At 72.8% G+C, this 57,671-nt stretch carries 38 protein-coding genes and 1 pseudogene (2 of these 39 only partly in view); 27 read left to right on the top strand and 12 right to left on the bottom strand.

From position 1 onward, the window contains the following. Nucleotides 1-2,111 carry the 5' portion of an AAA family ATPase gene (locus ACGFIQ_RS26840; RefSeq protein WP_393248140.1) on the bottom strand. 727 nt of this gene lie to the left of the window's left edge, so the window shows 2,111 of its 2,838 coding nt (coding positions 1-2,111); the start codon lies at nt 2,109-2,111; the stop codon falls past the left edge of the window. Nucleotides 2,112-2,189: 78 nt separating this feature from the next. Then, on the bottom strand, nt 2,190-4,832 hold the full coding sequence (locus ACGFIQ_RS26835; RefSeq protein ID WP_393248138.1) for a LuxR C-terminal-related transcriptional regulator: 2,643 nt from the start codon (nt 4,830-4,832) through the stop codon (nt 2,190-2,192). 743 nt (nt 4,833-5,575) lie between these two features. Between ACGFIQ_RS26835 and ACGFIQ_RS26830 the strand changes: the two genes are divergently transcribed. From ACGFIQ_RS26830 to mce, 5 genes and pseudogenes are all read left to right on the top strand, one after another. Next, nucleotides 5,576-5,800 carry a DUF5988 family protein gene (locus ACGFIQ_RS26830; protein ID WP_393248136.1) on the top strand — a complete coding sequence of 75 codons (225 nt, stop codon included), beginning with the start codon at nt 5,576-5,578 and terminating at the stop codon, nt 5,798-5,800. Nucleotides 5,801-5,941: 141 nt separating this feature from the next. Then, the gene (locus ACGFIQ_RS26825) at nt 5,942-7,708 is read left to right on the top strand and encodes a methylmalonyl-CoA mutase subunit beta (protein ID WP_393248134.1); all 1,767 of its coding nucleotides are present in this window, start codon (nt 5,942-5,944) and stop codon (nt 7,706-7,708) included. Further along, nucleotides 7,705-9,879 (top strand): methylmalonyl-CoA mutase, encoded by a 2,175-nt coding sequence (gene scpA / locus ACGFIQ_RS26820; protein WP_393248132.1) that lies wholly within the window; start codon nt 7,705-7,707, stop codon nt 9,877-9,879. The genes ACGFIQ_RS26825 and scpA overlap by 4 nt, the downstream gene beginning before the upstream one ends. 11 nt (nt 9,880-9,890) lie before the next feature. Then, nucleotides 9,891-10,844 (top strand): annotated as a pseudogene (meaB, locus tag ACGFIQ_RS26815) (methylmalonyl Co-A mutase-associated GTPase MeaB); the annotation flags it as partial. A gap of 30 nt (nt 10,845-10,874) precedes the next feature. After that, nucleotides 10,875-11,318, top strand: a complete 444-nt coding sequence (mce, locus tag ACGFIQ_RS26810; protein WP_393248163.1) for a methylmalonyl-CoA epimerase — start codon at nt 10,875-10,877, stop codon at nt 11,316-11,318. Nucleotides 11,319-11,323: 5 nt separating this feature from the next. On the opposite strand, the gene ACGFIQ_RS26805 is transcribed toward mce, so the two are convergent. After that, nucleotides 11,324-12,163 (bottom strand): metallophosphoesterase family protein, encoded by an 840-nt coding sequence (locus ACGFIQ_RS26805; protein WP_393248130.1) that lies wholly within the window; start codon nt 12,161-12,163, stop codon nt 11,324-11,326. Nucleotides 12,164-12,229: 66 nt separating this feature from the next. Between ACGFIQ_RS26805 and ACGFIQ_RS26800 the strand changes: the two genes are divergently transcribed. From ACGFIQ_RS26800 to ACGFIQ_RS26770, 7 genes are all read left to right on the top strand, one after another. Beyond that, complete coding sequence (locus tag ACGFIQ_RS26800) at nt 12,230-12,877, top strand: 4'-phosphopantetheinyl transferase (protein WP_393248161.1); 648 nt, start codon at nt 12,230-12,232, stop codon at nt 12,875-12,877. A 33-nt stretch (nt 12,878-12,910) separates the two neighbouring features. Then, nucleotides 12,911-14,008, top strand: a complete 1,098-nt coding sequence (locus ACGFIQ_RS26795; RefSeq protein ID WP_393248128.1) for an MBL fold metallo-hydrolase — start codon at nt 12,911-12,913, stop codon at nt 14,006-14,008. 72 nt (nt 14,009-14,080) lie between these two features. Beyond that, the gene (locus ACGFIQ_RS26790; protein ID WP_393248126.1) at nt 14,081-14,887 is read left to right on the top strand and encodes an alpha/beta fold hydrolase; all 807 of its coding nucleotides are present in this window, start codon (nt 14,081-14,083) and stop codon (nt 14,885-14,887) included. Nucleotides 14,888-14,901: 14 nt separating this feature from the next. Beyond that, a complete protein-coding gene (locus tag ACGFIQ_RS26785; RefSeq protein WP_393248124.1) occupies nt 14,902-15,717 on the top strand; it encodes an alpha/beta fold hydrolase in 816 nt (271 codons plus the stop codon). Then, the gene (locus ACGFIQ_RS26780; RefSeq protein WP_357570518.1) at nt 15,714-16,508 is read left to right on the top strand and encodes an alpha/beta hydrolase; all 795 of its coding nucleotides are present in this window, start codon (nt 15,714-15,716) and stop codon (nt 16,506-16,508) included. The genes ACGFIQ_RS26785 and ACGFIQ_RS26780 overlap by 4 nt, the downstream gene beginning before the upstream one ends. Before the next feature lie 117 nt (nt 16,509-16,625). After that, a complete protein-coding gene (locus ACGFIQ_RS26775; RefSeq protein ID WP_393248122.1) occupies nt 16,626-19,043 on the top strand; it encodes a LuxR C-terminal-related transcriptional regulator in 2,418 nt (805 codons plus the stop codon). After that, the gene (locus ACGFIQ_RS26770) at nt 19,040-21,745 is read left to right on the top strand and encodes an AAA family ATPase (protein WP_393248120.1); all 2,706 of its coding nucleotides are present in this window, start codon (nt 19,040-19,042) and stop codon (nt 21,743-21,745) included. Before ACGFIQ_RS26775 ends, ACGFIQ_RS26770 begins: the two co-directional genes overlap by 4 nt. A 297-nt stretch (nt 21,746-22,042) precedes the next feature. Here ACGFIQ_RS26770 and ACGFIQ_RS26765 read toward each other — a convergent pair whose 3' ends face one another. Next, nucleotides 22,043-22,267 (bottom strand): hypothetical protein, encoded by a 225-nt coding sequence (locus ACGFIQ_RS26765; RefSeq protein ID WP_393248118.1) that lies wholly within the window; start codon nt 22,265-22,267, stop codon nt 22,043-22,045. A gap of 336 nt (nt 22,268-22,603) precedes the next feature. Here ACGFIQ_RS26765 and ACGFIQ_RS26760 point away from each other — a divergent pair, with 336 nt between their 5' ends. From ACGFIQ_RS26760 to ACGFIQ_RS26750, 3 genes are all read left to right on the top strand, one after another. Then, a complete protein-coding gene (locus ACGFIQ_RS26760) occupies nt 22,604-22,846 on the top strand; it encodes a hypothetical protein (protein ID WP_393248116.1) in 243 nt (80 codons plus the stop codon). A 166-nt stretch (nt 22,847-23,012) separates the two neighbouring features. After that, complete coding sequence (locus ACGFIQ_RS26755) at nt 23,013-23,330, top strand: hypothetical protein (RefSeq protein ID WP_393248114.1); 318 nt, start codon at nt 23,013-23,015, stop codon at nt 23,328-23,330. Nucleotides 23,331-23,949: 619 nt separating this feature from the next. Continuing rightward, complete coding sequence (locus ACGFIQ_RS26750) at nt 23,950-24,462, top strand: hypothetical protein (protein WP_393248112.1); 513 nt, start codon at nt 23,950-23,952, stop codon at nt 24,460-24,462. A gap of 390 nt (nt 24,463-24,852) precedes the next feature. Here the strand turns inward: ACGFIQ_RS26750 and ACGFIQ_RS26745 are convergent, their stop codons facing one another. Further along, entirely contained in the window at nt 24,853-25,278 is a 426-nt protein-coding gene (locus tag ACGFIQ_RS26745) for a DUF6924 domain-containing protein (protein ID WP_393248110.1), read from the bottom strand. A 696-nt stretch (nt 25,279-25,974) separates the two neighbouring features. Here ACGFIQ_RS26745 and ACGFIQ_RS26740 point away from each other — a divergent pair. Further along, the gene (locus ACGFIQ_RS26740; RefSeq protein WP_393248159.1) at nt 25,975-26,352 is read left to right on the top strand and encodes a GNAT family N-acetyltransferase; all 378 of its coding nucleotides are present in this window, start codon (nt 25,975-25,977) and stop codon (nt 26,350-26,352) included. A 155-nt stretch (nt 26,353-26,507) separates the two neighbouring features. On the opposite strand, the gene ACGFIQ_RS26735 is transcribed toward ACGFIQ_RS26740, so the two are convergent. After that, a complete protein-coding gene (locus ACGFIQ_RS26735) occupies nt 26,508-27,110 on the bottom strand; it encodes an SMI1/KNR4 family protein (protein WP_393248108.1) in 603 nt (200 codons plus the stop codon). A gap of 15 nt (nt 27,111-27,125) precedes the next feature. Next, nucleotides 27,126-27,254, bottom strand: a complete 129-nt coding sequence (locus ACGFIQ_RS26730) for a hypothetical protein (protein WP_393248106.1) — start codon at nt 27,252-27,254, stop codon at nt 27,126-27,128. A gap of 468 nt (nt 27,255-27,722) precedes the next feature. Between ACGFIQ_RS26730 and fxsA the strand changes: the two genes are divergently transcribed. From fxsA to ACGFIQ_RS26715, 3 genes are read left to right on the top strand one after another with little or no spacing between them, the layout of a single operon-like run. Next, the gene (gene fxsA / locus ACGFIQ_RS26725; protein WP_231639982.1) at nt 27,723-27,851 is read left to right on the top strand and encodes an FxSxx-COOH cyclophane-containing RiPP peptide; all 129 of its coding nucleotides are present in this window, start codon (nt 27,723-27,725) and stop codon (nt 27,849-27,851) included. Between the two features lie 8 nt (nt 27,852-27,859). Next, on the top strand, nt 27,860-29,086 hold the full coding sequence (locus ACGFIQ_RS26720) for an FxsB family cyclophane-forming radical SAM/SPASM peptide maturase (protein WP_393248103.1): 1,227 nt from the start codon (nt 27,860-27,862) through the stop codon (nt 29,084-29,086). Further along, a complete protein-coding gene (locus tag ACGFIQ_RS26715) occupies nt 29,083-30,942 on the top strand; it encodes an HEXXH motif domain-containing protein (RefSeq protein WP_393248101.1) in 1,860 nt (619 codons plus the stop codon). Before ACGFIQ_RS26720 ends, ACGFIQ_RS26715 begins: the two co-directional genes overlap by 4 nt. Before the next feature lie 193 nt (nt 30,943-31,135). On the opposite strand, the gene fxsT is transcribed toward ACGFIQ_RS26715, so the two are convergent. The 5 genes from fxsT to ACGFIQ_RS26690 all read right to left on the bottom strand — a co-directional run bounded on the left by fxsT (nt 31,136) and on the right by ACGFIQ_RS26690 (nt 40,252). Beyond that, nucleotides 31,136-35,389, bottom strand: a complete 4,254-nt coding sequence (gene fxsT / locus ACGFIQ_RS26710; RefSeq protein WP_393248099.1) for an FxSxx-COOH system tetratricopeptide repeat protein — start codon at nt 35,387-35,389, stop codon at nt 31,136-31,138. Continuing rightward, complete coding sequence (locus ACGFIQ_RS26705; RefSeq protein ID WP_393248097.1) at nt 35,386-36,426, bottom strand: AAA family ATPase; 1,041 nt, start codon at nt 36,424-36,426, stop codon at nt 35,386-35,388. Before ACGFIQ_RS26705 ends, fxsT begins: the two co-directional genes overlap by 4 nt. Before the next feature lie 14 nt (nt 36,427-36,440). Next, nucleotides 36,441-37,922, bottom strand: coding sequence for a hypothetical protein (locus tag ACGFIQ_RS26700; RefSeq protein ID WP_393248095.1), 1,482 nt, complete (start codon nt 37,920-37,922; stop codon nt 36,441-36,443). A 162-nt stretch (nt 37,923-38,084) separates the two neighbouring features. Continuing rightward, nucleotides 38,085-39,869: a caspase domain-containing protein gene (locus ACGFIQ_RS26695; RefSeq protein WP_393248093.1), complete on the bottom strand. Its 1,785-nt coding sequence runs from the start codon at nt 39,867-39,869 to the stop codon at nt 38,085-38,087. Further along, nucleotides 39,866-40,252, bottom strand: coding sequence for a hypothetical protein (locus ACGFIQ_RS26690; protein ID WP_393248091.1), 387 nt, complete (start codon nt 40,250-40,252; stop codon nt 39,866-39,868). Before ACGFIQ_RS26690 ends, ACGFIQ_RS26695 begins: the two co-directional genes overlap by 4 nt. Nucleotides 40,253-40,340: 88 nt before the next feature. Here ACGFIQ_RS26690 and ACGFIQ_RS26685 point away from each other — a divergent pair, with 88 nt between their 5' ends. From ACGFIQ_RS26685 to ACGFIQ_RS26650, 8 genes are all read left to right on the top strand, one after another. Continuing rightward, nucleotides 40,341-40,568, top strand: coding sequence for a hypothetical protein (locus ACGFIQ_RS26685; RefSeq protein ID WP_393248089.1), 228 nt, complete (start codon nt 40,341-40,343; stop codon nt 40,566-40,568). Nucleotides 40,569-40,715: 147 nt separating this feature from the next. After that, complete coding sequence (locus ACGFIQ_RS26680; RefSeq protein WP_393248087.1) at nt 40,716-44,228, top strand: AMP-binding protein; 3,513 nt, start codon at nt 40,716-40,718, stop codon at nt 44,226-44,228. Beyond that, a complete protein-coding gene (locus ACGFIQ_RS26675) occupies nt 44,225-47,308 on the top strand; it encodes a thioesterase domain-containing protein (RefSeq protein WP_393248086.1) in 3,084 nt (1,027 codons plus the stop codon). Before ACGFIQ_RS26680 ends, ACGFIQ_RS26675 begins: the two co-directional genes overlap by 4 nt. Nucleotides 47,309-47,385: 77 nt before the next feature. After that, complete coding sequence (locus ACGFIQ_RS26670; protein ID WP_393248085.1) at nt 47,386-50,907, top strand: amino acid adenylation domain-containing protein; 3,522 nt, start codon at nt 47,386-47,388, stop codon at nt 50,905-50,907. A 14-nt stretch (nt 50,908-50,921) separates the two neighbouring features. Next, complete coding sequence (locus ACGFIQ_RS26665; protein ID WP_393248083.1) at nt 50,922-56,393, top strand: SDR family NAD(P)-dependent oxidoreductase; 5,472 nt, start codon at nt 50,922-50,924, stop codon at nt 56,391-56,393. A gap of 22 nt (nt 56,394-56,415) precedes the next feature. After that, on the top strand, nt 56,416-57,369 hold the full coding sequence (locus ACGFIQ_RS26660) for a TauD/TfdA family dioxygenase (protein WP_393248081.1): 954 nt from the start codon (nt 56,416-56,418) through the stop codon (nt 57,367-57,369). Beyond that, a complete protein-coding gene (locus ACGFIQ_RS26655) occupies nt 57,369-57,557 on the top strand; it encodes an MbtH family protein (protein WP_393248079.1) in 189 nt (62 codons plus the stop codon). The genes ACGFIQ_RS26660 and ACGFIQ_RS26655 overlap by 1 nt, the downstream gene beginning before the upstream one ends. A 55-nt stretch (nt 57,558-57,612) precedes the next feature. Further along, on the top strand, nt 57,613-57,671 hold the 5' end (the start) of the coding sequence (locus ACGFIQ_RS26650; RefSeq protein ID WP_393248077.1) for an amino acid adenylation domain-containing protein. Its footprint extends 3,058 nt past the window's final position; the window shows 59 of its 3,117 coding nt (coding positions 1-59); its start codon is at nt 57,613-57,615; its stop codon lies off the right edge, out of view.

The raw sequence follows: 57,671 nt of genomic DNA, 5'->3' as shown, positions 1-57,671 counted from the left end.
TACAGGTCGTTCTGCGCCGCCTGGGGCCGGCCGGACTGCAGCAGGAAGCGGGCCCGGGCAGCGAGAAACATCGGGCCGAACGGCGTACGCATCAGGCCCGCCGGCGTGGCGTGGGCGACCCAGCGGTTGGCCTCGTGCAGCCGGCCGGCCTCGGTCGCGCACCGGATCAGCGTGGCGAGCGGCCCACCCAGGGCGATGCCCCACGCGAGCGGCGAGACCTCCAGCGCGGCCCGGGCATGATGCTCGGCGCCCCGCAGATCGCCCAGCCGCAGCGCGGCCTCCGCGCGGATCGCCTGCAGGATCGCCAGCCAGCTCGGCGCCCGACTGGCCGCGGGGTCGTCCAGCATCAGGTCGATCCACGAGGCGGTGCGGTCGGCCCGGCCGCTCACCAGCAGTGCCACCAGCGGCGCGCTGAGGGTCGCCGGGCCGTCGTCGCCGATGTGCCGGCGCTGGAACAGCTCCTCGGCGAGTGGCCCGGCGTCGCCGGCATTCTGGTGCAGGGCCTGCGCCAGCACCGCGACCGCCTCCATCACCGTTCCGGGGGTGCCCACCAGCGGCTTGTCCGGTTCCGGGGACACCCGGTCCGGCACGCCGGGATCGGTCAAATCGAGCAGCATCCGCAGCAGCCGCGGGTCCATGCCGGCCCCGTCCGGGCCCACCGCGTCCGGTCCGGCCCGGTCCGGGCCGGCGTCGGCCTGCTCGGCCTCGCGCAGCAGCGCCGCCGCCTCGTCCAACCGGCCCTGCCAGATGAGGTACGGGACCGCGACGGCGCGCTGCCCCACGGGTTCGGACGGCCCCGCGTTGAGCAACCCGTGCAGATGCGGTCCGGCGGCGAGCGGGTTCGCCTGCCAGCGCGCTCGCACCAGGAGCGCGCACACGGCGGCCGGCTGCTGCCCGGACCGGACCTCCTGCTTCGCGAGTCGCAGGCAGGCCGAGGCGACGTCGGGCCGCCCGGAGGACAGGTGGATCGCCGCCGCCTCCCGCAACACCGGAACCGTCCAGTCGCCCTCCACGCGGTCGGCGGACAGCAGGTGCTGGGCGATCACCTCCGGGTTCGCCGCATAGTCGTGCAGCGCCTCCGCGGCCCGCCGGTGCAGGCAGGCGAGCTCGTCGGCGGGCAGGTGGGCGAGCACGGCCCGCTGGATCCGGCGGTGCCGGAGCCGGTCGCGATCACCGAGCCCGGCCGTGTGCAGCAGCATCAGCGAGCGCCGGGCGAGGTCGGGAACGACCCCGAGCATCCGGCCCAGGATCTCGGGGGTGGCCGGCCGGTCGAGCACGGCCAGCGCGTACGCGACCTGCCGGACGCTCTCCTCGTGCCGGTAGAGGCAGGCGAGCACCGCCTGGTCGAACGCGTCCTGCCGGTGCTCCGGCTGGTCGTCGTCGATCAGCGCCCGGGCCAGCAGCGGGCTGCCGCCGGTCAGGCTCAGTGCCTCCTCGGCCAGGTCGTCGCCGGCGGTCCCGAGGCGGTCCCCGGCCAGCCGGACGAGCTCGTCGCCGGACAGCGGCGGCAGCGAGACCCGGGAGAACGACGGCTGGCTCAGCAGTTCCGCGCGGAACGACGGCAGGGCCGGCCGCAGCATGGCCGCCTCGGTCAGGACGACCATGACCGGTGCGTAGCGGACCCGCCGGACGATGTAGAGCAGGCAGTGCAGCGAGGCCCGGTCGGCGTGGTGCACGTCGTCCACGGCCAGCACCACCGGCCCGGACTCGGTCAGCTCCAGCAACGCGGTGAGGATGCTGTGCAGCACCGGTGCCCACTCCGGGTCGGCGGTTCCGGTCGGATCGGTGTCCCGGGGCTCGGGCATCGGCCGCTCCCGCATGCGGGGCACCAGCAGCTCGCCGACCCGCCGGACGCTGTCATCGGTCGGGCGGGAGTCGTGGAAGAGTTGGCCCACCACCCCGAAGGGCAGATCGGACTCGGTGGCCGACGCGACCGCCCGCAGCACCCGGCCCCGCCGCTGGTGGACATGGTCGGCGAAGGTCTCCAGCAGTGCGGTCTTACCGCTGCCGACCGCCCCGGTGATCAGCGCGACATGACCTTGTGCGTTGTCGCGCGACGCCGTGAACGCATCGATGAGGCGAACGAGCTGTCTCTCGCGTTGTACCAGCATGCATCAGTCCCCCTGTGCTGCGCCGCTGTGCGAAGGCGGCTGCGACTGTTCGTGTTGTGCCCGGGCGCCCCAAGGTGTTCAGGCGCGCAGCGCCGCCACGTACACGGAGTCGTTGTCCGCCGGCGCCGTGGTGGCCTGGCGCGAGCGGATCCGGGCCGTGAGATCGGCCCGGTCGCTGGCGCCGAGCTTGCGGTACACCCGGGTCAGGTGCTGTTCCACCGTGCTCACCGTGATGAACAGGCGGCCCCCGATATCCCGGTTGGAGTGGCCCAGCGCGGCCAGGGCGGCAACCCGGCTCTCGGCCAGGGTGAGGCCGGGCACCATGGCGACGGCCGGGTCGGTGGGTTTGGTCGCGGAGGGCGCGGTCGCCGTCCGGCCGGGATCGGCCAGGCCGATCTGCCGGGCGATGGTGGCGGCCGCCTCGTACGCCTGCCGCGCCAGCCCGGCCTCGTGCCGGCTGCCGTAGGCGTCGGCCAGCTCGAAGGAGCTCTGCGCGACCCCGACCGCGTCGCCGCACTGCCGGGCCAGGCACAGCGCCTCGCGCAGGGCCGGCACCCGCTCGTCCGGCCGCATCGTCGCGGCCAGGGCCCGCAGCGCGGAGGACCGGGCCCGCCGCTGCCCGCCCGGCAGGAGCTGCAACTCCTGCCGGGCCAGCCGGGCCGCGACCCGGGGGCGGTCCAGTTCCAGGCAGGCGCGGGCGGCGTCGGCGCGCCAACGGACCCCGCCCGGGCGAGCCGGCCACCGCCGGGCCAGCTCGCCGCAGCGCTCCAGCGCCCACAGCGCCTCCGCCGGCCGGTCGAGGGCGAGCAGGCAACGGCCCTGTGCGGCCAGGTGGGCCAGCCCGATCGGGGTTTCCGCCATGGCGGCGGGGACCGGCGTGCGCAGGATCGCGCGCACCTCGCTGGTGCGGCCGAGCAGCGTGAGCGCCTGCGCCCGCACGGCCAGCGGCAGCCCGACGACGATGCCCCATCCGGGGACGGGCAGCGTGCTGAGCGCGTGCTCGGTGAGCTGGTCGGCGCCCCGCAGGTCGCCGCGGGACAGGGCGATGATCGCCCGCATCGCCGAGACGAGGGCGGCGACAGTGGTGTTCTGCCGCCGTTCGGCCAGCTCGGCGAGCCGGGCACACGACTGCTCGGTCTCCTCCAGCCGCTCGTCCTGCAACAGCCCGGTCAGGGCCCAGAAGGCCGCCCAGAGATCCGCCTCCTCCGTGCCGAGCGAGTGCAGAGCACCCGCCAGCCCGCCGGCGGGACTCTCGCCCGGGCCGGGGCGCACCGACCGCCGGTGCGGTCGCGTGCCCCGCAGCACCTTGCGCATGCGCCGCAGGACCGGTGCGGGCAGGGCCGCCCGGCCGGTGCCCGGGTACAGATAGGACAGCCAGCGCAGCGTCACCATCAGTTCCTCGGTGGTGCACTGCTCGGCGTCGAGCCGGCGCACGGCGTGCCCGGCCAGCTCGACGGCCTCCTCGGGCCGGCCGTGCCACATCAGGTGGCGCAGAGTGCTCGCCGTCGCGACGGGGGAGGCGTGCCCGTCGCGGACGGCCTGGGTCAGCACCGGCAGGTGGCGGACGACGGCCCGGGCGTCCTGCCGCCACTCGGCGCGGGCGAGGGTGGACACCACCTTCGCCCGCATCCGTCCGGGCAGGCAGTGCTGTGCGGCCTGTCGCAGACAGGACAGCGCCTCGTCCGTGCGACCCTCGTCCAGGTGCCGTTCGCCGGCGGCATGCAGGACCTGGACCGACCACGGCACGTCGAGCCGGCCGCCGCCGAGCAGGTGCCTGGCCTGGTCCTCGGGGCGGGCGCCGGCCTCGTGCAGGGCCACGGCCAGCCGGCGGTGCAGCGCGGCCCGTCGTTCGACGGCGAGACCGTCGAGCACCGCGCGCGCGAGCAGCGGATGCCGGATCCGGTCGCCCCGCAGCAGGCCGGCCGACACGGCGGCGCCGCGCTCCCGGACCGCGGCGAGGACACCGGGATCAGAGAGCCGGTCCAGCACCGCGCTGTCCGGCGCCGTGCCGGCGACCGCCAGGATCTCCACCAGCTCGGCCACGGCCGGATCGCAGCGGTGCAACCCGGCCTGCACCGCGTCGCGCAGACTGTCGCCCGGCGCGCCGGCCTCCCCGGCCGTCGTCGCCGGGCCGGCCGCTATGTCCTCCACCAGCGCGGCGACCAGCGCCTGGTTGCCGCCGGTGACCCGGACCACCAGGGGCAGAGCGGCGCGGGCGAGCCGCGGTGGGCAGCGGTCGGCGAGCAGGCCGGCGACGGCGGTCGTGGTGGCGGGCAGCAGCCGCCGGGCGTGCACCTCGGCCACGGCCAGCAGACGCCGCTCCTCGACCGGGCGCGGGGTCACGCCGGGGGAGTCGGCCAGGACGACCAGCGGCTGCCGGCCCGCCTCGGTGATCAGCCGGCGCAGCACCCGCACCGAGGCCCGGTCGGTGAGCTGCGCATCGTCCACAATGAACACGGCCGGCCGGTCGGCGCAGTCGTCGCTCAGCCGGTGCAGGGCGGTTTCCTCGTCGCTGATCGGCACCGGCGTGGGCACCAGCTGACGGACCACCCCCAGATCCAGCAGCTGCTCCGACCGGGCGGCCGAGGCGACGCGGACCGCGGCGCCGGCCGCGCGGGCGTGGATGGCGAGCGCCTGCACGGCCGCCGTGTGCCCGGCGCCCACCGCGCCGGAGAGCAGCAGGACGGTGGGCCGGGGGCTGGCCAGGTATCTCTCGAGCACGTCGCGGCCGCGGTGGTCCGCCTGCGCATCCGGGTGACCGCCCGGCTCGTGGCCCGGCCACCGGTCCTGCGCACCTGGTTGCGACTCAAACAATTGGCTGCCCCGCTCACGTCCATGACGAAAGGTTGTGCCAACCGAAAGTCGACTCATGGAGACCTGCGGTGGCATGGTGAAGTCAGGTTCCGGCCGCGCGTACCGCGGTGCTGATCCGGCCTTTGCCCCTCCTCGGGGCAAGGTGGTTCAACATCCGTTGCATTCCGAGTATGCCGGACGGCGCGTCGGTGCGGCAAGGCATTGATGGTTCCTGACGGAAGGCGGAACGCCGGTGCTCGGGTATGCCGGGCCCGGATGGTGAATTTAGGGTCAAAGCGGATGAGTGCGCGCGCCGAAATCAAAAATCTAATTCCCCGCATCCGGACGTTACTGGCAGATACCTTCAAACGGCCGAAGCCCGGCGCCGGTCCGCCGCCCACGCGGCGGGCCGGCCCGCTGGATCAAGATCGTCTCCGCTGGCCGGCCGAACTTGCGAAAGGCGTCAGTAATTGCGGTTTTGGCCGGCGTGCCGGCGTAGGGGGAGGGCAATGAGGGGTGTCGGCGGCAATCGTGCTGCCGTTATCGTCGGCCTGCCACCCTGGCCACGGGCGAACGTTGAATTCGTCATGGACGGCGGTTGGAACGCCCCTTAACGGGAGGCGGACGGCCGATTCGACTCGTCCGGAAATGTGTCCTCTGGAGGTCAAGCCATGGACGGTCCACCCATTCCTGCTCTCGCCGAACATCCCGAGGTTCTGCTGCGCGGCGGTCCCGACACGCTCCCCGACGAATTGCGGCGGATGCGCGTGCCGGACACCGAGGAGAAGGTGAAGTTGATGCACTACGGGGGCCATGAGCACTTCGAACGGGAGGCGCACACCGGCGACGGTCCGGTGGTCTTCCGCTGGACCGGCCGCACCCGTATCGCCGAATGAGTTCGACGCCGGTGGCCGGGCACGCCGAAGGCCGCGCGTAAGAGGTTCACGCAGACCCTTGTTCCCGGCACTGGTCGTTGTTGTCCTGTGTGGACCACGACGCGAACCCTGGGGCCGGTGCCCTGACCCGGAAGGTGCGCCGTGGTTTCCGAAATCGACAGGTGGCGGCAGGCGGCGCTGGCGGTGCTGCGCAAGAGCGGCCGGGCCGGCCCCGGGCACACCGGCGGCGACGTCGATGAACTGTTGTCGCACACCACCGACGACGGCATCACGGTCCGGCCGCTCTACGCCGGAGCCGCCGACGTGCGGCCCACCGGGGTCCGCGCCGGGCCATGGGAGGTGCGGCAGTGGCACGCCGATCCCGATCCGGCGGCGATCGGCGCCGACGTGGCGAACGGCGTGACCGGCCTGTGGCTGAGCCTGGGCGAGGACGTGATCGACCTCGACCGGCTCGACGAGGCTCTCACCGGCGTGCCGCTCGACCGGGTCGCGGTCGTCCTGGACGCGCCCACCCGGCCGGCGGACGCGGCGGCCACCTGGCTGGCCCTCGCCGGCCGGCGGGCCGTGCCGCCCGGCCGGCTGCGGGGCACGCTCGGTGTCGATCCGCTGGCGGTCCGGGCCCGTACGGGACAGCCCGCCGACCCCGGCACGCTGGCGGATCTGGCCCGCCGGTGCGCCGCGGAGCTGCCCGGGCTGCGCGCGGTGGTGGTGGACGCGACGGTCCACCACGACGCCGGCGCGTCCGGCGCGGACGAACTCGCGGCCGCGCTGGCCACCGGCGTGGCGTACCTGCGGGTGCTGACGACGGCCGGCCTGGGTGTCACGGCCGCGCTGGCCCAGCTGGAGTTCCGCTATGCGGCGACCACCGATCAGTTCGCCACCATCACCAAGCTGCGCGCGGCCCGCCGGCTCTGGGCCCGGGTGGCCGACGCCTGCGGCGCGCGCGGGCACGGCGTCCAGCGGCAGCACGCGGTCACCTCGGCGGTGATGATGACGGCCCGCGACCCGTGGACCAACATCCTGCGCACCACGATCGCCGGATTCGCCGCGGCCGTCGCCGGCGCCGACGCGATCACGGTACGCCCGTTCGACACGTGCCTCGGCCCACCCGGCGACACCGCACGCCGCCTGGCCCGCAACACCCACGCGGTGCTCCGGGAAGAAGCACACCTCGCCCGGGTCGCCGACCCGGCCGCCGGTTCCTGGTACGTGGAGTCGCGCACCGAGGCGCTGGCCCTGCGGGCCTGGGACAGGTTCACCGAGATCGAGCGGGCCGGCGGTATGGCGTCCGCGCTGGACTCGGGCCTGCTCGCCGACCGGTACGCCGAGACCTGGCACGCCCGGTCCGACCGGATCGCCCGGCGCTCCGCACCGATCACCGGCGTCAGCGAGTTCCCCGACCTCGACGAGCCCCGGCCGGCCCGGCGAACCGTGCCCCCGGCCCCGCCCCCGGACGGGGGACTGCCGGTCCGGCGGCACGCCGCGGTCTTCGAGGACCTGCGGGACCGTGCGGACGCGTACGCGGAACGGACCGGCGCCCGCCCGGTCGTCCTGCTCGTGCCGGTCGGAGCCCCTGCGGCGCGGAGGGCCCGGCAGGCGTTCGTGGTGAATCTGTTCGCGGCGGCCGGGATCACCGTCGCCGCGGCGGGCGACGACGCCGACCCCGAGACGGTGGCCAAGGCGTTGCTGGACAGCGGCTCCCGGGTCGCCTGCCTGTGCGGGCCCGACACCGGGTACGCCGCGGTGGCCGGCCCGATCGCGGCCGCCCTGAGATCGGCCGGGGCCGTCCGGCTGTGGTGTGCGGGCAGCCCCGGCGACCATCCCGGCATCGACGGATACCTGCACACCGGCTGCGACGTCGTGGCGGCGCTCGCGGTGACGCTGACCGACCTGGGGGTGACGCGGTGATTCCGGACTTCACCGGGCTGGCGCTCGGCCACCCGCCGGCGCCGGCCGACGAGCCGGCGGACGGGGACACCTGGCTCACCCCCGAAGGGATCGCGGTGCGCGGGTCGTACACCGCGGCCGACCTGCCGGGCATCGACCTGGGCACGATGCCGGGCCTGCCGCCCTACCTGCGCGGTCCGTACCCGACGATGTACACCACCCAGCCGTGGACGATCCGCCAGTACGCCGGCTTCTCCACCGCGGAGGAGTCGAACGCCTTCTACCGCCGCAACCTGGCGGCCGGGCAGAAGGGCCTCTCGGTCGCCTTCGACCTGGCGACCCACCGCGGTTACGACTCCGATCACCCCCGGGTCGCCGGCGACGTGGGAATGGCCGGCGTGGCCATCGACTCCATCATGGACATGCGGCTGCTGTTCGACGGCATCCCGCTGGACCGCACCAGCGTGTCGATGACGATGAACGGGGCGGTGCTGCCGGTCCTGGCCCTCTACGTCGTCGCCGGTGAGGAGCAGGCCGTGCCGCCGGAGCGGCTGGCCGGGACCATCCAGAACGACATCCTCAAGGAGTTCATGGTCCGGAACACCTACATCCATCCGCCCGGGCCGTCGTTGCAGATCATCTCGGACGTGTTCGCCTACACCGCGGCCCGGATGCCGAAGTTCAACTCGATCTCCATCTCCGGGTACCACATGCAGGAGGCGGGGGCCACGGCCGACCTGGAGCTGGCGTACACGCTGGCCGACGGCGTCGAGTACCTGCGCGCGGGCCGCCGCGCCGGGCTCGAGGTGGACGCCTTCGCGCCGCGGCTGTCGTTCTTCTGGGGCGTCGGCATGTCCTTCTTCACCGAGGTCGCGAAGCTGCGGGCGGCCCGGTTGCTCTGGGCGCAACTGGTCGAGGGGTTCGGGGCCACCGATCCGCGGTCGCTGAGCCTGCGCGCCCACTGCCAGACGTCCGGCTGGTCGCTCACCGCCCGCGACGTCCTCAACAACGTCGTCCGCACCTGCGTGGAGGCGATGGCCGCGACCCAGGGCCACACCCAGTCCCTGCATACCAACGCCCTGGACGAGGCGCTCGCCCTGCCCAGCGAGTTCTCCGCCCGCGTCGCCCGGAACACGCAGCTGCTGCTCCAGCAGGAGTCCGGCACCACCCGGGTGATCGACCCGTGGGGCGGGAGCGCCTACCTCGAGCGGCTCACCCACGAGCTGGCCGCCCGGGCCAAGGCCCACATCGACGAGGTGGAGGCGGCCGGCGGCATGGCCGCGGCCATCGAGGAGGGCCTGCCCAAGCTGCGGATCGAGGAGGCCGCCGCCCGGACCCAGGCGCGCATCGACTCCGGCCGGCAGCCGATCATCGGCGTGAACCGCTACCCGGCGGAGACCGAGGAGCCGATCGAGGTCCGCAAGGTCGACAACACCGCGGTCCGGCGCCGCCAGATCGACCGCCTGGAGCTGCTGCGCGCGACGCGGGACGCGGCGGCCTGCGCCGCTGCCCTCTCGGCGCTCACCGGCGCCGCCGGCCGGGCCGCGGCCGGCGCGCGGGGTTCGGACCTGGCGGACAACCTGCTGTCCCGGGCGGTGGACGCGGCCCGGGCCGGCGCGACGGTGGGGGAGATGTCGGACGCGCTGGAGCGGGTGTACGGCCGGCACGTCGCGCAGATCCGTACCGTCTCCGGGGTGTACCGGTCGGAGTCCGGCGACGACGGCGCGCCGGCGGCCGCACGCGCCGCGACGGACGCCTTCGCCGCCGAGGAGGGCCGCCGCCCCCGCATCCTCGTCGCGAAGGTCGGCCAGGACGGCCACGACCGGGGGCAGAAGGTCGTCGCGACCGCGTTCGCCGACCTCGGCTTCGACGTCGACATCGGGGCGTTGTTCCAGACCCCGGCCGAGGTGGCCCGCCAGGCCGTCGACGCCGACGTGCACATCGTCGGGGTCAGCTCACTGGCCGCCGGCCACCTCACCCTGGTCCCCGAGCTGCGGCGGGAACTCGTCGCGCTGGGCGGCTCGGAGATCATGATCGTGGTCGGCGGCGTGATCCCCGAGGACGACCATGACGCGTTGCGCGCCGCCGGCGCGGCGGCGATCTTCGTGACCGGCACGGTGATCGCCGAGGCCGCCGTGCGGCTGGTGCACGACCTGCGGGACCGGCTCGGCCACGGCGGGGACCCGCGGTGATCCGGCGGACGATGGACACCGACGGGTACGCCGCGAGGGTGCGCGCCGGCGATCGGGCCGCGCTGGCCCGGGCCATCACGCTCGTCGAGTCGTCCCACCCGCGGGACCGGAGCGCGGCGCGCCGGCTGCTCGCCGAGCTCGCGCCGTACACCGGCGGTGCCCACCGGATCGGCGTGACCGGCGTGCCGGGGGCCGGGAAGTCCACCTTCATCGACGCCCTGGGCAGCCACCTGACCACCGCCGGGCACCGGGTGTCGGTGCTCGCGGTCGACCCCTCCTCGGAGCGGACCGGCGGGAGCATCCTCGGCGACCGGACGCGGATGACGCGCCTGGCGGCGGACCCCGCGGCGTACGTGCGTCCCACCCCGAACGCCGGGGCGCTGGGCGGGGTGGCCGCCACCACCCAGCACGCGATCGCCGTGGTCGAGGCGGCCGGGTACGACATCGTGATCGTCGAGACGGTCGGGGTCGGTCAGGCCGAGACGCTCGTCGCCGACCTGGTCGACACGTTCCTCGTGCTGGCCGTGGCCGGCGGCGGCGACGACATCCAGGGCCTCAAGATGGGCGTGCTGGAGCGGGCGGACGTCATCGCGGTGAACAAGGCCGACGGGGCGGGTGCGGCCGCGGCCCGTCGCGCGGCGCGGGACATCATCGGGGTGCGCCGGCTGCTGGCCGCGGCCGGCCGGCCGGCGCCGCCGGTGCTGACGTGCAGTGCCCGCGAGGCGACCGGGGTGGCCGAGGTGTGGGACCGGCTGCGCGGCCACTACGCCGGCCTGGTGGCGTCGGGCGAGCTGGCCGTCCAGCGCCGGGAGCGGGCGGTGGCCCAGCTGCACACGGTGCTGCGCGCCGCCGTCCAGGACCTGCTCGGGACCGACCCGTTGCTGTGCGCCGCGACCACGAACCTGGAGCGGGCGGTCCGGGACGGCGAGGTCGGCCCGGCCGAGGCGGCGGACCAGATCACCGCGCTGCTCACCCATCCGAACCAGGAGAGACGTATCCCGACCGGCGACGATCACCTGGGCCTGCGCGGCATCGACCACGTGGGCATCGCGGTGCCGGACCTGGACGAGGCGATCGCCCTCTACACCGGGGTGTTCGGCCTGCGGTGCGTGCATCGGGAGCAGAACGACGAGCAGGGCGTCCGCGAGGCGATGCTGGAGGCGGGCGACCAGGGCGGAACCCGGATCCAGCTGTTGGCGCCGCTGTCCGCGCAGTCGCCGATCGCCACATTCCTCGACCGCCGCGGCCCGGGCGTGCAGCAGGTGGCCTACCGGGTGGCCGACATCGACGCGGCCGGCGCGGCGCTTCGCGAGCGGGGCGCGCGGCTGCTCTACGAGACCCCGCGGCGGGGCACCGAGGGGTCGCTGGTCAACTTCGTGCACCCGCGTTCGGCGGGCGGCGTGCTGGTGGAGCTGGTGCAACCAGCCGCACCGGACTAGTCCGGTCAGCTCACCGGCAGGATCTGCCGAGGCCCGGGCGGACGGTCGCCGCGCCGCCGCCACTCGCGGGGGTAGCCCACCGACACCTCGTGGTGCGGGACGCCGTCGTGCCAGGTGACGCGCGGGATGTGCAGATGGCCGTAGACGACGGCGGCCGCCCGGTGCCGCACGTGCCAGTCGGCGGTGCGGTCCGTGCCGCACCACAGCGCGAACTCCGGGTGGTGCAGGACCCGCGTCGGCTGCCGGACCAGCGGGAAGTGATTGACCAGGACGGTCGGCAGCGCCGGGTCGCACGCGTCGAGCAGCGCCTCGGTGCGGGTCACCCGCGCGCGACACCAGGCGTCCCGGCTCGGGTACGGGTCGGGGTGCAGCATGAACTCGTCGCTGCAGACCACGCCCGCGTCGTACGCGATCTTGAGGCCCTCCTCCTTGGTGCGCGCGGTGGACGGCAGGAAACTGTAGTCGTACAGCAGGAACAGCGGCGCCACGGTGACCGGGCCGCCCGCACCCCGCCAGACCGGATAGGGGTCCTCCGGGGTGTGCACGCCGAGCTGCCGGCACACCTGCACCAGGCGCTGATAGCGCTCCTCGCCGCGGGCCTGCACCGCGTCGTCCTTCGTGGTCCACAGCTCGTGGTTGCCGGGCGCCCACACCACTGTCGCGAACCGCTCCCGCAGCTCGCCGAGCACCCACCGGACATCGGCGACCGTCTCGGCCACGTCACCGGCCACGATCAGCCAATCCTCATCGGACCCGGGCCGCAGCTCGTCCGCCACGAAACGGCGGTTCTCCTCGTATGCGACATGCAGGTCGCTGATCGCCAGCAGTCGTCCGGGCGTCCCCATCCGGCCACGGTAGACGACGAAAGCAGGGGTGGTCGCGGACCGGGGGTGACCGGGATGATTATCACCATGGTCGAGGATCTGTTGCCACCGACGGTGGCGGTGACCGCCACGCGCACCGACCCACCCGAGGCTGAGCTGTTCGCCGAGGAGCAGGCCGAGGTGGCCCGCGCCGTGGCGAAACGCCGGGCCGAGTTCACCACGGTGCGCCACTGCGCCCGTGCGGCGCTGGCGACCCTCGGCCTGCCGCCGGCGCCGATCCTGCGCGGCGAGCGCGGCGCCCCGATCTGGCCGGCCGGCATCGTCGGCAGCATGACGCACTGCGCCGGCTACCGCGCCGCGGCGGTCGCGCGCGCCACCGATCTGCGGTCCATCGGCATCGACGCGGAGCCGAACGAGGAAATGCCCGAGGGCGTCCTGGACGCGGTGTCACTACCCGCGGAGCGGGACTGGATCGCCGCCCACCTGGCCGAGCGCCCCACCGTCCGGTGGGACCGCCTGCTGTTCAGCGCGAAGGAGTCGGTCTACAAGGCCTGGTATCCGCTGACCGGCCGCTGGCTGGACTTCGCCGAGGCGGAGATCACCCCGGCCGGCGAGGGCCGGTTCGTCGCCCGCCTGCTGGTGCCCGGCCCGGTCGTCGACGGCTCGCCGCTGTCGTCCTTCACCGGTCGCTGGTCGGCGCGGGCCGGCCTGGTCGCCACCGCCGTGACCGTGTGACAGCGGCCGCGGACAGGTCTTTCAGCTGGGGAGATGAAGGTTCTCTCCAGCCAGTCGGCGGTCGCCCATGCCACCCACGGATCGCGTCCGGACGGACCAGCAGCCGAAGCCGCCGCCGTACCACTCTGCGCGGAACCGGCGCCAGCAGCGATGCCGGTCGCCCGGGCTCGTACGGCCACATCGTCATGTCGGCCGCCCCGGCGGCGGCGCCTCGCCGACGTCCTGCGAGGGGAACGGCTGAACCTACGACGCAGTCGTTCAACGGAAGCGAGCGATTGCGTGAGCGTGCACCGTCGGTGGGATCGCCCCGCGGACCGCGGGCCTGACGTACACGAGGACAACACCGATGCACGACGTGCGAGTGACACACATCGGGGGACCGGCGGCCCTCATCGAGGTGGCCGGCTGGCGGATCCTCACGGATCCGACGTTCGACCCGCCGGGTCGCCGGCACGCGTTCGGCTGGGGACCAGCTCGCGGAAGGTCACCGGGCCCGCGCTGCGACCCGAGCAGGTCGGGCCCATCGACGCGGTACTGCTCAGCCACGCGCATCACGCGGACAACCTCGACGAGAGCGGTCGGGAGCTGCTCGCCGACGTACCCGTCATCGTCACCACCCGCGCCGGTGCGCGTCGCCTCGGCGGCCGGGCGCGTGGCCTGCGACCGTGGGACGAGACCGTCCTCGATGCTTCCGGGCGGCCGCCGATCACGGTAACCGCGACGCCGTGCAGGCACGGGCCGCCGCTCAGCCTCCCCATCGCGGGGCCGGTCATCGGGTTCGCGTTGCGGTGGGACGGCCAGGAGCACGGCGTGCTGTGGGTCACCGGTGACACCGTCATGTTCCGCGGCCTGCGGGAGGTGCCACGGCGGCTGACCGTCGGCACCGTCCTGCTGCACCTGGGCGCCGTCAGGTTCCCGATGACCGGCCGCCTGCACTACAGCCTCACCGGACGCGAGGCCGTCGAACTCTGCCGGCTCGTCCGGCCACACACCATCATCCCGGTGCACTACGAGGGCTGGTCCCATTTCAGCCAGGGCAGAGCGGCGGTCGAGCGGGCGTTCGCGGCCGCACCGGACGGACTCGGCGACCGATTGCGGTGGCTGCCGCGGCAACCACAGTCAACTCACTGAAGCACCGCCGGGACGGCATCCCGCAGCGTAGTGGCGCAGCACATGCAGCCATCGCTGAAAGGGTTTCATGACATGCCGACCACTCGACGTACCCTGATCGCCGGCTCCGCCGCGGTCGCCACCGGAGCCCTCATCGGGGCGCCGGCGGCGACCGCACACTCCAGGCCAGCCACGCCGAAGCCGACAGTCGTGCTGGTGCACGGCGCGTTCGCCGACGCGTCCGGCTGGACCGACACCGCCCGGATCCTGCAGCGCGACGGCTACCCGGTCCTCGCGCCGGCGAACCCGCTGCGCAGCGTCTCCGCCGACGCCGCCTACCTGGCCAGCATCCTGGCCAGCGTGCCCGGACCGCTGGTCCTGGTCGCGCACTCGTACGGCGGCATGGTCATCACCAACGCGGCCGTCGGCAATCCGAACGTCAAAGCCCTCGTCTACGTCGCCGCGTTCGCCCCCGAACAGGGCGAGACGCTGCAGGGACTGCAGCTCAAGTTCCCGGGCAGCAAGCTCGGCGAGGCGGCGCTGGACTTCCGCCCGTACCCGACCGCCGACGGCGCCGGCAGCGTCGACGGCTACGTCAAGACCAGCGTCTTCCGCGACGTGTTCGCCGCCGACCTGCCCCGCGCCACGACCGACCTGATGGCCGCCACACAGCGGCCTGGCGACGTGCACACCCTCGGGGAGCCGTCCGGTGCTCCGGCCTGGAAGCACATTCCCACCTGGTACCTCGTGGCCCGCCACGACAACCTCATCCCGGCCGCCGCGCAACGGTTCATGGCGCAGCGGGCCGGTGCCCGGATCACCGAGGTCAACGCCTCGCACGTGGCGATGATCTCGCAACCGCGGGTCACCGCCGATGTCATCAAGCACGCAGCCCGTTGAGAGGACCCACCATCATGTACGTCACCACCGCTGACGGCGCGTCGATCTTCTACAAGGACTGGGGTGCCGGCCGCGCGGTCGTGCTGTCGCACGGCTGGCCGCTCAACTCCGACAGCTGGGAGGCGCAGGCGCTCTTCCTCGCCGAGCACGGGTTCCGGGTCATCGCCCACGACCGACGCGGACACGGCCGGTCGACCCAGACGTGGCACGGCAACGAGATGGACACGTACGCCGACGACCTCGCCACGCTCCTGGACACCCTGGACGTGCGGGAGGCGACCCTGGTCGGGTTCTCCACCGGCGGCGGCGAGGTGGCCCGGTACATCGGGCGGCATGGCACCGGTCGGCTCGTGCAGGCCGCGCTGATCTCGGCGGTGCCGCCGTTCATGCTGCAGACACCGGACAACCCCGGCGGGGTCCCGGTTCAGGTGTTCGACGCGATCCGGGCCGGATCCCTCGCAGACCGTTCGCAGACGTACAAGGATCTCGCGGCCGGGCCGTTCTTCGGCGGGACCGCGTCGCAGGGCGTGCGGGACGCGTTCTGGCTGCAGTCGATGGCCGCCGGCCACCGCAACGCCTTCGAGTGCATCGCCGCGTTCTCCGCCACCGACTTCCGACCCGACCTCGCCGCGATCGACGTGCCGACCCTGGTCATCCACGGCGACGCCGACCAGGTCGTGCCGTTCGAGGTCGGCGGCATGGCCTCATCGGCGCTGATCAAGGACGCCCGGCTCGTCGTCTACGCCGGCGCACCACACGGCATCACCGACACCCACAAGCAGCAGCTCGGCATCGACCTGCTCGCGTTCCTGAGGGAGTACGACGCATGAGCACGATCGTCCTCATCCACGGCCTGTGGGTCACCCCGCGCAGCTGGGAACACTGGATCCCGTACTACGAGGCGCAGGGCCACACCGTCGTCGCACCCGCCTACCCCGGCTTCGAGGTGGAGGTCGAGGCGTTGCGCGCCGATCCGACCCCGATCGCCACGGTCACCGTGCCGGAGACCCTCACGCGCCTGGAGAAGGTCATCACGGCGCTGCCCGAGCCGCCGATCCTCATCGGTCACTCGTTCGGCGGCACGCTGACGCAGCTGCTGATGGACCGGGGGTACGGCGCCGCGGGTGTGGTCATCGACTCCGCCCCGCCGGAGGGCATCCGGGTCACCCCGCCGTCGCAGATCCGTTCCCTGTTCCCGATCCTGAACAACCCCGCGAAGCGGCACCAGGCGGCCGGGTTCACCCCGGCGCAGTTCCACTACGCGTTCACCAACACGCTGCCCGAGGACGAGGCGCTCGCCGCCTACGAGCGGTACGCGATCCCCGCTCCGGGCAGTTGGGTGTGGACCTACGGGCTCACCGCCAACTTCACGCCTGGGCATCAGGAGACCTGGGTCGACTTCCGAAACGAGCGGCGGGCCCCGCTGCTGTTCATCGCCGGCGGCGCCGACCACATCATGCCGCCGTCGGTGAACAGGTCCAACGCCCACCACTACCAGGCGGCCGGCACCGTCACCGACTACCACGAGTTCCCGGGCCGCTCGCACTGGACGTGCGCCGAACCCGGCTGGGAGCAGGTCGCCGACTACGCCCTGACCTGGGCGTCACAGCACCTCCGGTAGGTGCGTGGCGGCGGTCGGGTGAGCCGGTGCCCGACCGCCGCCGACGACTGGTGCGTAAGACGATCTTGGACGATACTGGCGTCCCGGGTATGAGCGAGCACGACGAGAACGGAACCGATGGCAGCGGCACGGCAGGCGGACCCCGATTCGCGCGGTGCCGGGCGATTCACGGCGCTGCGAGAGGTTCTCGCCTACCTGCGTGACGCTTCGTCCGTCGTTTCCGGTATGTACCTGCAGGGAAGCGCCGGCGTCGGCATGTCGACGGTGCTGTCCAGCGTCGCGGCCCGGGCGCGGCGTCGCGGTCACCGTCTCATCGTGGTCAGCGGGTCTCATGCGGAGCGTGACGTTGCGTTCGCGGGACTGCACCAGATGCTGCACGCGTGCCGGCGCCTGCCCGCCGCCCGTCCGGCGATCGACCTGCTGACGACAGCCGTCGGCGGCGGCACTGCCGGCCCCGATCCTTCTGCCGGCGTCGACTCGGCTGTGGTGAGGGCTGTCGGGTCGCTGCTCGCGGCGATCACCGTGGACGGGCCCGCGCTGGTCGTCGTCGACAACGCCCACCGCCTCGACGCGCAGACGTCCGCGACCATGGCACGCGCACTCGCCCGTGCACCCGTTCCCGGCCTGGCCGTCATCCTGGGCGGGCACCCGGCGGGCGCGCGGGCGTGGCCGTCGCTGCGAACCCGGACGCTGCCCGGTCTACCGGAGGCCGCGGCGCGGCGGCTGCTGCTCGCACGGGCGCCGGGACTGGACCGGTGGCTCGCCGACCGGATCGTGGACGAGGCCGCAGGCCGGCCGCTCGCGCTGGTCGAGCTGCCGATCGCCTGGCGCGACGGGTACACCCCGGGCGCCGACCTCCTGAGGCAGCATTCGCCGCTGACGACACGGCTCGCGCAGTCGCTGCTGGAGGAGGTCACCGCGCTGCCCCTGGAGGGCGCTTTCGGCTTGCCGGACGTCCTGGAGACCGGGGACAGCAGACGCACCGATCCGCTGCTCGCCGCCGCGCTGGCGCAGACGGCGGACCCCGCCGACCCGCCCGCGACGCACGCGGAGACCGGCGGGCCCATCCAACGCGCCGTGGCCGTGATGGGATCCGGACAGCGGGACGAGCAGGCCGGCAGGGCGCTCATCGAGGGCGCGAGCGTCGCTGCGGACCTCGGTCGGTTCGAGGTGGTCGCGGCGCTGCTCGACGACCTGCCGGAGCAGATCAACCCGATCGACGCCGTCCGCCGCGACCTGCTACTGCGCCGCGTCGGCGACGGGTCATGGCCACGGCTGCCGTCGGCGGAGATACTGTGCACCGTCGCCGACACCTGCCGCGGCGCCGGCAACCCCGACCTGGCCCTCGACCTCCTCGCCGGGTTCGCCGAAACCGTCACCTGGACCGACGTCGACGAACCGACCCGCCAGCGGCTCCTCGTCTCGCTCGGCGACCTCGACCCGCACCGCGACGACCCGCGGGGGCTGCTGGTCGCCGCGACCCTCGCCGGCCACTCAGCCGGCGTCGGCGTCGGCGTCGGTGCCGGCCGGCAAGCGGGGCTGGCGCTGCGGCGGCTGGGCCACCTCGAACCCGCCACCGTGCACCTGGAACCCGTCGTCGCGACGCTGACCCGGCAGCGCCACTTCGGGTTGCTGGTGCCGGCCGCGGCAGCCCTCGCCGACGCGCAGCTGTTCCTCGGCCGGTGGGACGACGCCGACCGGCACCTGCGGGCCGCGACCGACGCGGCGGAACGCACCGGCCAGGTGGTGTGGCTGGCGTACCTGCGGGCGACGGCGGCGCTGCTGCACGCGTGGCGCGGCGAGGTCGACAGCGCCCGCGGCGCCGCCGACACGGCCGAGCTGACGCTGGGAGACCGGCCGGTGGGGCCGGTGCGGCTGCGGGTCGCCGCCGCCCGTGGGACCGCGCTCATGACCGAGGACCGCTTCGCCGAGGCATGCGTGGCAATGGAACCGGTGACGGTCGGTCCGGGCGTTCACGCGTACACGATCGACCTCGCCGTCGTCGCGACCCTGCACGCGGAGGCCGCCAGCCGCGGCCGACCACGACCCGAGCACCAGCTGCCGGACAAGCTGTCACCCGACGGCGAGACGCACCACATGTACGCGCGGGCGCTGCTGCAACCACACGAGGCGGCGTTCACCGACCTGCTCCAGCGGACCGGGCGGCTGCCGTGGCTACGGGCACGGGTCCAGCTGACCTACGGGTCGTGGCTGCGCCGGGACCGGCGCATCGGCGAGGCACGCGAGCAACTGCACGCCGCCCGTGCCGCGTTCGCCGCCCTGTCCGCCCGACACTGGTCCGACCGTACCGAGCAGGAGCTGCGCGCGGCCGGCACCGACCAGCGCGGCGGGCTGCTCACACCGCAGGAGCTCGCGGTCGTCAAGCTCGCCGCGACCGGCCTGTCCAACCGGGAGATCGGCGCGCGGCTGGACCTGTCGGCGCGCACCGTCGAATCGCACCTCGCCCGGGCCTTCCCGAAACTGTCGATCAGCTCCCGCCATCAACTGCCCGCCCGCCTGTACGAGCTGACATGACCGACCTCTTCGGCAGGGCTCACGAGGTTGGTGTGCTCGACGCCCTGATCGCCGGCGCACGCCAGGGCGGCGGGTCGTTGCTGCTGCGCGGTGACGCCGGCGTCGGCAAGTCGGCGCTGCTGCACGCGGCCACCGCGATCGCCGACCGCCACGGACACCTGGTGCTGACCGCTGGCGGCGCCGACGGTGACGCCACCCCCTACGTCAGCTTCCGTCGGATGCTGCCACCCCAGATGATCGACGCGGCGGACCTGCCGCCCGCCCAGCGCGCCGCGCTGCTCGCGGCGACCCGCACGGACGACCCCGCCGCCGTGCCCGAGCCGTTCCTGGTCGGCATGGCCGCCCTGACCGTCCTCACCGACGCCCCCGAGGACCGGCCGATCACGCTCATCGTCGACGACGCACACTGGCTGGACGCGCAGTCCCGCGCCGTGATCGCGTTCCTCGGCCGCCGGCTCGCCGCCGACCCGGTGCTGCTGATCGTGGCGACCAGACCCGTCGACGACCCCGCCACCGCCCTCGACGCGACCACGACCCTCACCGTGCCGCCGTTGCCCGCCGACGCCGCGACCGCACTGCTCGACTCGGTCGCCGCCGGCCTGGACCCGTTCGTCCGCGGCCAGATCCTGCACGCCGCCCGCGGCAACCCGTTGGCACTGACCGAACTACCCCGCACCTGGGTTAGCACGGCACCCGCCGCCCCGGCCATCCCCGTCGGCGACCACATCCGGTCCAGCTTCGCCGGCAGCTACCGCCGCCTGCCACCGATCAGCCGCGACGTCCTGCTGATCGCGGCCCTCGACGAACACTCAGCCACCACGGAGATCCTCCACGCGGCCGAGCTCTTCGCCGGCCGACCGATCCCGCACGGCGCACTGAGTCCCTCGGCGTCGGCAGCCCTGATCACGGTCTCGCGCACCGACGTCGTCTTCCGTCATCCGTTGGTACGGGCAGCCGTCATCGAATCCGAGGACGCCGAACGCGTACGGGCCGGACACCACGCCCTTGCCGTTGCCCTGGAACGTTCGGATCACCGCCGCGCGCTGACCCATCGGGCACAGGCAACACACGGCACCGACGACATCCTCGCCGCTGACCTCGCCGACGCCGCTGAGCAAGGCCGCCACCGTGCCGAGACGACCACCGCTATCTGGCTCATGGAACGCGCCGCCGGCGTCACCACCGACCCGGGTCTGCGCGGCCACCGGCAACTGATCGCCGCCACCTGGGCGTACGAGCTCGGCGACCGCCGGACCGTCGACCGGCTGGTCACCCACGCCCGCGCCGAGCCCCTGACCCCGCTCGACCAGATCCGCGCCTCGTGGCTCGCCGAGATCTTCACCGGCCACGGCACCGACATCCTTGCCCTGCACCGCGACGTGCAGCTCGCCCGGGACTCCGGCGACCTCGAACTCGCCTGGAACGTCCTCATGTCCATCGCCTCCCGCTGCTACTGGACACCACCGGACGAGCCGACCCGGCAACTGCTCGCCGCCACCGCGCAGGCGCTGCCCGTCGCCGGGTCCGAGTACCGCCTGGTCTTCGCCCTGTCCGGCATCGACCAGGTCAGCCACACCGCCCGCATCCTCGCCGAATGCCGGCGCGCCCTGACCCGGGACGTCCCGGACGCCAACGCCCTACGCATGTACGCGATGGGCGCCGTCGTCGTCGGCGACGCGCTCGTCGCCCGGACGTTCGGCGACGAGGCAGAACGCCTGCTGCGCGCCCAGGGCCGCCTCGGGCTCCTGCCGCACGTCCTGCTCACCCGCATCCAGGCCGACTGGTCCATCGGCCACTGGGACCGCGCCCGGACCGCCCTCGACGAGGGTCGCCGCCTCGCCGCCGAGACCAACCAACCGACCTGGCGTAACTCGGCCCGACTGAACGAGGCCCGCATGGCCGCCCTGACCGGCTCGTTCGAACACCTCTCACAGACCTTGGCCGAGATCGACGCCGAGGCGCTCCGCCAGGGCACCACCAGTTTCCTGCCCCGTGTGCAGGTCGTGCGCGGCACGGCGCTGGTGGCCCGCGGCAGGTACGAGGACGGGTTCGACGTGCTCCGGCGCGTCTTCGATCCGCAGGACCCGTTGTACGACCCGCGCAGCACCTTCCCGGCAGTCATGTTCCTGGCCGACGCCGCGGTGCACACCGGTCGCGGTCTGCTTGCGCTGCAGCTCATCGACGGCGTTCGCCGGCTGCTCGGCCCGACCCCACCGGTCGACTTCCGGGTCGTGAACGCCTACGCCGGCGCGGTCCTCGCCGACAGCGAAGCGTCCTTTCTGAGCGCATTGGAGGGCGAAGCAGTCCACTGGCCCTGGGTGCTGGCGCGGCTCAGGCTGGCGTACGGCACGTTGCTCCGCCGACGTCGTAGGGACGCCGATGCGGTGCCGCACCTGCAGTTGGCCCTCGCCGGGCTGTCTCGGATGGGTGCGCTGCCCTGGGTCGAACAGGCCCAGCAGCAGCTGCGCGCCGCGGGCGCCCAGACCTCCCAACCGGGTGTGGTGCCGCAGCAGGTGCTGAACGCGCAGGAGCTTCAAATCGCCACACTGGCCGCCACCGGCCTCACCAACCGCGAGATCGGCACGCAACTGTTCCTGTCCCCACGAACGGTCGGCTCCCACCTGTACCGCATCTTCCCGAAACTCGGCATCACCTCCAGGGGGCAGCTGACCGCCCTGCTGAACACGACGCCAAACAACTGACGCTCACGGCCGGTGAGACCTCCCGGATTGGGCCGGGCCGGCGTAGCGCTGCTTGACCGGTGGTCAAGTTTCAGGTGCCTACCTGGGTCATTTGCCGAATTGCTCGTTCTCTGGATCAAGGCGGCCCGCAAGCGGGCCGCAGGCCGGCCGCGCTCGGCCTGCTGGCGGCGCAAGCACCGGCATCGGCCGGCGCGCCGGCCGATTGCAGACTGCGCCAAGGTCTGGAACCGATGCCTCCGGCGGGGATCTTCGACAGAGATGGGCTTCACGCAGGGGCAGCGACGCCGAGGCCATCGCTCAGTCGAGCAGTCCCGGAACCCGCTCCCGAAGCATGGCCATCACCCGCGACAGCCCAGCGTCCAGGTCGTCGCCGTCCCATTCCACGAGTTCCCCGCCCAGCGGCTCGCCCCACACCCGCACCGTCCAGCGCCCCCGTTCGCGTTCGCCGTCCATCCTGACGATGGCGACCAGGCCGTGATCCCCGGACTGGACATGCAACTCCGGCTCCCGCCACCGGTGCACCGAAATGACACATCCGGTTCGACTATCCACAACGGCCACCACGCGCACATCCGCGGTTGCCCCTGGCGAGGCACCTCCGACCGGTGCGGTGGCCGGACCCACCTCACCCGCAATGGATTCCTGCCATGACTCGCACCGCACCTCAGGGGCAAGCTGCGGCGGGTTCACCGGCTCCCCTGGGCAGGTGCGGGCCATCCACGGGCCAGTAACCGTAGGGCGCAGCGGTCATGAGTGGGCACGAGCGGCATGGGCTCTGCCGCCGCCGGCAGCCGTTTCGGACATCACGGCCCGTTGAGCGCGCTCTTACAAACTGAAGGTGTCCGTAGGCTGCTTGACGTGGCAGAGGACGAGGTGGTCTTGCGGCTCAACCGCGACGAAGCGCTGGTTCTGTTCGAGTGGCTGTATCGCACCGACGAGACCACCAACGACTTCGCTGACCTGGTCGAGGATCAGGCGGAGCAACGGGCGCTGTGGAATCTCACCTGCCTACTGGAACAAGAGCTGGTCGAGCCGTTCTCGCCGCAGTACGCCGAGCTGGTCGAGCAGGCACGAGCCCGGTTGCGGGATGAGGGTTCATGACCGTGCCGTGTGCCCGTTGCATGCCCGTCGGGACAGGAGCCGAGGGTCGACGGCGGTCACCGCCTGGACGTCGCCCCGGCATGGCGGTGCAGGTCAAACCAGGTCCTGGCGATGAGACTTCCCGCCGTGTCCACACTTCCTAAACCGTGCGCTGCGGCCCCCACCCGTGTCAGCGTCCCAGGAGTTGGCCGCCCGCAACCAGCCCGGCGGTTACTGGGTGGCAGCGGCCGACCCGTTCGCCGCTCGACACGCGATCACCGGAGAAGTGCCACTCGACAGCGTCCGGCGAGTCGCTGTGCTGACCGACGGAGCAGCCCGCCTGGTCGCCCTTTGCGGTCTACTCGACTGGCCCGACGTGCTCGACGTCCTAGCCCAGGGCGGACCGACCGAGCTGATCAGCCGAGTCCGCGCCATCGAGGCCGCCGACCCGTCCTGCATGAATTGGGCGCGCAACAATCGCAGCGACGACGCCACCGCCGTTTAGGCAGCCTGAGGAGCGATTCCGCAAGCAGGGCCGGCTGCCGGCGTGTGATCCGTCAGCTGATGTGCGACGGCTGCCGGCGAAGCGGTGAGAACTTTCTGTACGTCTTCAAGGCGGCCCGAGACGGGCCGCAAGCGCCGCCGATTAGGCGTCATGACCGCCCGGCCGGGAGATGGCCGGGCGGTCATGCCCATTGCCCATCGGCTGGCGCGGAAAGCGGTAAGCCCGGAGCCGCCGCAGACTGTGATGCCAGGGGTGGTTGAAGATTGAGGGCCGGCAGCCGGCCGGACCGCCCGATCGGCGCGGCGCAGCGTGGGGAGGGTGCACCGGGTCCGCGCGGCAGGTCGCGGCCGTCGCGGTCGGCGTTGGCGGCACGAGTGTCCCGGGCCGCCCCTCCAAGCTCAAGGGCGCTACGCGTCGCAAGCGACGGCCCTGCGGGCCGCCCTTGACCTTGGAGCCTCTGCGGCCCTCGGGCAGGAGTCGTGGGCAGGCCGATGGCCTGCCCATACATGATGCGCGCCGCCAACGCCGCCCCCAACTCGTCGCGGCCCGGTCAGAGACGTCAAGGTCCGCTTGACGCGGCGGAGACCGGCCCAGCCCCACTCCCCGTGAGGGTGGATCGATGGCAGACGAGGATGGCAGGCTGATTCCTCAGTACCCTCCCATTGTGGAGCGTGCGACGATCGCGAAGAGAGCGGAAAAGCTGCTAAGCGGGCCTAATGTGGATAGGGAGGACATTCGGTTCTTCCTGGCCCAGTTGCTGCAACAACATCAAAGTCAGGTGCGCGAAGTTACTAAGGCCATAAGCCGCTCGTTTATCTTAGCTTTTGTTTTCGTTGTACTTTCAAACTCGACAATTGCTGAGGCAGAACTAATGGGCGTGAAGGTGCAAGACTTCTCCTTCTTTCGCCTCGCAATTCCTGTTGTGATGACCGTTATGGTTCTGCGGGCCATTGTCGCGCTGCGTGCGAGCAGCGTGAACTATCAGGTCTTTTATCATGTCGTGAAGCGGCATCTGCCGAATTGGCATGACTCAGGGTTGGTGGACCTGCTAGTCAGCTTCGAGGGTCACTATCGGCCGGGGTCGGTTATACGCATATCGACGGAACGGAACATCCAGCAGTCCATCGCATGAATCAAGCCGTGAGGTCTGCAGAAATGGTAGGAGGCCTTGTCCTGCCAGTTCTGTTTCAGATCTACGCTTATTTTGAGCTATTCAATGACGTGCGAATTTCCGGTGGTTTGATTATCGCCTCCTTGGTCGTGTCGACAGCCTTTGTTGTTTTCTCTTGCGCTTATGTTTGGAATATGGGGTTGGCCGAGGTGAAGAGCAGGGAGTGAAGCCGTGCCCGATGCAGCGGTCGACACGGGTCGGCAGCGGTATGCCGAAGGGTCCGCGTTCAGCGGACCGTAGCCGCTGTCGAGGTGAGGCTGTTACGAACAGCGCAGATTTATCCGATTCCCAAGCTGACAGTGTGGTTCGATCTCCGTCACCGGCTGAGCAAGTAGGCCCCAGACCAGGACGTCAGTCCCCGTCGAAGCCCTGGTACGTGTCCGACCTATCGATGGCGTTGGCGAACTCGGCAAAGTCCATGTTCGCGATGGTGAGGTTGGTCGAGACGTCCGCGTACCAGCGGGGCGGCACCCGGAAGGTGCGGCCCGGCTCGTCCGCCAGGTCGAGTGCGAGAAGCGGACGTTCGACGTCCGTCATCGTGGTCGCGTCGGCAAGGAAGAGGTACGTCAGCCTGTCGTCTTGGCTTGCTGCGTTGTCGGCGTCGACCAGTTCATGGAGGCTCACGCCCTTGTACTTCGGGTCGCTGACGAAGGTGGCGCTGTCTTCGCCCTCCCAGGTGCGCAAGGCCGCCTTCACGGCTTCCCAGGCAGTGTCGTCGGTGAAGTCCGTACGGAGCACCAGCGATGTGAGGTCGTTGGGTTGAGGTAGAGAGATCACGATGACATCCTCCCCAGCCCTCCGCTGGGTGACTAACCGGGTGACGATCGGGACGGACGCCAGCGGACGAGCAGGGACCTTGATGGATGGCTTCGGCAGGCCAGCCCCTGTGGAACGGCAGGTCAGCACCTCGTGCTGGTTGCCTGGGGGTCAAGGGGTCGTCGGTTCGAATCCGGCCGTCCCGATAGACAGAAGTCCCGGACAAGCGGAAACGTTGGTCAGGGCTTTAGGTTTGTCTATGGGGTTTTGAATCGCCCCCCGAAAACCCCCATTTAGCGGGGTCGGCAACCAGGTTCGTCGTCCCTGCGCATCGTCAGAGCCGTCGAGACACCGGCTGTCGACGACATCCGTCAGCCTACGGGCCAACGTGCCCAACTGGGTACGCCCGAACGTGCACAGGTCCATGACGACACTCAACGATTGATCTCGGAGGTCCGCCATCCTGCCGTCGATTCTGGCCATCAACTTCAGCGACGCTCGGCTGTCGGGGCCGGGGTCGGGGTCGGGGTCGGGACAAGCGAACCGGAATGGGCTGAGAACTGCCGGCATGACGAGTCGAATCCACGGGGATCTGCAGTTCGTTCGTGCCACGGCCGCGGACGTGGCACGAACGAACTGGCGGTGCTCGACCACGCCGCGGCCTGGCTCACCGCCGCCGGCATCTAGCAGTGGCCGGATCGGTTTGTCGCCGAATGGATAACACCGGCCGTTGAGCGCGGGGGAACCTGGCTGGTACGTGCCAACGGTCGCATCGCGGGCACGGTGACGCTCGACTGGTCCGATCCCGTATGGAGCGACTGCTTGGGTCGAGCCGGCTACCTGCACCGGATGGCGGTGGAAAGGTGGGCCGCCGGTACCGGCAGCGCCATCCTGACCTGGGCCGCGGATCGGGCACGCGCCCACGACGCCGCCGTGCTACGGCTCGACTGCGTGGCCACCAATCCCGGCTTGCGGGCCTACTACGAGGCCGCCGGCTTTCACCACCGCGGTGACGTCGAAGTCGGCGGCGCTCCCGGTCAGCGCTCCGGCGGCGGCACCCGAACGCTTGTCAGCCGCTACGAGCTACTTCTCTGACGAGAACGGCGGCCGCTCTCGATCGCGTACACGAAGTTACGATGGCGCCACCAGCGTGCACGGTCGGCGGCAGAAGAGTGAGCAGCGATTTGGGTTTGGCGGACGAAAGCTCGCCAAGCAGATGGTGTGCGCCGATGGCTGGGATGACCAGCCGCTCAGCGGAAGTGCCGGTCGCCGACCAGTACGGCGTCCAGCCATCTCTCGTACCACGACAGGAAGTCCGGATCCGCAGTGAAGTGCGGCCCGTGCTTGCCTGGGGAGGTGTCAACGACCCGTCCGCGAGCAGGGCCGGTGAGGATGAGAAGCGACAGGTCGCCACAGCCCTGATGGCTGAGCACCAGCGTTCCGCGGAACGGTTCGTCGTCTTCGTCTGGCGCCGCCTCCGCGAGCCAATTTTCGTACACTCGGCCGGGCTCGGTCGCAAAAGGTCTGGCCAGCATGGTGGCGTCGGGGTCGCCCTGCAGCGTCCATTCCCAGTCCTCGATGGCAAGGAGGCCGTAGAAGGGACCTGCCCCACCGAACGGACCGGGTCCTCCGTGTCCGACCGTGGTGATGAAGCCGCGATAGTCGGGCGGCAGCCCGACTCCATGACGAGTCTCGAAGGCGACGACCTCATCTTCCGTTAAGACTGGCCCGATCCGGAAGCGGTGGGAGTCAGCACCGAACATGACCGGCTCCCCGGGCGACGACGCGGCGACCGCCAGCTTCGACGCCACCCGCACCAGTCGTGCTGACAAGTCATCGCGGCTATCCACCATGTCGTTAGTCGAGCACTACGCCTTGCAGACGGCCTGCCCCGGCCGGACCACAACCGCTTTGTCCAGGACCGGAAACCTGCGCATCCGGATCCCGGCGTGGGCGGCCAGGTGCTTGAGCCGGCGGGTCGCGGCGTGCCGGTCCATCCTGGTGCCGAGGGTGTTGCGCAGGATTGGGCCCGTCGAAGCGACCGCCGACCGCCCGGTCGACAGCCCTGGCCACCGCTGGCGGTAGTGGGACGAGGACGACTTTGCCGCCCTTGTCGCGTACCCGGAGGACGGGGTGGCCGTGTTCCTCGCCGAGGTCGCCGATGTGCGAGCCGCAGGCTTCGAAGATCCGCAGCCCGAGCGGGCGCGGCGCCGCGATTTCCGCGACCACTGCCAGAAATCGGACAGCCCACGGGGCGGGCGCCGGCTATGGACTGTCCGGGGCGGGGCGTCGGCCGTAGACTGACCCGGTTGTCCGGCATCCACTGGTATCTTGGGTTAGTTTAGGAAGTTTGCTCCGCCTCCAGCTGCCGCGTTCGGAGCCGGTCAGGATCACTAGCGTGCGATTGTCCCATAGAGGAATCAATGGAAACCACGGCCGATGATTATCTGTCTCACCAATTGGATGTGAGCAAGATCAGCCTCGCCGAACTCCGGGAGGCGAGGCAGGGCGCGTTCGTGCACTGCCTGGAGCGGATTCTCGACGAGCTGGACCGACCGCAGGACCCCGTCGCTGGTTTCACCTCCGCGATCTGAACCCCGTCGTGGTCACCAGCGCGCCACCGTCACTTCCTGCGCCGTCCGAATGGCCGCTCGGTGAGTCACCGCTCGACATCGCACCGGCCGGTTGGCGGCCCACCCCGTTCCACGACTTCGTCGTCAAGCTGGACAGTCGGTGCGACCTCGCCTGCGACTACTGCTACATGTACGAGCTGGCCGACCGTTCCTGGCGGGGCCGGACGGCCTTCATGCCCGACGAGGTCGTCGACCTGGCGGCCCAGCGCATCGCCGAACACGCCCGCGACCACCGCCTGTCGACGATCCGGGTCATCCTGCACGGCGGCGAGCCGCTGCTCGCCCCGCCCGCCACGTTGCAGCGGGTGGTCAGCACGCTGCGGGCGGCGCTGTCGCCCGGGACGGCGGCACAGTTCACCGTGCAGACCAACGGCACCCGCCTGACCGAGCAACGCCTGCGCCTGCTGGGCGCTGCCGGCCTGCGGGTCGGGGTCAGCGTGGACGGTGGCCGGGTGGCCAACGACCGGCACCGCCGGCACCTCGGCGGCCGGAGCAGCTTCCCCGCCGTCGACCGCGCGCTGCGGCTGTTGCGCGAGCAGCCCGACCTGTTCGCCGGCATACTCAGCGTCATCGACCTGCGCAACGATCCGGTCGAGACCTACGAGACGCTGCTGGCGTACCAGCCCCCGGCCCTGGACTTCCTGCTGCCGCACGGCAACTGGAGCGAGCCACCGCCGGGTCGTCCGCCCGACGCCAGCACCCGGTACGGAGAGTGGCTCGTCGCCGTCTTCGACCGGTGGTACGACGCGCCCCGGCGGGAGACCCGCCTCCGCCTCTTCGAAGAGATCGCCGTGAGCGTCCTGGGCGGCCACAGCAGGTCGGAGCAGATCGGACTGAGCCCCGTCGGGGTGATCGTCATCGACGTCGACGGGTCGCTCGAACAGGTCGACACGCTGCGCTCCGCCTACGAGGGCGCCCCGGCCACCGGCCTCACCCTGGCCGATCACCCGTTGGACGCCGCCCTGCGGCACCCCGCCGTCATCGCCCGACAGATCGGCGCGAAGGCACTCGCTCCGGCGTGTCTTGATTGTTCGGTTCATCCGGTCTGTGGTGGAGGGTACTATCCGCACCGATACCGTAAGGGCTCAGGATTCCGCAATCCCTCGGTCTACTGCGCCGACCTGCGATATCTGATCGACCACATCGCCGGCCGCGTACAGGCCGATGTCGCCCGAGTGATGAGGCAACGCGCGTGACCGACGTGATCCGACTTCCCGCCCAGTCCTTCAGCCAGCTCGCCGCGGGCCACGGCGACGCCGAGACGATCGCCCGGCTCCGCCGCGGCCAGCTCAGCCGGCGGCTGTTCCTGCTGCGGGCACTGCTGGACGCCGACCCGTCCCCGGCCACCGGGGCCTCGCTGGAGCTGCTCGTCCGCGCCCAGGCCCACCGGCCGGAGGCCGTCGACGAGGTACTGCTCGCTCCGCACGTCGGCTCCTGGCTGACGGTCACACTCCGGCGCCTGCGGGCCGGCCCCGCCACGGTGCCGCCCCGCAGTCGCCGCTCCGGCGCCACCGTCGCGGCCTCCCGCGACGTCGGCCGGCTGGGCGAGATCGCCGCGGCCGCGGCGGCCCGGGCCGGGCTGGACTTCACGATCGAGCTGTCCAGCACCGACGGCCAGGTCATGCTGCCGACGTACGGACGCGCCGAGTCGGGGACCGGCAGCGTCACCGTCACCGCCGAGGCCGGCCGGCTGCGGATCGGCCCGGTCCTGGTACCCACCGACCCGTCGGCGGACGCGCCCGGCTGGTCCGGCCTGCGCACGATCGCGGCCCAGGCCGCCGGCCGCACGCTGCGGCTGATCGTCGACGACCTCGACCCGTGCCGCGACATCCACCAACTTCGGGCGGCGGGCCGGCTCTCCGACCCCGAGCTGGCCGGGTGGCAGGCGGCCCTCGACGAGGCGTGGCCGGTGCTCGTGCGGTCGCACCCCGGCTACGCCGAGGGGATCGCCGCGGGACTCACCACGATCGTCCCGCTTGTCGCCCCCGAGGAGAGTTACGGCGTCAACGCGACCGCCATGGAGTCGTTCGGCGCCGTGTCCCTGACCCCACCCACCGATCCACTCGCCCTGGCGGCGGCGCTGGTCCACGAGTGGCAGCACGCCAAACTCGGGGCGCTGCTCGACCTGATCCCGCTGCACCACGTCGATCCGGAACCCCGGCACTACGCGCCGTGGCGCGACGATCCCCGGCCGCTCGGCGGGCTGTTGCACGGTGTCTACGCCTTCTTCGGGGTCACCGACTTCTGGCGGGTGCAACGGCACGTCCAGCGCGACGCCGCCGCCCGGTTCGCCGACTTCGAATTCGCCCGCTGGCGCTCCATGGTCTGGCAGACCACCGAGCTGCTGCACGGGGTCCCGAACCTGACCGAGGAGGGCCGGCGGTTCCTCGCCACGCTGACCGAACGGCAGCGCCGCTGGCTCGCGGAACCCGTCTCCCCGGCTGCGGCCTCGCTGGCCCGGCAGGTCACCGCCGAACACCGGCTCGGCTGGCGCCTGCGCAACCGGATGCCCGATCCGCACCGGGTGCGCCGGCTGGCGGACGACTGGCTGGCCGGGGCGGCGGCCTCACCCGGGCCGATCTCCGCCGTGCTGACCCACGACGTCGGCTGGACCTCGACCCACAACGTCCGATTCGACCTGGCCGGACTCCAGATGGCAGATCCGGAGGGCTTCGACCAGCTCTGCACCGACCCGGCCCAGGTGACCACACAGGTACCACAGGCGTCCGCCGGCGACATCGCGCAGATCCTCGGCGACCACGCGACCGCCCGCGCCGCGTACCTCCGCCAGATCCTCGACCAACCGGACGAGCCACGGTCCTGGGTCGGTCTGGCGATCCTCACCGAGCTGAGCGGCGACGACGCGGACGGGGAGACCGCCGCGCTGCACCAGATGCCGGAACTCGTCGCCGCGCTGCACCGCGAGATCCGGCGTCGCGGCGCCGACGCACCGGACCCGCTCCGGCTGACCCGCTGGCTGCGCCCCCTCGTGGCCGAGGCGCCCGAGGCGGTCAGCCCGGCGGCGGGCGCCCCGCTCGCCGCCCGGGCCTAGGGCCTGTGTCAAAGCCCCTGGCCGGCCTGCGGCGGGCCCAGACGACGACCGGCCGCGTTGGAGATTGGTCCGGATACAACACCGGTATCCGGACCAATCTCCGCCTTGCCGGACCGCCGCCTGGACTCCGCCTCGGCTCGACCGAGGGCTTTGACACAGGCCCTAGCCACCGTCCTCCCGGACCCGCCAGCGCTCACGTCGGAGGCGGGTCGATCGGGATCGACACCCGATGACTGGCCAGCAGTTCGGCCGCGTCCGGGTGGTCCAGGCCGACGGTCCGCTCGTACCCGGCGATGGCCACGTCGCGCAGCTCCCGGGCGGCCGGCCGGTCGCCGAGCGCCGACAGCTCGATCGAGAGGTTCGCGGCGCAGATCAACGTCTCCGGGTGATCCTGGCCGTTCACCTGCCGGGCCGCCGCCAGGGTCTCCCGCAGTAGCGAAGCCGCTCCGGCATGGTCCCGGCTGGCAGCGAGATCGTTGGCGAGGTTGATCATCGCGCAGAGGGTGTACGGGTGCTCCCTCCCGAGCCCGGCACGGAATCCGGCGACCGCCCGCTCGTCGAGCCGGCGCCCTTCGGTGTAGTCCCCGAGTAGGCGGAACACGATCGCCAGGTTCGTCATGCAGACGTACGTGAAGGGGTGTTCGTCGCCCAGGACCCGCTGGTAGCCGGTCAGCGTCTCCTCGCCCAGCACCCGGGCCTCGGCCAGGGCCCGGGCCCGCGCCACCCGCTCCTGCTCGGTGCGGGGCAGGATGTTGAACAGCGTCATCGCCGCCGAGATCGTGTCGGCGTGGTTCTCCCGGAACCGGCGCAGGCACAATGAGTACACCTCACGAGCCACCGTCAGCGCCTCGCTGTAGAGACCGGTCTTGCGGAGCGTGACCGCGTGCAGCCGGGTCGCCCGCAGCACGTTCGAATGGTCCGGCCGCAGGCTCCCCCGGTGCAGCGGCAGCCACTGCCGCTGCAACCGCAGCGCCTCGTGGTAGCGGCCCAGCCCGTCCAGATCCCGGGAGAGCAGAGTGGCCGTGAACAGGGTGTACGGGTTCGTGTCGCCCAGCACCCGCCGGTAGCGCGCCCAGTTGTCCTCGTCCGTGCGCCGCGCCCGCTCGAAGTCGCCGAGCAACCGGTAATCGACGGCGAGGTTGTTCGCACAGCGCAGGGTGTCCGGGGCGTCCTCACCGAACACCCTGCGGTGCGCCTCAAGCAGCCCCTCGTCCAGTTCGCGGGCCCGCTGCCACTCGCCGAACAGCCTCAGGTCCGCCCCGAAGCTGTTGGCCAGCGCCAACGTGTGTTCGTGGTCGGGCCCGAGCGTGTCGCGGGCGATCTCGTACGTCCGTTCGTTCAACCGCCTCGCCTCCTGCGGATTGCCGGTGGAGCGCAGCGCGTTGGCGAGGAACCGGGCGGTGATGATGGTCTGCTCGTTGGCCGCCCCCAGCTTCTCCAGCCACCGGCGGTACGCGATCGAGCCGAGCTCGCGGCTGCTCTCGTAGTCGCCGCTGACGTAGAGGTAGCGGATCTGGTCGAGCACCACCTTGCGGATGTCGTCGGACTCGCCGTCGATCGCCCCGGAGGCCAGCACGTGCGGGTTGAGTTCCGCGTGCCGGGGCCAGATCTCCTGGTCCTCCGTCGGATCACCGGGGTTCGCGGCGGCGAGGAGCTTCTGCACGGCGGTGCGGTAGGTCTCCCGGTCGGCCGGGGTGAGCCGGTCCCGCAGGATCGCCTGCACCAGGCGGTGGATCTGGATGCTGTTGCGGGTGGCGTCCACCTTCGCCAGGCCGTACTTGCCGATGTCCCGCACCGCCCGGCGCAACTGGATGTCGTCCCGGACGGTGGCGTCGAGCAGGCTGGGCAGCCCGGCGTAGCGCCCCATCGGCAGCAGTCTGATCGAGATGGGCTCCGAACCGAAGAAGGCGCACAGCTCCAGCAACTGCAACGCGGCGGGGGTCTGTTCGGCCAGCTGGTCGAATGCCAGCCCCCAGGTGATCACCACTGGCGTCGAGTACGACGCGGGTGAACTCTCCCGCAACAACAGGCCGACCCGCTTTTCCAACTGGCCGAGGTACTCGTCGATCGGGGTGCCGGTCGCCAGCATCCAGGCCGCCGCCTGCTCCAGGGCCAGCGGCAGGTCCCCCAGCTGCTCCGCCAGCCGGTCGGTGTCCTCGTCGTCCAGCTCCGGCAGCCGCCGCCGGATCAGCTCGATGCTCTCCTCCCGGGTGAAGACATCCACCTCGATGCTGTCCGCCACCCCGGCCCAGTTGTGGTTGCGGGAGGTGATGAGTACATGCCCGCCGGGGTTGCTGAGAAACGGCATCAGGTCCTCGGCCCGGGTCGCGTTGTCGAAGACAAGCAGCCACCGGCCGTACGGCCGTCCGGTGCGCAACGCGTCGTACACGGTCTCCAGGGCCTGCGACACGTCGACGTCGTCGCTGACCAGATCGAGCTTGCGGGCCAGAGCGACGAGCGACTCCCGGATCCGGGTCGGTTGTTCGGCCGGAACCCACCAGATCAGGTCGTAGTCGCTGGCGTACTTGTAGACGTACTCCACGGCGAGCTGGCTCTTGCCGACTCCGCCGAGGCCGTGCACGGTGTGCGGCAGCACCGCTGTGACGTTGTCGGTCAACCGCTGGCGCAGCACGTTGAGCAGCTCTTCGCGCCCGGTGAAGTCGGGGTTGCGGGGCGGCACGTTCCCGAACACCGCCGGCTGCTCCCCGACGCTGGAACGGCCCCGATCTCCTGGAGCGGTCTGTGCGGTCATGTCGTCCCCCTCTTCGGGTATCGCCGCGATCGGTAGCCGCCGGCCGGTCCGCTGCGTCGGCGTGGCTGGCGGGCCGAGCGCGGCCGGAGCCAGCCGCCGCGCGAGTTCCGAGTACCGGCCTCCCAGGCTGCGCAGCACCGTGTAGGCCACCTCGGCGAACGGGCGGCCCAGTCGGGTCGCCAGCCGGTCCGAGACCTGTCCGGCGAGCAGCGCCGGAAAGTCCAGAGCCGCGCCCATGTGCTCGTTGACGTAGCGGGAGACGACGTCGAGGATCCGCAGCGCCTCACCGACCCGCAGTCCGGAGAGTAGTTCCTGCCGTACGCCGGGAAGGAACTCGTAGCGGGCCTGTTCGACAGGCGTGTCCTCGGCCCAGCTCGCCGCGTGGCGCAGCAGCCCGCTCAGGTAGACCTCGGCGAGGTCCTGCGGCTGTGAGCGTGGCAGCATGAGGCGCTGCACCAGGCGCATCACCGGCAGTGTCAGCGGTGCGGCGGCAAGGAACTCGGCGAGTTGACGGGCCTCGTCCGAGGCCATCGCCCGGAACCGGGCGACCCGCTGGGCCGGCGTCAGGTCCAACGGCTCCGGCGACGGTGGCTCCCGCAGCGGGTCGACGAGCAGCGGACGAGGGTCGGTGGTCAGCAGCGCGACCGCCGCGACCGGGCCGAGGGTGCGGCCACTGACCAGGGCGGCCCCGGCGGCGAACCATCGCGGTGCCAGTTCCAGCACCGGTATCGCGACCGCACCGCGCGGAAGGTGGTCCGGCACCTCGTCACGCAGGCGGGGGTGCAGCTGCGCCGCCGGTGCCGCAGGCCGGGTCGGCCGGACCAGCACGGGGTGCAGCGTCGGGCGGCAGCGGTGCCACAGCCGCTGCGGCAGCGGCTGGACCACGGCGACCGGACCGGAGCGGCCCCAGATCGCAAGCCACCGTCGCAGCTCGGGAGCGTCCCAGATGGCGCCGGTGCAGTCGCTCAACACCATCGTCAACTGCCGGCCCTCCGGGTCGACCAGCTCGCGCGGGTCCCGCGCGGTGCTGCCGCCGTCGGAGGTCAGGATCGGCCGTTGGCCCTTGGCGTCCGGCCGCAGATACCACACCTGGATGCGCCGGAACGTGTGCACCCGCATCCGGTCGACGAGGGTCCGGAACTCGGTCGCCGTCGCCTCCCAGACCACCATCGACGGGCTGCCGTCGACAAGCAGTACGAGATCCAGCCACGGCTCGGTGACCGGGGTGAGGCACGGTTGGAGCATCCGGGCCTCAGCCGACCGGCGGGCCGTCTCCGCCTCGTCGAGCCGCACGGCGTGCCGGGCGGGTACGGACCGGCGCAGCGGGGCCAGCGCCCGGGCGATCTCCCGGGCGTGCGGCAGGGCGGGCACCCCGGGAGTGCGTACCGGCAGCGAGGACGGGTCGCGGGGCCCGTTGGCGGGCGGCGGCAGGTAGAGCCTGGCGGACGGCTCCGCCTCGGTCACCGCGGGCGCCTCCGGCCGGGCGGGCTGCCGGGCCGGGGAGGTGGACGGCGGCGACGCCGGTGGCTCGGGTGGCGCCCCCGGTGGCGCGTCGCTCGCCGTCGCGGCCGGCCCGGCCCGGGGCGGTCCCGGCTGGCGGGGCAGGAAGCGGGCCAGCCAGATCGCCTCGGCGCACTCCTCGGCTGTCAGGGCCGAGGGAGCGCCGCCGAGGGCGGTGACCAGCCGATCGATCATAGGGTGCCGGCCGCTTCGAGGTCCCGGATCAGGTTCGCCCGCAGCCGGGCGCGGGTCGACTCGGGCGGTCGCACCCCGGAGGTGACCAGGAAGATCGCGTTCAGCAGCTGGTCCGTGGCCACCGCACCCCGGTCGCGCAGGTCGAGGAAGTGCGTGATCAGGTCGGCGCTGGCCGCCACCGCCTCCTCGCCGAGCATCGAGGTGATGATCTGGGCCAGGGCCTGCTCGTCCGGGGGCTGGATGTCCAGTCGCAGGCAGCGGCGCAGGAAGGCGGGTGGGAACTCCCGCTCGGCGTTGCTGGTGATGACGACGACCGGGAAGGCGGCGCAGCGGACCTGGCCGCGCCGTACCGGTGCCCGCAGGGTGCCGTCGCTGGTCATCACCTCCGCCAGGCTCTGGTCCTCCGGCAGCCGGGCCAGTTCCGGGATCTCGAACCGGCCCTCCTCGAAGACGTTGAGCAGGTCGTTGGGGAGCCCCAGGTCGCTCTTGTCCAGCTCGTCGATCAACACCACCCGGGGACGTGCCCAGGGCAGGAGTGCCGTGCCCAGCGGGCCGAGCGTCAGGTAGCGGCCGATGTCCGGTATCTCCTCGGTCCGCCCGGTGGACTGGAAGAGGTTCGTCTCCTGGAGCCGGCCGATCGCGTCATAGCGGTAGAGGCCGTCGTCCACGGTGGAGCGGCTGGTCACCGGCCAGTAGAGCACCGGCCCGAGGCCCAGCTCGTACGCGACGCTGTAGGCGAGGGTGGACTTTCCGGTGCCCGGCTTGCCCGTCACCAGGAGCGGGCGGCGCAGGTAGAGCGCGGCGTTCACCATCTCGATCGCCTCGTCGGTGATCTGGTAGCCGCGGGCCCGCTCGGCGCCCTGCCGGTCCTCCGGCAGCGCGGAGGTGATCACTGGCCCGCCGCCGAACCGCCGCCACCGGGGCGGCTCGGGGAGCCGCTCGATGCCGTTGTGCGGCCGTCCGGTGCCGAGGTAGATCCGCCAGTCCTCGCCGTCGCCCGTGGCGGAGTCCTCCGGCTGCGGTGGTGATTCCAACACGCTGTCGTCCCTTCCTAGAACGGCGCGCTGAGGGCGTCGGCCGGTGGCACCCGGTCGATCTCGTCCCACAGCAGGGTGAGGTGGAGACCGAGGTGTTCGGGGGAGCCGCCCTCGCTGCCCGCGTCGCGACGCAGCTCCCAGACCAGCTCGCGCAGGTTTGCGACGCTGCGCGCCATGAGCACCTCGGGGATGTACGAATCGAACCGTGAGGCCGCCGCGCGGTTGCGACACCAGAGGACGACCGGCAGTCCGGCGGTGACCGCGGCGCTGATCGCCGCCTGGATGTGCCGTTCGGCGCCGCTGACGAACAGCACGAGACAGACCGGGTAGTCGTCGTTGCCGAGCAGTCGGGCGTGCAGGTGCTGCGCGACGTACGGGTCGGTGAGCCGCTCGAAGGCGACCGCCCGGGCCTGCACGGCGGAACCCTGCTCGCGCAGCCGCCGGTGCCGCGTCCGCCAGCGGGGACGCATCAGGGAGTTGCGCATCCGGGTGAGGTCGCGGACGACCACCGGGTAGTGCACGCCGAGGGCCGTGTAGAGCCCCGGAGCCGCCACCTGCCACCTGTCGAACTCGTAGTCGAGCAGGGGTCGGGGCACGATGAACTCGACAGTCAGTTGACCGATCTCGGCGGTACTGCGATTGGCCAGTTCGGTGAGCGCCTCATCGATCTTGAGCTGGATCTGCTCCAGTCGGAACCGATCCCCCGGCCCGTCCGGGACGCGTTCCCAGTGCCACGGCAGCCGGCCGGGATCGCCCGGGGTCACCAACCAGGCCTCGAACAGGTACCGGGAGGCGTCGATGCCGTCCGCGTCCAGCAGCACCACGAAGTAGGAGCGGTACTGGTCGCCGTCCGAGGGTCTGGGAGCGCCCGCCGACCCGGCCGGCGGCGGGGACGCCGCCGGACCCGGCGGGACCCCCATCCGCCGGGCGACCGCGTCGGCGAGGCGGCCGGCGATCCGGCGGGCCGGTAGGGCGACCCGGCCCGCCAGGTCGTCCAGGAAGGCGACCAGCGGCGGGCGTACGTCGGGGTCGGAGATCGCGTCCTCCAGCTCCCGGAGTACGGCCGCGAGGTCGGTGACCGGTGGGCGCACCCGCGGACCGAGCCGCGCCACCGCGCTGCGGCACAGGTCCAGCAGCACCGGCGGATCGAGGCCGTCGGCCAGCTCGACGATCCGGTCGCGTTCGTCGGCGCTGAGGATCTCCGGCGGCAGGTGGATGGCGACGAGTGCGCGGAAGCGGGCCAGCTCCGGGCTCTCACCGTCCACCGTCGCCACCGCCTCGGGCAACAGCCGGAGCGCCCCCGGCACCTCCTCGCAGGCGGCGACGAGTCCCCAGAGGTCGGTGAAGGGCACGTCGGAGCGGCGGAAGACCGGCTCGCCGTCGATCAGGTGGCCGAGTTGCCGTATGTACCGGTCGCGGTGGGTGCGTACCTCGGCACCGGTGAGCGCGAGCATCGCATCGACCAGCCGGCGGTGGTCGTGGGATTCGAGGGTCACCGGCGCCGCCGCCCGAGCGGACTTCGGCAGCGCCGGAGGACACCGCTATCGACCATGTCTCCTCCGATGCGATGCCGAGAACCACCCATTGCGGCGGGTCTACAGATAGTACGGAGGCAACCGCGTGCGGTAGAACCCTCCGCACGGGGGAAATCAATTAGCTTAAATTGAACGCATCGGACGGATCGGTGGAATACCGACCGCAGTCAGCGGTGCGGGCCGGTCCGTCGCCCGCAGCGCCTCGTGACCGGTGTGAATGGCGTTGCGGATGTCCGCCACCACCGCTCCGCCCCCGTCCGGCACCGGTGCGCGCAACGCGTCCCGTACGCCGAGCTGGCGGGCGTGCAGCAGGGAGATCAGCTCGTCTCGGCGTACCTCCACGGTCCGCCGGACCTCTTGCAGCCGCGCCAGCGGCGACCGCCGTACTCCCTCGGGCCCGCCGTCGCCGGCCGGACCGCCGGACCAGGCCGGGTCGGTGGCGCGCAGCCGGGTGCGGGCGACGTCGAGCCGGCGGACCTGCGCCTCGCCGCGGGTGATGGCCTCCTGGACGGCCGGTCCGATCTCCATGCCCGCGGCCTCGCACTCCACCGCCATCTCCGGGTCGAGCAGGAAAGCGCGGGTCAGCGCCGCACCGTCACCGGCCCACGCCGCGGAGAGCACCAGCAGCGGCGGGCACAGCGGCAACGCGTCGACGGAGTCGGTCAGCACCTGGGCCGCGCGCTGGTCGCCGCCCGCCCGCAGCGTGACGACCGCGAGCAGCAGCGCCCCGGCGGTCAGCGCGGCCGTCGGCGCCGGGTGGTCGGGCGGGGCCTCCCGCAGCCCTCCGGCGGCCGCCGCGAACGCGTGGCCTGCGGCCCGCCAGCGTCCGCCGATCGCGTGGCTGATCCCGAGTCCCCACCAGGCACCGGCCGTCCCGTCGGCGCGCACCGCCGCCCCGAACCGGGTGGTCGCCTCGTCCCAGCCGCCCGCCCGCAGAGCCAGCCAACCCGTGTGGTCGGCCGAACCCCTCAGCATCCGCTCCACCGGTTCGGGCAACCCCGCCTCCCAGTGCAGGCGCTCCGCCGCCCAGGGGACGGGCTGCTGGCGGGGCGGGACCGGACCGTCCGACCGGTCGGCACCGCGCCCGTCCCGAACCTCCACCCCGGCCGGCGGCAGGGGCGCGGTCCGGCCGGCCGCCGTGGCCAGGGCCGGGCCCCGGGAGCTCCGGGCGACGTAGAGGTCGCCCTCGCCGTACATCCAGCGGCGGGGCGTCTGCCCGCCGGCCACCGCGACCGAGTCCCTGACGTACCGGTACAGCTCGTCGGCGGATACCAGGCCGTCACCGTCCAGGTCGGCGTCACCGGTGCGCAGCCCCTCGATCACCGCACCGGCGAAGACGGAGTGCCGAGGGTTGTCGGTCAGCGGCAGCGGCTCGCCGGCCGGCTCCCAGGCGTACTCGTGGGCGGTGGTGGCGGTCAGGACGGCGCGGCCGGTGCCCTCGCCCGGGAACAGGTCCCCGCCGAGGACGCCCGCGTCGCCCTGGTGGGTCAACACCCGCGACACCGCTCCGCTGAAGCAGCAGTCCAGCAGCAGGACCATCCGCTGGCAGGCCGAGCGGTTGAGCAGTCGGTTGATCAGTTCCGTGGGAAGCGCGGTGGCCGGCAGGTCGTCGACGTCCGTGTCGGCGAGAGCGAGGTAGAGCAGCCCGTCGATGTCGCGTCGACCGTGGCAGGCGAAGAAGAGCAGCAGGTGGTCCGACCGGCCGGCCGACCGCAGCAGTCGGGCGATCTCCAGCCGGGCCTCGTGCTCGGTCGGGTTGACCAGCAGCCGTACGTCGTAGGCGCCGACTGTCGGGTCACCGAGCAGCCGGGCCAGCACCTGGACGTCGTGTGCCGGAGACCGGAGGTGGGACAGCTTGGGATCGTCGTACTCGTCACAGGCGATCAACAGGGCGCGTCTGCGCGTCACCGGGGAAGTTTCCGGTCGAGCCAGATCTGGGCGATGCGGCGCTGGTCGGCGGCGGAGACTCCGGTGAGGTCGAGTTCGCTGCCGTCCGGCTCGACGATCCGCACGCCGCGTCCCTGGCGCTGGCCGGCCCAGGCGAGGAGGAGTTCCAGCACCGCGATGATCGACGGGAGAGCGGGTTCGATGGCCAGCGCGACGGCGCCGATCATCTCGATCTCGCCGGCACGGGTGCCGTCCGGCGCGACCTCGGTCGGTGCGGGCAACCGTTCCCCGTACGGCGCCAGTTCCAGGGCCAACTGCCGGGCACCGAGTTCCAGCTCGCCCGGTCCGTCCTCCGGGCCCCCGAGCAGGAGCGCGGCGATCGGGAGCCCGCTGTGGTCAGCCATCAGGTTCCTCCCCGGGTACGGATCCGTCCGCGTCAATTGCACCATCGGTGGTCAACCCACGCATCGAACCCGGTACGGCGAGGTCGCAGTGAAACGCATCAGCCCGATCTGCCCCCTGCTGGCTGATCGCATCCGCAACCCGCCGGGCCGCTACCACGTCGCGAGCGACCCGATGTCTCTGGTCGGGAAGTTCCTCTACGCAATGAACGGGCGACCGCAAAAATATCCCCTGGTGATCGTTTTAGGCGAAGATCCGCCGCTGCACCAGGGGGATGATCGGACGATTTTCGTCATCCCTCGTCTGATCACCCGCTAGCCCTTCGGGTCGACTCTAGTCAATGATCTTCCGCGCCAGGCATTGAGTCCTATGCTCGTTCCATTGTGAAGTCCTGGGGGGGGACCATGATCAATGTAGCCGACCGCGGCGTGTCCGTCCTGCGTGGAGCGATGTGCGCGTCCTGAGATGGAAAATTCGACGCTGATCCACCGCTTCGGCGATGCCACTACCGCCCGGCCCAACCATCCCGCCGTGCTCGGTGACACCGGCCCGCTCGACTACGCCGGCCTGGCCGGCCTGGCCGGCGGCCACGCCGAGCTGCTGGCCGGGGCCGGCGTTCAACCCGGCGACCGGGTCGGACTGTTGACCACACACGGCGCCGGCACCATCGCCGCGATGCTGGGCACCCTCGCCGCAGGCGCCGCCTACGTGCCGCTCGACCCGGGCTTCCCGGAGCAGCGACTGCGCCAGCTCGTCGACGGCGCCAAGGTCACCGTGCTGCTCAGCGGGGGCGAGCACACCGAGCTGGCCCGCCGGCTCGCCACCGACCGGCCCGGCACGCGGGTCGTCCCCGCCGTCGACGTGCGGCCGGCGCCGCTGCGGCCGGTGTCGGTGGACCCGGACGCCCTCGCGTACGTGCTGTTCACCTCCGGCTCCACCGGCCGGCCCAAGGCGGTCGGGCAGACCCACCGCAACCTGCTGCACGTGGTGGACAACCAGATCGCCACCCTCGACCTGCGTCCGGACGACCGGCTCAGCCTGCTCGCCTCGTTCAGCTTCGACGCGGCCATCCCCGACCTCTACCCGGCGTTGCTCACCGGCGCCGCCGTCGTCCCGGTCGACCTGCGCCGCCACGGGCTGGCGTACGCCGTCGAGCAACTGGCCCGGCACGGCGTCACCGTCTACCACTCCACCCCGACGGTCTTCCGGTACCTGCTGGACACTCCCGGCGTCGACCGGCTCGACCGGGTCCGGGTGGTGCTGCTCGGTGGCGAACAGGCCAGCTACGCCGACGCCGCCCGCGCCCAGGGTCACTTCGCCCCGGGTTGCGTGCTCGTCAACGGCTACGGTGCCACCGAGGTGACCTTCGCGGCCCGGTCCGCGTTGCCGCTGGCCGACGTCGACCGTACGGCCACCGGGCCGCTGCCGATCGGCACCGCCCTGCCCGGGTACGCGCTGCGGCTGACACCGGACGGCGAGATCGTGGTGCGCGGCCGGCACCTCGCCCCCGGTTACCTCGACCAGGTCAGCGACCGGTTCGGGCTGGACGCCGACGGGGTGCCGGCGTACCGCACCGGCGACCTCGGTGAGCTGCTGCCCACCGGCGAGCTGCGCTGCCTCGGCCGCCTCGACCGGCAGGTCAAGGTGCGCGGGTTCCGGGTCGAGCTGACCGAGATCGAGTCGGTGCTCGCCGCCGAGCCGAGCGTCGCCGAGGTGCGTGCCATCGCCCGCGACGGCGAGCTGCTGGCATACGTCCGGTCGACCGGGACACCGGTGGACCCGGCCGCGCTGCGGGCCGCCCTGGCCCGGCAACTACCCGAGTACGCATTGCCCCGCGCCGTCGTGCCGGTCGCCGAGTTTCCGCTGACCGTCAGCGGAAAGATCGACGAACTGGCGCTGCCGGCGCCGGCCCGGGCCGTGCTGGCCGAGGAACGACCGGCCAACCCGACCGAGCGGATCGTGCACGACATCTGGTGCACCGTGCTCGGCCGGGACGCTGTCGGCCGCACCGACAGCTTCTTCGACGTCGGCGGGCAGTCCCTGCTGCTCGGCCAGGTGCAGCAGCGGCTGACCGAACGGTTCGGGGTCCGGCTGCCGCTGCTGCGGCTCTTCGACCATCCGACGGTCGCCGCCCAGGCTCGACTGGTCGACCCGCCGCCGTCCGCCGACCTGCCGGCCCCGCCCGCCGCGACCGCCTCGGCGTCCACCGCGTCGCCGTCCACCGGCGGTGCGTACTCCTCGTCGGTCGGCGTCCGCGAGTACACCGGCGAGGAGATCGCCGTGGTCGGTCTCGCCGGCCGGTTCCCGGGAGCGGCGGACGTGGCCACCTTCTGGTGGAACCTGTGCGCCGGCGTGGACGCCATCCACGACCACAGCGACGAGGAGTTGGCGGCGCTGGGCGTCGGCCCCGGGCTGCGCGCCGACCCCCGGCACGTGAAGGCCACCGGGCGGCTCGACGGCATCGCCGACTTCGACGCGGAGTTCTTCTCCTTCGGCGACCAAGAGGCCGCCCGTACCGACCCGCAGCACCGGCTGTTCCTGGAGACCGCGTGGGAGGCACTGGAGGACGCCGGCCACGACCCGACCCGGTTCCCCGGCCTCGTCGGCGTGTACGGCGCCACCTCCGTCAACCGTTACTTCCTCTTTCACCTGATGGACAACCCGGCCGTGGTCGGTGACGTCGATCCGGACGACTGGGAGGCCCGCCTGATCGGCCGGCAGCTCACCGACCACCTGCCCGGCCAGGTGGCGTACCGGCTGGGGTTGACGGGGCCGGCGGTGGCCGTGCAGAGCGCCTGCTCCAGCTCGCTGGTCGCGGTCTGCCTGGCCGCGCAGAGCCTGGCCGACTACCAGTGCGACATCGCTCTGGCCGGTGGCGTGAGCGTCACCTGGCCCCGGCACCGGCACACCCCCGGTGGTCTGGCCTCACCGGACGGTCGCTGCCGGGCCTTCGACGAGGCCGCCCAGGGCGCCGGCTTCGGCTCCGGCGTCGGGGTGGTGGCGCTGCGTCGGCTCGCCGACGCGCAGGCCGACGGGGACCGCGTCCTCGCGATCCTGCCCGGCTGGGCGGTCACCAACGACGGTGCCGACCGGGCCGGCTACGCCGTCCCCGGGCCGGCCGGGCAGGCCGCCGCGGTGGCCGGCGCGCTCGCCGCCGCCGAGGTCGCCCCGGGCGAGGTCCGTTTCATCGAGGCACACGGCAGCGGTACGCCGCTCGGGGACGCCATCGAGGTGGCCGCGCTGCACGAGGTGTACGAGGGCGCCGCCCCCGCCGAGACCTGCGCGCTCGGCTCGGTGAAGACCACCATCGGTCACCTCGACGCCGCGGCCGGCATCGCCGGGCTGATCAAGGCGGTGCTGGCCGTACAGCACGGGGTCATCCCGCCGAACCTGCACTTCACCCGTCCGCACCCGGAGATCGATCTGGCCGCCGGTCCGTTCTACGTACCGACGAAGGCGCGGGACTGGCCCGACGTGCCGCGCCGGGTGGCCGGGGTCAGCTCGTTCGGGCTGGGCGGCACCAACGCGCACGTCGTGGTGGAACAACCACCCGCGGTCGAGCCGGTCGACACCGGGTCGGCCAGCGCGCACCTGCTGCCGGTGTCGGCGCGTACCCCCGCGGCTCTGCGGGCGGCCCTGACCCGGCTGCGGCGGCACCTGGCGGGCACCGCGCCCACGCTGGCCGAGGTCGCCGCGACGCTGGCGCTGGGCCGACGGGAGTTCGGCTGCCGGGCCGCGGTGGTCGCCACCACCCCGGCCGACGCGGTCGCCGCGCTCGACGCGTTACTGGCCACGGACACCCGAGTGGTCGGTCCGGCCGGCCCGCTGCGCGACCTGGCCGCCGGTTGGGTGACCGGCCGGTCCCTGGACTGGACGGCCCTGCACCCGGCCGACGGCGTCCGACGAACCTCGCTGCCCACCTACCCCTTTCAGCGGCAGCCGTACTGGATCGAACCTCCTCAGAAAGGTGTTCGGTGAACTGGTTCCTCTCCGCCGGCAGCCGCGATCCGGCACCGGTGCAATTGTTCTGCCTGCCCTATGCCGGCGCCGGAGCCGGCGTGTTCCGCAACTTTCCGGGCCGATTCGGTCCGGACGTCGAGGTGCTGCCGGTGCAGCTCCCCGGCCGGGAAAACCGGATCAGCGAGGACCCCCGGTTCCGGGTGGTCGACGTGGCGAGCGCCATCGCCGGGCGGACCACCGGGCCCTACGCCATCTACGGCCACTCGATGGGCGGCCGGCTCGGCTTCGAGGTGGTCCGCGAGCTGCGCCGCGCCGGGCGTCCACTGCCGCTGCGGCTCTACGTCGGCGGCGCCCGCGCACCGCACGTCACCGCGCCCAGCATCTTCGACGGGCTGTCCCAGGTGGACGACGACGAACTGCTGCGCCGGCTGCGGACCGGCGGCGGCCTGCCCGCCGGCGTGCTGGAGCACCCCGAGCTGGTCGACCTGCTGCTGCCGCTGCTGCGCGCCGACTTCGAGCGGGTGGACACCTACCGGTACCGGCCCGAGGAGCCGCTGCCGGTGCCGATCATCGCGTTCACCGGCCGGCGCGACCCGGCGGTGACCCGGGAGCAGAGCGCGGCCTGGCGGGAGCACACCGCCGCCGGCTTCATCCTGCACGAGCTGGACGGTGGGCACTTCTTCCTGCACGATGCGCTGCCCGAGCTGGCCGACGCGATCCGCGCCGACCTGACCGCGGCGCTCACCGCCGAACCGCCGGCCGCCGCGCCGAGGGCGGCTGCCGCCGCGCACCGGGTCCCGCTGGGCGACACCGGCTGGTCGGTGTGGCGCGACGCCATCCTGCGCAGCACCGGCTTTCCGGCCGACGGGCTGACCCTGCTGTCCGCGCCGCACGCCGCCGCGGCGGCCGACGAGCTGCTGACCACCGGCACCGGCGCCGACGCCTTCGACAAGGAGTTCGCCGCGGCGCTGTCCACCGCCACCCGGCGGATCACCGAGCTGGCCGCCGACCCGCTGCTACGCGAGGCGGTCACCTGGCAGAACCGGGGGATGCTGCCCACCCTGGACGGGCTGGTCCATGGTGGCCCCGACGCTCCCCGCAACACCCGTAGGCGTGAGCGCGAACGGGCCGTCATCAGGTACTGGCAGCGCTACTGCGGCAAGAACGAGACCGTCGGCTTCTTCGGCCCGAGCTGCTGGGTCACCCTCGACCCGGAGCTGCCGGTCACCGCCGAGGTCCGGCCGGGCGCGGCGCTGACCCGTGACCGCCGGGTGTGGTTCGAGTCCTGGGCGCTGACCGTGTACGCGCAGCGGATCGCCGAGGACCTGGCCGTCCGCCGCTGGTGGGCACCCCAGCTCGCCCCGCACCTGAGCCTCGCCGGCCGGGAGGTGCGCCGGCCGGGTCGACCCCCGGTGCCCCTGTCGCCGGTCGAGGCGGCACTGCTCGGTGCCGCCGACGGCCACCGCCCCGCCCACGAGCTGGTCACCGACCCGGCCGTCGGTCTGCGTCGGCCGGAGGACGGGTACGCGCTGCTCGACCGGCTGGTGCAGCGGGATCTGGCCACCTGGGACGCCGCGCTGCCGGTGAGCCCGGCCGCCGAGGAGGTGCTGCGGCAGCGGATCACGCAGGTCGGCGACGCCCCCGCGCGGGCCGTCGCCCAGGCCGGCTTCGATCGGCTGTGCGCCGCCCGGGACGCGGTCGCCGCCGCGGCCGGCGATCCGGACCGGCTGCACGCCGCGCTGAACGCGCTCGACGAGACGTTCACCGACCTGACCGGGCAGCCGGCGCAGCGCCGGGCCGGGCAGATGTACGCCGGTCGGACGCTCTGCTACGAGGACACCAGCCGTGACCTGGACGTGGTCTTCGGCGCACCGCTGCTGGACGGGATCGCCGCCCCGCTCGCCGTGCTGCTGCGGGCCGCCCGCTGGTTGGCCGGCGCCTTGGAGGAGGCGTACGCGGTGGTGTTCCGGGAGCTGTACGACGAGCTGCGCGCCGAGGCCGGCGACGCCCCGGTGGCCCTGTCCGACCTGTGGTTCCTGGTCCAGGGCATGTTCTGGGGCAGCGGGCCGCGCCCGGTCGACGCGGTGGCGGGCGACTTCGCGGCCCGCTGGGCGGGGCTGTTCGGGCTGGCCGACCTGCCGCCGGGCAGCACCGACGTGCGGCTGGACGTGGCGGACCTGGCCGCCCGGGTCGACGAGGTCTTCCCCGTTCTCCGACCAAACTGGTCGAACTCCCGGCTGCACAGCCCCGACCTGCAGATCTGCGCGGCCGACGCCGACGCGCTGGCCCGCGGCGACTACACCGTGGTGCTCGGCGAGCTGCACGCCGCCTGGCCGTCGTTCGACTGTGCGGTGTTCACGGCCGCACATCCGGACGTGGAGCGGCTGCGCGACGCGCTGGCGGCCGACCTCGGCCCGAACCGGATCCGGCTGCTCTATCCCACCGACTGGCCGCGCCGCACCAGCCGGGTCGCCGAGGCGCTGATCGGCCCCACCGACCGGCAGGTGGCCTTCGCGTCCGCGCCCAACGCCGACCCGGACCGGGTGCTGCCCACGGTGGCGCTGACCGTGCGGGACGAGGACGGCCGACTGACGGTCGTGGCCCCCGACGGGCAGCGCTGGCTCCTGACCGAGGTCTGCGCCGGGCTGCTCAGCCTGCACGCCGTGGACGGGTTCAAGCTGGTCGCGGCCGCCCCGTACACCCCGAGGATCACGCTGGACCGGCTCGTGGTGGCCCGGCAGACCTGGCGGACCACCGTCGGCGCGTGCGACTTCGGCGCGGCGAAGGGTGAGCGGGCCCGCTTCCTGGCCGTACGGGACTGGCGACGCCGGTTGGGCCTGCCCGAGCAGGTGTACGTCAAGCTCGGCACCGAGACCAAGCCCTGCTTCGTCGACCTGAGCAGTCCCGTCTTCGCTGACATGTTCTGCGTGATGGTCCGGGCGGCCCGGCGTGACGGCGGCGACGACACGACGGTGGTGGTCAGCGAGATGCTGCCCACCGAACAGGACGCCTGGGTGCCCGACGGGGCCGGTCGGCGCTACTTCAGTGAACTGCGACTGCACCTCGTGGACGCCGACGAGCCGGAACCGGTCCGATGAGTCACGTGCTGCCACTGCTACGTCAGTGAGTTGCGCCGGTAGATGACCGATCCGAACAGCTATCCCGGGGGGAACGGGTGACCGACCTACTGTCCAGCAACGCCGTACGGGGCGAGGCCCTGCCCTGGCCGGACGCGACGATCGCCGAGCTGGTGGTCGCGCAGGCCGCCCGTACGCCGGACGCGACGGCGGTGCGCCAGTGGGACAGCCGGCTCAGCTATGCCGAGCTGCTGTCCCAGGCCGCCGGGGTGGCTGCCGCGCTGCGGGCCCGCGGCGTCGGCCGGCAGAGCCGGGTGGGTGTGTGCGGCAGCCGCCGGCCGGAGTTGGTGGCGACCGTGCTGGGGGTGTTGCTGGCGGGCGGTTGCTACGTGCCGCTGGAGCCGGGCGGCCCGCGTCGGCGGCTTCGCGAGATCGCCGCCGACGCGGGCATTTCCCTGGTGGTCGGCGACGCCGCCGAGACCGAGTTCGGTGACGCCCCCGGCGTCGAGGCGGTCGGGTTGCCCGGCCCGGCCCCACTCGCGCCCTGCCCGGCCCGGCCCGGCGACCCGGCGTACGTGCTGTTCACCTCGGGCTCCACGGGTCGGCCCAAGGGTGTGCTCACCAGCCACCGCAACGTGGTGGAGTTCGTGACGGGCGTGGCCGCGTCGAGCGGTGCCGACGCCGGCGTACGCAGCCTCGGCCTGGCGTCGCTCGGGTTCGACGCGGCCACCATCGACCTGTTCGTGCCGCTGCTGCTCGGCGGGACGGTGCAGCTCCTCGGCACGGCGGATCGCGCCGACCCGGTCCGGCTGACCCGGTTCATCGTCGAGCACGAGGTCAACTGGGGTTTCATCACGCCCACCGTGCTGGCCATGTTGGACCCGGCCGACCTGCCCGGCTGGAGGACGGTGCTCTGCGGCGGCGAGGCGGTGCCCGCCGAGCTGGCCGCCCGCTGGGCGCCCGGCCGCCGCTTCCTCAACGGCTACGGCCCGACCGAGACGACAGTGCTGGCGGTCAGCGGCCCGTTGAGCGCCACCGAGGTCGACCCGGTACCGATCGGCCGGCCGATGCCCAACCACCGGGCGTACGTGGTGGACGCGGTGCTGGACCCGGTGCCGCCGGGCGAGACCGGCGAGCTGCTGATCGGCGGGCCCGGGCTGGCCGACGGCTACCTGGGCCGGCCGGCGCTGACCGCCGCGCGGTTCGTTCCGGACCCGTTCTCCGGGCTGCCCGGCGAGCGGTTGTACCGCACCGGCGACCTGGTGCGGCAGGACCCGGACGGGCGGATCGTCTACCTGGGCCGGGCCGACCGGCAGGTGAAGATCCGTGGGCAGCGCATCGAGCTGGGCGAGGTCGAGGCGGTGCTCGCCGACCTGCCCGGGGTGACCGGGGTGGCCGTCGAGGCGGTGCCCGGTCCGGCCGGCACCGAGCTGGTCGCGTTCCTCACTCCGGCGGATGCCCCCGACGACGCGCGGCTGCGCGCGTACGCCGGCAGTCGGTTGACCACGGCGATGCTGCCGGCCCGGGTGCTGCGCAGCGCGGCCCTGCCGATCAGCCCGATCAGCGGCAAGCTGGACCGTCTCGCGCTGCGCGCGCTGGCCGCGGCCCGCACCGCCTTGTCCGCCGACACCGTCGCTCCGGAGGTGCCCGGTGATCCCGTCGCGGCGGCCGTGGCCGGCATCTGGACCCGGCTGCTCGGCACGGCACCCGGGCCGGCGACCGACTTCCTCGCCGCCGGTGGCAACTCCATCGCGGCGATGCGCCTGGTCGCCGCGCTGCGCGCCGAGCTGGGCCGGCAGCTCGACACCCGTGAGGTGTTCACCGAGCGCACCTTCGGCCGGCTCGCCGAGCGGGTGGCCGCCGCACCCGTCGGCGACGACCGGCTGAGCACCGGCAACCCGCCCACTCTCTCCCCACCGCAACGTCGGCTCTGGTTCGTCGACCAGCTCGCGCCGTCCAGCGCGCCGTACAACATCGCGGTGGCGCACCGGCTGCTCGGCCCGCTGGACATCGCGGCCCTCGGTGCGGCACTGCGGACCGTCGCCGAGCGGCACGACGTGCTGCGCTGGCGCATCCCGCAGACCGCCGGGGTGCCCTACGCGGTCTGCGCCGAGCCGACCGACGTGGCGGTGCCGGTGGTCGACCTGACCGGCAGCGCCGAGCCGAAGGCGGAGCTGGCCCAGATGCTCGCGGCCGGTGCCGCGCATCCGTTCGACCTGGCCACCGGGCCACCCTGGCAGGTGACCGTCTACCGGCTCGGCCCGGCCGAGCACGTGCTGGCCGTCACCTGGCACCACGCCGTCTTCGACGGCTGGTCGGAGCGGATCTGCTACGACGACCTCGCCGCCGGGTACGCCCAGGCGGTGGCCGGCACGGCGCCCACACTGCCGGCGCTGCCGGCCCGGTACGCCGACTACGCGGTGTGGCGTGCCGAGCGCGACCGGCTGCGGGGCGGACCCGACCTGGCCTGGTGGACGGGGCACCTGGACGGCGTGCCGACCGTGCTGGACCTGCCCCGGGACCGGCCGCGGCCGGCGGTGCAGACGTACGCCGGGGCGGAGGCGGCGGTCCGGCTGCCCGCCGACACCGACCGCGCGGTCCGCGAGCTGGCCGAGCGTCGCGGCACCACGGTCGCCGCGGTGCTGCTGGCGGCCTTCGGTGAGCTGATCGCGCGGCTCACCGGCGGCGACGACCACGTGCTCGGGGCGATCGTCGCCGACCGGCGGTTGGCCGCCTTCGACGACGTCATCGGCTTCTTCATCGACACGGTGCCGGTGCGGGTCCGCACCGGCGGGGTGAGCTTCGCCGAGCTGGTCGACAGCTGTGCCGGGGAGTTGCACGAGGTCACCGCCCACCCGGGGGCCCCACTGGAACGCATCGTCGAGGCGCTCGGCGTCGGCCGGGACACCGCCCGCGCACCGCTGGTGCAGGTGCTGTTCAACGTGCTCAACTTCGCGCCACCCGCGCTGACGTTGACCGGGTTGGCCGCCGAGCCGGTGTCGGTGCCCAAGCCGGGCTCGCCGTTCGACATCACCGTCTACGTGGTGCAGCACGGCGGTCGTACGGGCGTCGAGGTGGTCTACAACCCGGACCTGTTCGACGCCGGGCGCGTCGACGACCTGCTCGCCGACCTGGCCGAGCTGGTGGGCGCGCTGGCCGCGGCGGCGGACACGCCGGCCCGCGAGGTCGCCACCGCGCTGCCCCGACCCACCGTGCGGGTGCCGCAGCTCGGCGCGATGACTGTCGCCGGCGGTGACCCGGTCGGCCCCCCACCCGCGCTGATGCCTGTCGGCCCGGACGGGCTCACCGAGACCGAGGAGCTGATCGCCGGGATCTGGCGGGAGGTGCTGGAGCGCGACCGGGTCGGGGTGACCGACAACTTCTTCGACATCGGCGGGCACTCGCTGGCGCTCGCCGCCGTGCACGCCCGGCTGACCGCCGCGACCGGCCGGTCCATCCGCATGCTCGACCTGTTCCGCCACCCCACCGTCCGAGCGCTCGCCGCCAGCCTCGACGGTGCCGCCGACCGGCCGGAGCTGGCCCGGGCCGCCCTACGGGCCGCCGCACGCCGCGGCCGTACCCGTCGTAATCCACCTCGCCGCCCCGGCGGCTCCGCGTGACGAAGGACAGCCTGATGAGCAACCCGACCGCAGCCGACCGGTCCGACGACGTCACCGAGTCACCTGACCACGGCATCGAACCGATCGCGATCGTCGGCCTGGCGGCGCGCCTGCCCGGCGCCGCCGACGTCCACGAGTTCTGGCGCAACCTGGTCGACGGCGTGGAGTCCACCACCGAGCTGACCCGGGAGGAGCAGCTCGCCCGGGGCGCGACACCCACGCAGGTCGACGACCCGGGCTGGGTCAACCGCGCCCCGCTGGTCGACGGCTACGACGAGTTCGACGCCACGCTGTTCGGGATGACCGCCCGGGAGGCGGAGCTGACCGACCCGCAGCACCGCCTGTTCCTGGAGTCCTGCCACACCGCGCTGGAGGACGCCGGCTACGACCCGGCCCGCTACGACGGCGCGATCGGCGTGTACGCGGGCACCGGCGGCAACACCTACCTGCACCGCCACGTGCTGCGTAACCAGCGGGTCGGCGGCAACCCACACGCCGCGGTCTCCATCGCCACCGGCAACTCGCCGAACTACGTGGCCACCAACGTGTCGTACCGGCTGGACCTGCGCGGGCCGAGCCTGACCGTGCACACCGCCTGCTCCACCTCGCTTGTCGCGTTCCACCTGGCCTGCGAGTCACTGCGCAACGGTGAGTGCGACATGGCGCTGGCCGGCGGTGTCAACATCGAGCTGCCGCACGTCGGCTACCTCGGCATGGAGGGCTTCACCTCGCCCGATGGCCGGTGCCGCCCGTTCGACGCCGCCGCCAACGGCACCGTGTGGGGCAGCGGCGTCGGGGTGACGCTGCTCAAGCGGCTCTCCGACGCGATCGCCGACGGGGACCACATCCGTGCCGTGGTTCGGGGCAACGCCATCAACAACGACGGCGCCGGCAAGGTGGGCTTCACGGCGCCCAGCGTCGACGGGCAGGTGGCCGCGATCGCCCAGGCCGTCGACATGGCCGACATCGACCCGCGCACCATCAGCTACGTCGAGGCGCACGGCACCGGCACCGCGATGGGCGACCCGATCGAGGTCGCCGCGCTCTCCGCCGTCTACAGCCGGGACACCGACGAGCGGGGCTGGTGCGGCATCGGGTCGGTGAAGTCCAACATCGGCCACCTCAGCCAACCCTCGGGCATCGTCAGCGTGATCAAGACGGTGCTCGCCATGGAGCACGGGCTGATCCCACCGACGATCAACTACGAGACGCCGAACCCGGCGGTCGAGTTCGCCGACACCCCGTTCTACGTGGCGAACACCCTCACCAAGTGGGACACCGACGGCGGGCCGCGCCGGGCCGGGGTCAGCTCGTTCGGCATCGGCGGCACCAACGCGCACGTCGTGCTCGAGGAGGCGCCGGCGGCGTACCGCGCCGACCGCCGGGTGCGCCCGGCGCATCTGCTCCAGGTCAGCGCGGCCACCCCCGGGGCCCTGGACGCCGCGGTGCAGCGCCTCGCCGCCCACCTGGACGGTGCCGCGGACGCCGGGCCCGCGTACCTCGCCGACGTCGCGCACACCCTGCGTGCCGGCCGCCGCCCGCACCCGCACCGCCGCGCGGTGGTCGCGGCGGATCTCCCCAGCGCCGTCACGGCCCTGCGCGCCCCGAAACGCGGAGCGCAACCATCGACCGGGCGTCCAGCCCCGAAAGTCGCTCTCCTGTTCTCCGGTCAGGGTTCCCAGTACGCGGGGATGGGCGCGCAGCTCCACGCCGAGCAGCCCCGCTTCGCTGCCGTCGTCGACGAGTGCGCCGAACTGCTCCTTCCCGACCTGGGCATCGACCTGCGTGACCTGCTCCTCGGTCGGGATCCGATGGCGGGGGAGAAGCTCACCGAGACCCGCTACACCCAGCCGGCGCTGTTCACCGTCGAGTACGCCCTGGCCGCGCTCTGGCAGGCCACCGGCGTACGCCCGGCCGCGATGATCGGCCACTCGATCGGTGAGTACGTCGCGGCCACCGTTGCCGGGGTGCTGAGCCTGCCGGACGCCCTGCGGGTGGTCGCCGCCCGGGGCCGGCTGATGCAGTCGCTGCCCACCGGGTCGATGCTCGCCGTCTCGCTGGACGAGTCGGCGGTCGCCGACGTGCTGCCCGAAGGGCTGTCGGTGGCCACGGTCAACGGGCCGGGGACCTGCGTGGTGGCCGGCGAGACCGCCGCCGTCGAGGCGTTCGCGGCGACGCTGACGGCAAAGTCCAAGATGCTGCGCACCTCGCACGCGTTCCACTCGCCGATGATGGAGCCGATTCTCGCCGAGTTCACCGCGCTGATGGGCACGGTGTCGCTGCGCCCGCCGACCGCGCCGTTCCTCTCCAACGTGACAGGCACCTGGATCACCGCCGAGCAGGCCACCGACCCGGCGTACTGGGCGGCGCACCTGCGCCAGCCGGTCCGCTTCGGCGACTGTGTGGCCACCCTGCTGGCGGCGGGCACCTGGCAGTTGGTCGAGTGCGGTCCCGGCCGGCAACTGGCCAGCCTGGCCCGGATGCAGGTCGCCAGGGCAGCGCCGGAGCAGCGACCGCTCATCCCGCTGGGCAGCCTGCCCGCCGCCGGGGAGACCACCGGCGACCTGGCCGCTCTGCTCGGCACCGCCGGCGCGCTCTGGTGCGCCGGGCTGCCCGTACGGTTCGACGTGGACCCGGCGGCGCGGCGGGTGCCGCTGCCCAGCTACCCGTTCGAGCGCCGCCGCTACTGGATCGACCCGGACCCGGAGCAGCAGGTCGCCGCCGCTCCGGTGGAGACCGGGCCGCGACCGCTGCCCGAGTGGTTCGCGGTGCCGGTCTGGCGGCAGGCCGCGCCGCTGCCGCCGACCGGGTCGTTGGGCCGCTGCCTGGTGCTGACCGCGGGCGCGCGCGGCGACGCCCTGGTCGCCGGCCTGCGGGCCGCCGGTGCCGACCCGGTTCCGGTACGCCCCGGCGACGCCTTCACCGCCGACGGCGGCTACCGGCTGCGCCCCGGGGTGCGCTCGGATCATGAGGCGCTGGTCGCCGCGCTCACCGCCGACGGTGGACTGCCGACCCGGCTGGTGCACGCCCTCACGCTGGACGGTGCGCCGACCGGCACCGACATCGCGGCCACCTGGGCGGCCCAGGAGCTGGGCTTCTTCAGCGCCCTGCACCTGGTGCAGGCGCTGGCCGGCGCCGGCTTGACCGGCGAGGACGGCGACGTCGTCCTGGATCTGGTCACCGCCGGCACCGGCGATGTGCGCGGCGACGACCTGCGCCGCCCGGAGCACGCCACCCTCGCCGGGCTGGCCCGGGTGCTCCCGGCCGAACTACCCGGGTTGGCCGTCCGGCTGGTCGACGCGGACCCGGCCGACGACGACGTCACCGCGCTGGTCGCCGAGCTGCGCCGTCCTCGGGAGCCTGAGGTCGCCCTACGTGGGGGCCGGCGTTGGGTGGCCGACGTCGAGCAGGTGACGCTCGACGTCGAGGGGGAGCCGGGCGCGCTGCGCGACGGCGGCCGGTACCTGATCACCGGTGGGCTCGGCGGGATCGGCATCACCCTGGCCGAGGACTTCGCCACCCGCGCCCGCGCCAAGCTGGTGCTGCTGGCCCGCTCCGGGCTTCCGGAGCGTGAGCGGTGGGACGACCACCTCGCCGTGCACGGCGACGACCGGGCCGGTCGGGCCATCGCGGCGATCCGCCGGATGGAAGCCGCCGGCGCCGAGGTGCTGGTGCTCGCCGCCGACGTCACCGACCCCGCCGACCTGCGCCGGGTCCGCGACGCCGCGCAGGCCGCGTACGGCGGCGTCGACGGCATCGTGCACGCGGCCGGTCTGCCTGGCGGTGGAATGGTCGAGGTCAAGGAGCGGGCCGAGGCCGAGCGGGTGCTCGCTCCCAAGCTCGCCGGCACGCTCGCCCTGGCCCAGGTTTTTGGCGACCTGCCACTGGACTTCGTGGTGCTCTGCTCGTCCATCACCGCGGTGGTCGGCGGCTTCGGGCAGGTCGACTACTGCGCCGCCAACGCGTTCCTGGACGCGCACGCCCGCTCGGGTGCCGGTTGGCGGGCTCCGGTGCTGTCGCAGAACTGGGGCGGCTGGGCCGAGGTGGGTATGGCGGTGGAGACCGCCGCGCCGGCCGGGTTCCGGGCTGCCGGCCGTGACACGGTGACCAGCACCGTCGACCACCCGGTGCTCACCACGAAGGTCAGCGGGCCGACGGAGACCGTGCTGCACGGCCTGGTCTCCGCCAGCACCCACTGGCTGCTCGACGAGCACCGGATCGCCGGCGTACCGGTCGTACCGGGCACCGCCCACCTGGAGTCGGTGCGGGCCGCGGTGGCCGCCGCGATGCCCGCGCCCGACGGGGACGCGGCAGTGGAGCTGCGCGACGTGGTCTTCCTGGAGCCGTTCGCGGTGCCCGACGGCACCATCGCCCAGTACCGGGTGGAGCTGACGCCGGCCGACGACGGCGGCACCGACTTCGCCGTCCGGAGCCTGGCCAGCGGTCTCCTGCGCACCCACGTGCGGGGTGGAGCCGGCTGGACCGACGAGCCCACCCCGCCGGCCCACCGCGTCGAACCTACCGGTCGGCGGGTGGACGACGACGCGTCCTTCGGCCGGGGCCGCACCAGCATGCTCACCTTCGGGCCGCGCTGGGCAGCCTTGCACGAGCACCATCTGGCCGACGACACCGAGCTGGCGGTGATCGAGGCCCCTGCCGCTGCGCTCGGTGACCTGCCCGCCTGGGGCCTGCATCCCGCGCTGCTGGACGTGGCGACCGCGTTCGGCCGGGGCCAGGGCAGCGGCGCCTACCTGCCGCTGTCCTACGGCCGGATCGTGGTGCGCGGGCCGCTGCCGGCCCGGTTCACCAGCGAGCTGCGACACCGGCCCGGTCACACCGACGAGGTTGTCGCCGCCGACCTGTCACTGCGCGACCCGGACGGCCGGGAACTGGTCGCGATCAGCGACTTCGTGCTGCGCCGGGTCGACCAGGGTGCGGTCACCGGTGGCCTGACCGAGACGTCCACGGTCGATGCCCCGTCGTTGGCCTCGACCGAGGACATCCGGCCGGTGGACGGTGCGGAGGCGTTCCGCCGCAGCCTCACCGCCGGTCTCGGCGCCCAGGTCGTCATCGCCACCCGGACGGTGGCCGACATCCGGCATCGGGCCGGTCGGGTCACCGCCGACGACCTCGCTGGCGACGACACGGTCACCGGCTCGACCCGGTCTGGCCTCGGGGACGGCGGCGCCGCACCGGGCACCGAGCTGGAAAAGATCATCGCCCGGGTGTGGGAGGACTGGCTCGGGGTGGCCGATGTCGGCGTCGACGACGACTTCTTCGCCCTGGGCGGCAACTCCCTGGTCGCGGTGCAGCTCATCGCGGCGATGCGCAAGGCGACCGGCGTGCGACTGCCGATGCGCAGCCTCTTCGAGACCCCCACGGTGGCCGGGCTCGCCGCCCGGATCGAGGAGCTGCGTGCCGCCAACACCGACGATCCGGCCGCCCCGGCGCCGACCTCCGCCATCCCGCGACTGCCCCGCGCGTAACGAGAATCAGGAGTAGAGAGCAATGAGCGACACGATCGCCACGCTGCCCGTGGTCGTCGAAGCCGATGGCCGGGCGCTGACCGAGCTGATCACCGATCGCCGCGCCGAGCTGCGGGCCACCCTGGCCGACCAGGGTGGGCTGCTGTTCCGCGGCTTCGACGTGGGCGGGGTGGACGGCTTCGACCAGGTGGTCCGGGCGTTGTCCGGGGAACCATTGACCTACACCGAGCGGTCCTCGCCCCGGCACGCCATCAAGGGCCGGGTGTACACCTCGACCGACTACCCACCGGACGAGGAGATCTTTCTGCACAACGAGAACTCGTACCAGGCGCGGTGGCCGTTGACCCTGTTCTTCTACTGCATCACCGCGCCGCAGACGCTGGGCGCCACCCCGTTGGCCGACATCCGTCAGGTCTACCGGGAGATCGACCCGGCGGTACGCGAGGAGTTCGTACGCCGGCGCTGGATGCTGATCCGGAACTTCCACGAAGATTTCGGCGCCTCCTGGCAGCACGTGTTCGGCACCGACGATCGTGCCGAGGTGCAGGCGTACGCGGCGGCCAACCGGATCACGCTGGAGTGGGTGGGCCGGGACGGGCTGCGTACCCGTGCGGTGCGTGACGCCGTGCACCTCCGCCCCGGCTCGGACGTTCCCCGCTGGTTCAACCACGCCACCTTCTTCCACGTGAGCAGCCTGGCGAAGGACCTCCAGGAGGGCCTGCTGGACATGTTCGGCGCCGACGGGCTGCCGTCGAACACCTACTACGGCGACGGTGGCGAGATCCCCGCCGACGTCCTGGGCCACCTGCGGGCCGCCTACCGGGCCGCGAGCGTCCGCTTCGACTACCACCGCGACGACGTGCTGGTGGTCGACAACATGACCGCCGCGCACGGCCGGGAACCGTTCACCGGCCCCCGCAAGATCGCCGTCGCGATGGCCGAAGCGCACACCCCTGACACCAACGGAGAGCAGTGATGGCCGAGCCCCGATTCCTGGTCGTGCGCAACGACGAGGAGCAGTACTCGATCTGGTCGGCCGAGCGGGACCTACCGGCGGGATGGCACGACACCGGCTTCGCCGGCACCCGCGAGGAGTGCCTGGCGCACGTCGACACCGTCTGGACCGACATGCGCCCCCGCTCGGTACGCGAGGGTGCCTTGTGAGCGCGAGGAGTGCAGCGCAGCGGAGCCCCGCAGTCGCGAACGGAAGGCGGCAACGATGAGCAAGGAGTGGACCTTCCCGGCGTCCTTCGCCCAGGAGCGGGTGTGGACGGCCAA

The sequence above is a fragment of the Micromonospora sp. NPDC048898 genome (assembly GCF_043198035.1).
Taxonomy (GTDB): domain Bacteria; phylum Actinomycetota; class Actinomycetes; order Mycobacteriales; family Micromonosporaceae; genus Micromonospora.
Note: the sequence above shows the minus strand (reverse complement) of the source record. Positions and strands in the feature narration are given on the sequence as shown.

Excerpts from the sequence above, each read along its gene's own strand:
- ACGFIQ_RS26690 (WP_393248091.1), bottom strand. The coding sequence starts at position 40,252 with ATGGCTGACCACAGCGGGCTCCCGATCGCCGCGCTCCTGCTCGGGGGC.
- ACGFIQ_RS26795 (WP_393248128.1), top strand. The coding sequence starts at position 12,911 with ATGAAGGTTCTCTCCAGCCAGTCGGCGGTCGCCCATGCCACCCACGGA.
- fxsT (WP_393248099.1), bottom strand. The coding sequence starts at position 35,389 with ATGATCGATCGGCTGGTCACCGCCCTCGGCGGCGCTCCCTCGGCCCTG.
- ACGFIQ_RS26775 (WP_393248122.1), top strand. The coding sequence starts at position 16,626 with ATGGCAGCGGCACGGCAGGCGGACCCCGATTCGCGCGGTGCCGGGCGA.
- ACGFIQ_RS26730 (WP_393248106.1), bottom strand. The coding sequence starts at position 27,254 with ATGGACCGGCACGCCGCGACCCGCCGGCTCAAGCACCTGGCCGCCCAC.
- ACGFIQ_RS26655 (WP_393248079.1), top strand. The coding sequence starts at position 57,369 with ATGGCCGAGCCCCGATTCCTGGTCGTGCGCAACGACGAGGAGCAGTAC.
- ACGFIQ_RS26785 (WP_393248124.1), top strand. The coding sequence starts at position 14,902 with ATGTACGTCACCACCGCTGACGGCGCGTCGATCTTCTACAAGGACTGG.
- ACGFIQ_RS26660 (WP_393248081.1), top strand. The coding sequence starts at position 56,416 with ATGAGCGACACGATCGCCACGCTGCCCGTGGTCGTCGAAGCCGATGGC.
- ACGFIQ_RS26830 (WP_393248136.1), top strand. The coding sequence starts at position 5,576 with ATGGACGGTCCACCCATTCCTGCTCTCGCCGAACATCCCGAGGTTCTG.
- ACGFIQ_RS26750 (WP_393248112.1), top strand. The coding sequence starts at position 23,950 with ATGGCAGACGAGGATGGCAGGCTGATTCCTCAGTACCCTCCCATTGTG.
- ACGFIQ_RS26770 (WP_393248120.1), top strand. The coding sequence starts at position 19,040 with ATGACCGACCTCTTCGGCAGGGCTCACGAGGTTGGTGTGCTCGACGCC.
- ACGFIQ_RS26805 (WP_393248130.1), bottom strand. The coding sequence starts at position 12,163 with ATGGGGACGCCCGGACGACTGCTGGCGATCAGCGACCTGCATGTCGCA.
- ACGFIQ_RS26735 (WP_393248108.1), bottom strand. The coding sequence starts at position 27,110 with ATGGTGGATAGCCGCGATGACTTGTCAGCACGACTGGTGCGGGTGGCG.
- ACGFIQ_RS26665 (WP_393248083.1), top strand. The coding sequence starts at position 50,922 with ATGAGCAACCCGACCGCAGCCGACCGGTCCGACGACGTCACCGAGTCA.
- ACGFIQ_RS26780 (WP_357570518.1), top strand. The coding sequence starts at position 15,714 with ATGAGCACGATCGTCCTCATCCACGGCCTGTGGGTCACCCCGCGCAGC.
- ACGFIQ_RS26790 (WP_393248126.1), top strand. The coding sequence starts at position 14,081 with ATGCCGACCACTCGACGTACCCTGATCGCCGGCTCCGCCGCGGTCGCC.
- ACGFIQ_RS26800 (WP_393248161.1), top strand. The coding sequence starts at position 12,230 with ATGGTCGAGGATCTGTTGCCACCGACGGTGGCGGTGACCGCCACGCGC.
- ACGFIQ_RS26680 (WP_393248087.1), top strand. The coding sequence starts at position 40,716 with ATGGAAAATTCGACGCTGATCCACCGCTTCGGCGATGCCACTACCGCC.